This is a genomic window from Alteromonas sp. BL110 (assembly GCF_003443615.1).
Taxonomy (GTDB): Bacteria; Pseudomonadota; Gammaproteobacteria; order Enterobacterales; family Alteromonadaceae; genus Alteromonas.
Genome location: NZ_CP031967.1, coordinates 4325089 through 4382759, shown reverse-complemented (window position 1 = coordinate 4382759; position 57671 = coordinate 4325089). Strand labels below are relative to the sequence as shown.

Genomic DNA, 57671 nt, shown 5'->3' with positions numbered 1-57671 from the left:
GGTTGTCGTTTCTGTTTCAGCTTCTACCGCAGGCATTAGCTCTACGTCGTAGCTTGATTCAGACACAACGTCGTCCGGACGTCGGCGCAACACCTGGTAATGAGGTGTATCTAAGTTTGCATTAGGAATAAGCAGTAAATCTACGCCATGACGCTTTTCAAGAAGCTGAATTGATTTACGTTTTTCGTTAAGTAAATAAGTTGCAACTGGAACAGGTAGCTGTGCTTCAATCTGCCCTGTATTTTCTTTTATGCTTTCTTCTTCCAAAATACGAAGAATAGACAGTGCTAAAGATTCAGTACCGCGAATGGTGCCGTGACCAGAGCATCGCGGGCACACGTGGTGCGCTGATTCACCTAGAGAAGGGCGCAAACGCTGGCGAGACATCTCCAATAGACCAAAGCGAGAAATACGACCAAGCTGTACACGGGCTCTGTCACTTCTTACCGCGTCTTTCATGCGGTTTTCGACTTCACGTTGGTGACGTACTGGCGTCATGTCGATGAAGTCAATAACAACCAAGCCGCCCAAGTCGCGAAGACGCAATTGGCGAGCAATCTCGTCTGCCGCTTCTAAGTTAGTATTAAGAGCAGTCTCTTCAATATCACCACCCTTAGTTGCGCGGGCAGAGTTGATATCAATTGATGTTAGTGCTTCGGTTGGGTCGATAACAATTGAGCCGCCGGACGGTAAGCGTACTTCACGCTGGAACGCAGACTCAATTTGGCTTTCTATTTGATAGTGGCTAAATAACGGAACTTCACCGCGATAAAGCTTTACGCGGTTTGCAAAGTCAGGGCGAACCAACTGAATGTGCTGTAAGGCTTGCTCGTAAATGCTGGTTTTATCGATAAGGATCTCGCCGATATCGCGACGCAGGTAGTCACGAATAGCGCGTACAATAACGTTACTTTCCTGGTGAATTAGGAAAGGCGCTTCGCGCTCTTCAGCTACCTCTGAAATAGCTTCCCAATGCTTAAGTAAGACTTTTAAATCCCACTCTAACTCTTCGTACGACTTGCCTACGCCGGCAGTACGAACAATTAGGCCCATACCTTCAGGAAGGTCTAACTTGCTTAGTGATTCCTTAAGCTCAGTACGCTCGTCGCCTTCAATGCGGCGTGAAATACCGCCAGCGCGTGGGTTGTTTGGCATAAGCACCAAATAGCTACCCGCAAGCGATAGGAATGTAGTTAAGGCTGCGCCTTTCTGACCGCGTTCTTCTTTATCAATTTGAACAATAACTTCTTGGCCTTCTTTGATCACATCTTTGATGTTAGGGCGGCCTTCGAATTTGTAACCTTTAGGAAAGTAAGTGCGGGCAATTTCTTTGAGTGGAAGGAAACCGTGGCGCTCTGCGCCGTAGTCGACAAAAGCAGCTTCTAAGCTTGGTTCAACGCGAGTAATTTTACCCTTGTAGATGTTCGCTTTTTTCTGCTCGTGCCCTGGGCTTTCAATATCTAAATCGTACAACCGTTGCCCATCAACAAGGGCAACGCGCAACTCTTCTTGCTGAGTTGCATTAATTAACATTCTTTTCATTGTATCTAACTCTGTTTTAGTACAGCCGTTAAGACACAAAATTAAAGTGACATGTGCAAACCCTCACCGCGCAACCTCACGGCTGGACGGGGACTTTGTTGTTTCGTCGCATTATCCTTGGTGGTTGGCCATGTCAGCACCGTTTTTAGTGCTCAATTTCAACTGTTTCCGCTTGTGTCTTATTTTCAGACAAATTCGCAAGCGAATGGTAATGGCCACACTGCTTTAAGGATGTCGGGAGCGACTAGCCCTTATTACTGTATTCTTTTTTACGAGCAATTTTATATGCTCGCTAGTCATTTAATTCTGTTAGTTAACGGCAAACTTATTTTATGTTCGCAAGCAATGGCGGTTGCTTTATTACGGCAGTGTAGTCGTTGCCTCTCTAGCTTGGTTGGTCTGAAAAATATTTTTTCATTGCGGATGCTACCAACGCGAACGCCATACTTTTTCGTTTTACAAGTGTGAGTAGCATCGTCGTTCTTTATAGATTGCTATCTCGTTCTCGATTGTTGTTTTTATAACGCTGAGTTTCACGTTTCTGGAAGGGCGTTTGTTTACCACTTACTATCAAAAACTAAAATGTGAATATTACCGTTCAAAAAACGACGTTAATTATCGCACCAAAACTGCAAATTTAGCAAGGAAAGCAAGTGAATAAATTGTGTATATCTCAATAAGTAGGCTGTTCACTGAGCGCAGATGAATGGCGAAAAACCGCCTTTGGTTAAAATTGCGGCGATAAATGCTTTTTTAAATTATTTCTCACTTTCAATTAGCCCAGAGAAATAGCAATGAGGTATACTCTGGGCATGAAAGAAGAAGCTCCCAAAAAAGTACGTTTTGTAACGGTTGAAGCCGACTTGGCTGGTCAACGTATCGATAACTTTTTGCGTACGCAGTTAAAAGGCGTGCCTAAAAGTATGATCTATCGCATTTTACGCAAAGGTGAAGTGCGAGTGAACAAAGGTCGTGTAAAGCCTGAATACAAGCTACAAGCCGACGATTTAGTCAGAATTCCACCTGTTCGTGTGTCGGAAGGCGCACCTGCGCCTTCGCCTAAACTAGATAAAATTGCAGCGCTTGAGTCTCATATTCTTTTTGAAGACGACCGAATACTTGTTATAAACAAGCCGTCTGGAATGGCGGTGCACGGCGGCAGTGGTTTAAGCTTTGGTTTAATTGAGGGCTTAAGAGCCTTGCGCCCCGAAGCTAAGTTTATGGAATTGGTACATAGACTTGACCGCGATACCTCTGGCTGTATTTTAATTGCTAAGAAGCGTTCTGCCCTTCGTCATATGCACGAGCAACTTCGCACGGGCAAAATGGACAAGCGCTATAATGCACTGGTTGCAGGTGAATGGCCTAAAACTCGATTTAAAGTTAAGGCGCCGCTTCGCAAGAACGTACTTCAATCGGGCGAGCGCATGGTAAGTGTAAGTGACGATGGTAAACCGTCTGAAACGCGCTACCGCATATTAGAAGAATACGCAGGGGCTACCTTAGTTGAGGCGTCGCCGATTACGGGTAGAACGCACCAAATTCGCGTTCATTGCCTACACGCAGGTCATCCTATTGCTTGCGACTCAAAATATGGAGATGCGAATTTCGATGCGTCAATGCGCCAAAGAGGGCTAAACAGACTGTTCCTTCACGCTCGCAGTATTTCGCTGGTACATCCAGCAACTGAAGAGCGGGTTACGTTCACGGCACCACTAGACAACACACTCTCAAATACACTCAAAGCGCTGTAATTTATGTATTCAAAGAATCAGGCTGTGGCAGCACAGTCTATTGACTCGTTAAACGAAAATAACCCCAAATATAAATTAGTCATCTTTGATTGGGATGGCACCTTAATGGACTCGGCGGCGAAAATCGTCAGCTGCATGCAGCTAGCAGCAGAGCAGTGTGGTATGCCAATTCCTACCTATGATGAGGTAGGGCATATTATCGGCATAAGTTTAAGGCCGGCCATAAAGCAGCTTTTTAAAATTGAAGATGATGAATTAGCTGAGCGTTTAGTTGCAGCTTATAAAGAAGCGTTTGTTACCCGTGATACTACACCGTGCCCACTGTTTAATGACGTTGAGCAGCTTCTCGGTAATTTAAAAGAAGCGGGGTGCACGTTAGCCGTTGCTACGGGGAAAGCGCGCCGTGGCCTTGATAGAGCATGGGCACAAACAGGAACCGGTCTTTTTTTCAGTGCGTCGCGCACAGCTGACGACGCAGAATCAAAACCCTCGCCAGATATGTTGTTGCAGCTTCTTGATGAGCTTGGGTTTGAAGTAGAAGATGCTGTGATGATAGGTGATACAACCTATGACATGCAGATGGCCAAAACCATTGGAATGGACAGAATAGGGGTGTCATACGGCGTACATGCGCAGGTATATTTAGAAGCACTGTCACCAGTGGCGCTTGTTCATTCCATTAAGGAGCTAGAAGCAGCGCTATTTTAATAGCCCTGCTTCTTGTCGGCGTATTCCTTCATTTGTATTAACTACTACTGAGTTGCCATAGCTAATAAATTGATATTGAAGTGCGCGTCCAATAGCTCGTTTAATAGCATAATAGGAAGGCCGATTAAGCTATTCGGGTCTCGGCTTTCTATTTTATCAAACAGTAATACACCTAATCCTTCGCTTTTAAAACTACCGGCGCAATCTAGCGGCTGCTCTTTTTCTACATAGGCGCGAATGACAGCTTCGCTGTTATGACGAAAGAGAACTCGGGTTTCATCTACCTGCGTTATTGTCTTATTGGTACTAGGCTGATAAAGACTAAGTGCAGTATAAAATGACACTTGCTTACCTTGGCACGCCATAAGTTGATTAACTGCATTTTTAGATGTCCCTGGTTTGCCGAGTAACTGAGGCCCTGTGTCGGTTTGTACCAAAGCCACTTGGTCGCTACCAATAATAATGGTGTCGCTTTCTACATTATCTAGTCTACCTATATCTGCGGCTACTTTATGCGCTTTCTGCTGCGCAAGACGAAAGCTTAACGCAGTAGGACTCTCATTAGCGAAGGGAGTTTCGTCTATATCAGGTGTGTGGGTGTCTACATAAATACCAATGTTGGCAAGCAGCATTTTGCGGTATTGCGATGACGAAGCGAGGATAAGAGAGGCCACAAATACTCCTTTTATAAAATCATTATGTTGCATAACATTAAGGCTTATTAAACTTTGATGTACATTTTTTGCAGCGGTCCGTGTGCCATTTAGACCCAAATACGTATTTCAAAGGTTAACCGACCCTCATGCACAATGTTACATTATCACTGCGGACGACATACAGCCTTTTATTGTAGGTTAAAACGCAATTTTGCTTTGACAGGAAGGGGTTGACCCTATATCATGCGCGCCCTATGCAGAAAGTGAAACTCCCTCATTCGGTTGAACCGACTAAAAGTGCCATGAAACGTTCCGATTATCGGGGCGTGATTGCGTCTAAAGATATGGAACGATTGAGTGAAGCAGTTGTCCGATGCAGTGACTATGTGGACGCAGAAGTACAGTTCGAAAAAGACGCGCAGGGTCTTACTGTCTTTCACGGTCATTTAGCCACGCAGGTAACACTTATCTGTCAAAGGTGTAATGGTGAACTCGATTATCCCGTGGAAGCGGAATTCTGTTTTACTCCAGTGCAGGGAGAAGAACAAGAAAGCGACGACATCATTCCCGAGGCTTACGAACCGGTAGAGGTCAACGACCACGGAGAAGTTAATCTGCTTCGAATTTTTGAAGACGAGCTACTGTTATCTTTGCCAATTGTACCCCTTCATGCAGAGTCGGAGTGTACGGTGAAGCAAGACGATATGTCGTTTGGAAAGATTGAACCGGAACAAGAGCGACAAAACCCTTTCGCGGTTTTGAAAGAACTTAAGCGAGACCAGGAGTAAGTTATGGCAGTACAACAAAATCGTAAAACGCGTTCTAAGCGCGGTATGCGTCGCTCACACGATGCATTGACAGGCGCGACTTTGTCTGTCGATTCAACGTCAGGCGAAACTCACCGTCGTCACCACGTGACTGCTGACGGTTATTATAAAGGCAAGAAAGTAATCGGCGCGTAATACGGCGACTACATTTTGTCTACACTAACCATAGCGTTAGATATCATGGGGGGCGATCATGGTCCCCCTGTTATCCTTTCTGCGGCCGTAAAGGCTATCCAACTCCATCCCGATGTGCATTTCACATTGTGCGGTGACGAAGAAATTATCAATTCTAGCCTACAGTCGCTTACCGATGCTGAACGCAACCGCGTTACGATAAAGCATTGCTCGCAAGTGGTTGAAATGGGCGAAGCACCTACATCAGCATTACGTTACAAGAAAGATTCTTCTATGCGTCGTGTTATCGAACTTGTCGAAAACGGCGAAGCTGATGCGTGCGTAAGCGCAGGTAATACTGGTGCATTACTCACCTTGTCCTTCTACCTACTCAAAACCTTATCAGGCATTGATAGGCCCGCGCTTATTAACATGATGCCCACAACAGGGAACCATAACGTTTTTCTTCTAGATTTAGGCGCTAACGTAAACTGTACGCCTGAAATACTTTTCCAATATGGTGTGATGGGTTCAGTGCTTGCCCAAGAGGTGGCCGGCATAGCATCGCCACGGGTTGCCCTATTGAACGTAGGTGAAGAAGACATAAAAGGTAACGCGCAGGTAAAATCTGCCGACCAGCTTTTTAAAGATGCACCAGGTATTAATTACATTGGTTATGTAGAAGGCGACGACATTTTCACCGATCATGCTGATGTAGTGGTTACAGACGGCTTTACCGGAAATGTAGCACTTAAATCGAGCGAAGGACTGGCTAAGCTGGTAATAAATGAAGTAAAACGCCAGTCACAGAAGAACTTTTATACCCGTTTATTGGCAAAAATTGCCTTCCCATTACTGAAATCTATCTATAACAGCGTGAACCCCGACCAGTATAACGGTGCGAGTCTGATAGGATTGCGCGGCATTGTTATCAAGAGTCACGGAAATGCACAAAAAGACGCCTTTTATTACGCCATCGTGCAAGCAATGAAAGAAGCAAAAATGCATTTACCTGAAAAGATAAAGACTAAGATAGAAACGGTATTGTTGGAGCAGCTTTGAGCAAATATTCACGCTTTATAGGAACAGGTAGCTATTATCCCAGCGACGTGCGTACAAACGCAGATTTAGAGCAAATGGTGGACACCAGTGACGAATGGATCACTGACCGTACCGGGATAAAAGAGCGACGTATTATTGGAGCAGATGAAACCGCTGCTACCATGGGGGCAGAAGCCAGTAAAAAAGCCATCGAAATGGCGGGCATCGACCCAAAATCTATTGACATGATTGTGTGCGCTACCACAAGTGGTCGCTATGCGCTTCCAAGCACAGCATGTGAAATTCAGCGCATCCTTGATTTAGACGGCATCCCTGCATTTGATGTAGCAGCTGCGTGTGCAGGTTATTGCTACGCGTTGAGTGTTGCTGACCAATACATTAAATCAGGAATGGCTAAACGCATTCTTGTAATCGGAACCGACTGCTTAAGCCGTCTAATAGACCCAGAAGACAGAACTATGGTAATTCTGTTTGGTGACGCAGCAGGCGCGACCATTATAGAAGCCAGTGATGAGCCAGGCATCTTGTCTACACATATTCATGCCGCCGGTTCATATGGAGACCTATTGTACGTGGGCAATCCAACACGAGGTGATGAACAATCCGTTCATGAGAACTGGGGTGTGATGCGCGGCAATGAAGTTTTTAAAGTTGCGGTAACAAAGCTTTCAGAAGTGGTTGAACAAACCCTTGCCGCTAATGGTATGCAAAAATCAGATCTTGACTGGTTAGTACCTCACCAAGCAAACTTTAGAATTATTAAAGCAACAGCTAAAAAGCTGAATATGTCTCTTGATCAAGTAGTGCTTACGTTAGAGCAGTATGGTAATACCTCTGCTGCTACCGTACCTACAGCACTTGATACAGCTATCAGAGACGGCCGCATTCAACGCGGACAGCATTTATTACTAGAAGCATTCGGAGGCGGATTTGCTTGGGCATCAGCGCTTGTTCGCTATTAGCCTTGCTGCTGTTTGCCTTGTTAAAGGGCATTCCAACTTCGACGTTTTCTCGTTTCTAGTAAATTAAAAATAATAAGGAATCGACATGACAAAGACAGCCTGTGTATTTCCAGGACAAGGTTCGCAAAGCGTAGGTATGCTTAAGGAGCTCGCCGAGACCTCTCCTATTATCGAAGCGACGTTTAAAGAAGCGTCTGACGCACTTGGGTATGATCTGTGGGATTTAGTGCAAAACGATGCAGACGGTAAACTCAATGAAACGCATATCACGCAGCCAGCGTTACTTGCCGCGAGTGTTGCAATATGGCGTGTTATACGCGAGCAGGGTATAGACGTAGATTACTTAGCGGGTCACAGCCTTGGTGAGTATTCAGCGCTAGTGTGCGGCGGCGCCATGGATTTTGCTGATGCTATAAAGCTTGTAGAAGCCCGCGGTAAATATATGCAAGAAGCTGTACCGGCCGGTGCGGGTGCCATGTACGCCATTATCGGATTAGATGATGCTGCCATTGCTGATATTTGCCAGCAAACCGCCATTGCTACAGGTGATGTGGTTGCGCCAGTTAACTTTAACTCTCCGGGCCAAGTAGTTATTGCTGGCGAAAAGAACGCCGCCGAGCAGGCCGCGAATGCGTGTAAAGAGGCGGGTGCTAAGCGCGCACTTCCTCTTGCGGTAAGTGTGCCTTCACACTGTGAGCTAATGCGCCCAGCGGCAGACAAGTTAGAAGACGCGTTATCGTCATTGAACGTTAATGAGCCTGCAATCAATATTGTCAACAATGTAGATGTGACTATTGAAACTCAAGGCGATGCAATCAAAAACGCATTAGTGAGACAACTTTATTGCCCTGTTCAGTGGACTCGTACTGTTGAATATTTAGCGGCAGCGGGCGTTGAGCGCGTTATTGAAGTAGGTCCTGGTAAAGTACTTACCGGATTGAACAAACGTATCGATAAGAGCCTCACGTCTCTAGCAGTTAATACACCTGACGGTGTTGAAGCATTAAAACTATAAGGAAACGCAATGAGTCAATTAGACGGTAAAATTGCGCTTGTTACCGGCGCAAGCCGAGGTATAGGCAAAGCGATTGCCACGCAGCTTGCCCAGCAAGGTGCTACGGTTATTGGAACTGCAACCAGTGAAAACGGTGCACAAACAATCAGCGACTATCTTTCTGAGTTTGGCGGCAAAGGCTTTGCGCTAAATGTCACCAACAAAGAAAGCGTTGATGCAACATTAAAAGCAATTAACGAAGCGTTTGGTAGCATCGATATTTTGGTCAATAATGCAGGTATCACCCGTGATAATCTGCTAATGCGCATGAAAGATGACGAGTGGCAAGATATTATTGACACTAACTTAACCTCTATTTTTACAATGTCAAAAGCGGTACTTCGCGGTATGATGAAGAAGCGCTGTGGTCGCATTGTAAATATCGGTTCAGTGGTGGGCAGTGCGGGGAACGCTGGTCAGGCAAACTATGCCGCGGCCAAAGCAGGGGTTATTGGTTTCTCCAAATCGATGGCTCGTGAAGTAGCTTCTCGTGGAATTACCATCAACGTTGTGGCGCCTGGTTTTATCGATACCGATATGACAAAAGCGCTGACCGATGACCAAAAAGAAGCCATTTTCAAAGATATTCCGGCGAACCGCTTAGGTGCGCCTGATGAAATTGCAGCCACTGTTGCCTTTTTAGTGAGCGATGGTGCAGCCTATATTACAGGCGAAACCATCCATGTAAATGGTGGTATGTATATGGGGTAAATTCGCAAAAATTGCGAATTTTCCTTAGTTTGGGGTGGTATTTACCCGAACTTGGATGTAAAAATAGTATTTTACGAATTTCGAATGTCGCTGGTTTGACCAGAAAATTTGTTTAAACTGGTGCTTGCAAGGATGTACCTTGCAAAATAAACTAGCGGCACTTTTATTATCTAGTGACGTTTAAGGGAAACCTAGAATTATGAGTAACATTGAAGAACGCGTTAAGAAAATCATTGTTGAACAACTTGGCGTGAAAGAAGAAGAAGTAAAAGCAGAAGCTTCATTCGTTGACGATTTAGGCGCTGATTCACTTGACACTGTTGAGCTAGTGATGGCTTTGGAAGAAGAATTCGACACTGAAATTCCTGACGAAGAAGCAGAAAAAATTACTACTGTTCAGTCTGCAATTGACTACATCAACGCTAATAAAGACGCTTAAGTCTTAAGTAGCGACAAAGCGGCTCTTCTTACAGAGCCGTTTTTGTATCTCCTACCTTAGTTCCAAAGCGAGGGCTTTTTGTGACAAAACGTCGCGTAGTGGTTACTGGTCTTGGAATGCTTTCACCATTAGGTCTTAATAGCGAAGACACATGGCGCAAACTGCTCGCAGGCGAGAGCGGCATTGGTGAAATCACCCATTTCGATTGTAGTAACTATTCAACCCGTTTCGCAGGTCAAATTAACGATTTTGATCCGCAGGAATACATTGAAAAGAAAGAAACCAAGAAGATGGACCGCTTTATCCAGCTGGGTATAGCAGCAGGCAAGCAAGCCTTGGTCGATTCTGGTTTAACTGTTTCACAGGATAATGCGCATCGCATAGGTGTAGCTATTGGTTCAGGTATCGGTGGTTTAGAGCAAATCGAACAAAACCATTTGAAACTGACGAATAGTGGCCCTAAACGCGTATCGCCATTTTTTGTACCTTCAACCATTACCAACATGATCTCTGGCTTTTTGTCTATCATGGAAGGGTTGAAAGGACCGAATTTAAACGTTGTGACTGCGTGTACAACAGGCGTTCATAACATAGGTATTGCCGCAAGAACGATTGCTTATGGCGATGCTGACGCCATGCTGGCCGGTGGCGCAGAAGCGTCGATTACGCCGTTAGGTATGGCGGGCTTTGCCGCAGCACGTGCGTTGTCATCTCGTAATGACGATCCACAGGCAGCAAGCCGCCCATGGGATAAAGACCGCGATGGTTTTGTCATGGGTGAGGGCGCTGGCGTGGTAATGCTAGAAGAATACGAAGCAGCTAAGGCACGTGGTGCTACCATCTATGCTGAGCTGGTTGGATTCGGCATGAGCGGTGACGCATACCACATGACCTCTCCACCTGAAGATGGTGAAGGTGCGGCTGCGTCTATGCAAAATGCAATAAATGATGCAAAGATGGACGCAAGCGATATTGGCTACGTTAATGCACATGGTACGTCTACGCCTGCTGGCGACATTGCTGAGGTGGCTGCGGTAAAACGCGTGTTCAATGATCATGCTTATAAGCTACTTGTTAGCTCTACTAAATCAATGACAGGTCATTTACTAGGTGCCGCGGGTTCGGTTGAGGCAATTTTCACTATTTTGGCACTGCGTGACAAAATGGCGCCGCCAACCATTAACTTAGATGAGCCAGGTGAAGGTTGCGACTTAGATTTTGTTGCACACAAAGCGAAAGCATTCAATGAAGACTATGCACTATGTAATTCATTCGGATTTGGTGGTACAAACGGTTCATTGATTTTCAAGCGTATCTAACGCACCGTATCTAATACAATATGAGTGTTTTTCACTTATATGTAAAAGGCAGCTTCGGCTGCCTTTTGTTGTTTTTATAAAGAAATATAACGTCGAAAATTGTACGTTTCAGGCTTTCTTTATTGGCGAGTCAAACAATTGGTCACAGCTATAAGTTGTTTGACCAATGCAAGTTGGTATACTTCCCTCAAAGATAATAACGGCGAACAAGAGTAGGCAGTGATAATTATTCCCAGCGCTACGCCTATTTCACCAAGTGATAGGGCGTTTAATTACGGAGACGGTGTGTTTACCACATTGATGGTGAACGAACACAAAGTAGAATTATTACCTTATCATCTTTCCCGTTTAGAGCACGATACTGCTGCCATCAAACTCGATATCGATATCCATACCCTAGAAACAGCTATCGCTGAACAAGTTAGTGCGATAAAAAATGCCTCAGATGAGAACGCGTCTAAGTATGTGCTAAAAGTCCACATTTCTGGTGGTCAGGCGGGTAGAGGTTACGCGCGAAGTAAAGACAGCGAAACACGAGTAAGATTTAGTCAGCACCCACACCCAAGTCATTACGATAGTCTTGCTGATGAGGGGGTGACGGTTATTTGTGCGCAAACCAGGCTAGCCATTCAGCCACTGCTTGCTGGCGTGAAGCATATGAATAGGCTAGAGCAAGTACTTGTAAAACATGAAGTAGAAGAAGCTGGAGCCCATGACGCTATCGTTTGCGATACCCAAGATAGTATTATTGAAGCTAGTGCGGGTAATCTTTTCTTTTATCTTAATGACGAATGGTATACCCCCTCGTTAAAGGGAAGCGGGGTAAATGGTGTTGTAAGGCAGTGTCTCGTTGATTCGCTGTTAAACGATAACTGTGCACTCCACGTTGGGAGTTACGATCTTTCTTTTTTACGAAAAGCCAGCGCGGTGGTAATTACTAACGCGTTGATGGGTGTTATGCCGGTGAAACAGGTACGATTGACTGATTTTTCTGTGGTTGATTTTGATGTTAAAAGCGATGCAGTTGCTGCCCTGAAGGCACGTTTTAATATTGCAGTGGGAAGTGGGCAGTAAAAAGTAGGCAGTGAAAAGCGAACAGTAAAAAGAGAGTGAAGGCAGCTTACAAAAAAGCTAGTACAAAAATTGATATCATAAACGCAAACAAAAAAGCCCATGCACTCTTGTATGAATTGAAGAATTAGGCGTAGAACGAAGCAGAATGGAATATAAAACAATATACAAAAGGGAAGCCCAAGTATGAAGCGGGCTGTTATTATTTTGCTGTCCCTTGTTATGGTTGCAGTAATTGGTGTTGCATCTGGCATAATGTACGTGTCTGGAAAAGTCACTGCAGACTTAACACTGGAAAGTGAAACCTTATTTACGATAGAAAGCGGAAGTAATGCTTATCGCACGGTAAAGCATTTGCGAGAAGCAGAAATAACTGATGTGCCGCCGTTTGTGGCCAAAGTGTGGCTCAAATTTTTTGCAGGCAGCACATCGGTTAAATCAGGAACATACATGTTACGCCCTGACCAATCGTTAGTGGATGTATTCACGCTATTTACTCAAGGTGACGAGCATTTCTTTACGGTAAGCTTGGTCGAAGGGCTAACCCTCTCTCAATGGATTGAAACGCTTAAGCAAAATACCCATCTTGTTTTCGATTTAAACGACGATAAATTAGGTGAGCTAACGCAAGGTAACGGTGTTGACTGGTGCTGCGAAGACGTGTCTCAGACTGAAGGGGTGTATTTGGCGGACACTTACTTTTTTACTAAAGGTACTACAGCCAGTGAAGTTTTGAAAAGGGCACACCGTGCGCTCATCGCGTTTGTTTCTCATGAGTGGGAACAACGGGACATGGACCTTCCGTTAGCGACACCCTATGAAGCACTTATCTTGGCGAGTATTATCGAAAAAGAAACGGCAGTACCTGAAGAGCGTGACATGATATCCGGGGTATTTGTTAATAGACTCAACAAAAACATGCGTCTTCAAACCGACCCGACGGTGATTTACGGTATTGGGCCAACATTCGATGGAAATATTACGCGTAAACACCTTCGCACAGCAACGCCTTACAATACGTATGTTATTAAGGGTTTACCGCCAACGCCAATAGCCATGGCTGGCAAGGCGGCAATTCATGCAGCACTGCACCCGCTATCCACTGATGCTTTATATTTTGTAGCGAAAGGTGACGGAAGCCATCAATTCTCTACCACGCTAGCTGAACACAATGCAGCTGTGCGAAAATACCAGTTAAAACGATAATCGTACTGATGCAGCTACATTGAAAACAGCAGTTATCGGGCCAGTACGTTATAGCTAAATAAAAACAGAGTTTAAAAAGTAATGCGCGGAAAGTTTATTGTAGTTGAGGGCCTTGAAGGGGCAGGAAAAAGCTCTGTAATAGGGCTAATTGTTCAAGCATTAAAAGATGCTGGAAAGCGCGTTGAGCAGACTCGTGAACCAGGTGGTACACCTATGGCGGAAGCCATACGAGAATGTGTAAAGCACGACTGGGATGAAGCCGTTAGTGAAGAAACTGAGCTGCTTCTTATGTACGCCGCTCGCGTTCAACTGCTTACTAATAAAATATTTCCTTCACTCGACGCAGGTGTGTGGGTAGTAGGAGATAGACACGATTTATCCTCACAAGCCTATCAAGGGGGCGGTCGGGGCGTCAGTGAAAAAACCATGTCTGCCATCAGCGATATCGCCCTTAAAGGGTTTAAGCCAGATTTAACCCTATATTTGGATGTTGAGCCTGCGATTGGGCTAGAGCGCGCTCGAGGCCGCGGCGAGCTTGATCGCATTGAGCAAGCTGGGCTCGCCTTTTTCGAGCGTACCCGCGCTAAATACTTGTCGTTAGCTGAACAAGATGAATCTATTGTAGTAATTAGCGCCATGCAGCCTATGGACAAGGTTCATCAAGACGTGATTGCTATCATCAATGACTATGTTACGACCTCAAGCAGCGAAAGCGCTAACATAGCGAGAAATGAAAGCCAGCAGGGGAAAGGCTAATGCAAGTTATGCCTTGGTTTGCTGCAACGTTCTCAACGTTACTATCGCGATATATAGCAAAGAAACTGCACCATGGCTTGCTGCTGACAGGTCCAAAAGGTATTGGGAAATACCAACTCGCGTTAGGATTAAGCAGTGCGTTATTGTGTAAGCAACCTAGTACTGATGGACCATGCGAGCAGTGTCAAAGTTGCCACCTGAGGCAAGCGGGGAATCACCCAGACTTTCATGTTTTAGAAAGTGAAAAGCAGCTTGGCGTGGACAAAATTCGCGAAGGTATTGCTAAGCTTTCAGGTACTGCGCAAATGGGTGGCAACAAAGTCTTGCTGATCCCCCGAGCCGATACCATGACAGAAGCGGCGGCTAATGCACTATTGAAAACCTTAGAAGAGCCCACAAATAATACTTTCCTACTACTGATAACAGACAGTATTAACAAGATCATGCCAACTATACTGAGCCGGTGTGAACGGCAGATACTTGCGCTTCCGTCTGTATCAGACGGTTTGAACTACCTAAAGGCTAAAGGCGTAGAAGATGCAAGCGAGGCATTGTTAGCTGCCTATGGCTATGCCCCTCTTCGTGTAGAAGAGGCGCTCTCTGGTGACGAAGATATTAGCTATCGAAATTTTAGCGATGGTATGCAGGCGCTTTTAGCAGGTGATGCCAACACGCAGGTGCAAGCACTTGCAAATAAGTGGCAGAGCAATGCGCAACAAATCGCATTGTGGTGCCAACAAATGGCCCATGACGAATACATAAAACGTCAACAGGCCGTCGACTTTGAACGCTATATAGCGTGTGTAGAGGCAGTAAAAACCCTCGAACACGCTGGGGTGAATAAATCGATGGTACTTTTTGGGCTGTTAAAACAGTTTCAACGTTAGCAGACAAATATAGGTTTTTAATTCCTTTTTTTGAAAGCAATATTATTAATACAGGTGTAGTTTGTTCGTAGATTCTCATTGTCACTTAGACCGACTGAAGCAAGGGCCAGAAGAGCTGGCTGAAACGTTAAATTTTGCTAGAACACGAGGTGTAGAGCACTTTCTTTGCGTGTGCGTATCGGTTAGCGATTACGACAGCATGTTAGATGCTGTAAGCCAGTTTGATGACGTGTCAGTATCTTGTGGTGTGCACCCGCTGCATCAAGATGAAGCATGCAGTTATGAAGAACTGCTAGAGAAGGCGCAGCGTGAAGAAGTTGTCGCGATAGGGGAGACAGGGCTAGACTATTTTTACAGTCCAGAAAGCAAAGATATTCAGCTTACTTCTTTTGTAGACCACATAAAGGTCGCTAATGAAACCAGAAAGCCGCTTATTATTCACACGCGAGACGCTAGAGAAGACACTATCAATCTACTCCGTGAACATAAAGCTGCGCACACCAAAGGCGTTTTACATTGTTTTACTGAATCGTTAGAGATGGCACAAGCGGCTATAGAGATGGACTTTTACATCTCCATTTCCGGGATTGTGACCTTTAATTCTGCAGATGAACTACGTGAAGTGGTGAAAGCTATACCTTTAGAACGGTTATTAATTGAGACTGATTCTCCTTGGCTTGCACCTGTGCCTCATCGCGGTAAACAAAACCAACCCGGTTATGTAGTGGAAGTGGCTGAATTTATTGCAGAGCTTAAAGGTGTATCGGTAAAAGAGCTTGCCGACATCACTACGCGCAACTTTTATACATTGTTTTCTTTAGCTGATAAGAAAAAAGCAGCGTAACGAAGATAGCAGTTGGTTTACATCAGGAGGTGGGTATGCCCCAATGGCGACAGGGCCTGACGAAAAGTCTTCACCAAACCCGCAGTATGCCAGAAAGTCGATACTTTCAGTTAGCCACGGTCGATGGCAGCGGCACACCGTTTTGCCGCACCGTGGTATTTAGAGGGTTAACGGAGGAAAATCAGCTAGTTGTAATCTCTGATACCCGCACAGAAAAGTTCAGTCAACTTGAGCAAAACGCACATGCACAAGTCTGTTGGTATTTTTCCAAAAGCAGAGAGCAATACCGTTTCTCTTGCCTTGCTACACTAATAACGGCAAACCAAGATATTAACTTAGTTAAACAGCACTGGAATAAATTGTCGGACGCTGGGAAAAAGCAGTTTCTATGGGGCGAGCCGGGTACGCCGCGAAATGACGGCACGGCGCTACAGATAGAAGGCGATTTTGATAAAGTGCCGCCTCATTTTTGTGTGATATTACTGGCTATTGAAACCGTAGATTACCTAAATTTGAGAGGCAACCCGCAAAGCCGAGAATGGCATCAAAAAGACGCTAACGGTAACTGGGTGAGTCAATCTCTAATTCCCTAAGATACCTTTTGCATAATAGTATCCCTCCCGCTGTAGTAGCGTTAGTAAACAGGGGAGGGAGCTTTAGGCTCTATAAAACTTGCGAGATTGGCGTGTCGCCTTTGAACAGGTAAGTAATAGTGTTTTCACTACTCTCTTTTGAAACACTCTCAACAATAGCTGTAGCCACATCTTCCCTAGGAATTACAGTATCATCTTTATTGCTTGGCATATCGGTGCGAACTAAATGGGTGCCTGGTTCATTTTGTAGCGTACCTGGGCGTAAAATAATATGATGCAAACCACTGTTAATTAGGTGCTCATCTGCCATGTGCTTAGCAACTAAGTAGGGCTTAATTGCTGAATCTACGCTATCAGGGTCGCCTGCACCAATAGAGCTCACCATGATGAATTTGGATGTACCTGCCGCTTTGGCGTAATTTACCGCGTTGCGTGCAGCCCATAGGTCAATCAAAAGCGTCTTGTCAGCGCCTGTATTGCCACCTGAGCCCGCAGTGAATACTGCCACATCAATTCCTTCAAAATGCGAAGAAAAGTCTTTTTCGAGGTCTTGCTCAACAACACTAAGATTATCATTTTGTATGTCAGATAGTTTGTCAGGACTTCTCACTGGTGCTAAAACCTTGTGTCCCGCATCTAAAAGTTTGACGGTAGCTTGTTTGCCAATCTGTCCTGAAGCGCCAATTACCAATACATTAGCCATAATGCTATCCTCCTTGCAATTGAAAAATGTCTATCGTTTATCGATACATGGTTGCATAGGAAGCTAGTGCTATTAGCGATCACAAACTGCGATGGAATGCCATGCTCAAGAGATTGACTGCATAAATCGATAAGTGGCAAGTGATTAGCGTTGCCAGCCAGATGTTTAGCGCTGAAAAGAGATAAAGGGACAGTTATTTTACAACGGCGTTTCGACCAGACTCTTTACCTGCATAGAGCTTTTTATCTACTGCATGAATACAGGCATCTACACTGTCATAGTCTTTTATATCTGCGACGCCACACGTGATGGTTACGTTGACTAAATGAGGCGGTGCCTCAACAACTTGTTCCGCTACACTTTTACGTAACTTTTCAGCGACCCAATACGCCTCTCGTACATTTAGTGAAGGCAACAATATCAAAAATTCCTCTCCACCCCAGCGTGCAATAACATCACTTTCCCGTAGGTTATTTTCCAAGGTGTTAGCTATTTTAACCAAAACGGCATCGCCTACGTGATGGCCATACTCGTCGTTAATTTTCTTAAAAAAGTCGATATCTACAATGAGTAAAGAAAATGCTCGGTTGTGTCGTTTAAATTCGTGCCATTGTGCTTTGGCACGTTGGGTGAAATAACGTCTGTTTTTAAGCCCCGTTAATGAGTCTTGAGAAGATAAAAGCGTCAATTTCTCAACCATGGCTTCAAGGTCTCGCGTTTTTTCTTCTACCTTTAGTGAGAGCTCTGCTGAACGCGCTTTTAGTGCCGAAATTCTCAGCCAAACTACCGAAGTAATGAATAATAAAATAGAGAGTAACAGTACACCACGCCAAACTGGCTTATCCCACCATGGCGGTATGACAATAATTTCGAGTTGGGCCTCATCGCTGCTCCAGACGTTTTCTTGGTTTATCGCTTTTACTGTAAAACGGTAGTGTCCGGGCTCTAAATTCGTATAGGTCGCCACACGCGCTTTGTAATCGGTAAATCGCCAACTATTTTCGAAATCTACCAACTTGTAAGCGTAGCGCAGTTCATTGGCATTCATGTAATCAGTTGCTGCAAACTTAATGGAAAGCGCAATATTATTATGGGTAAGTTCTATCTTTTCACCTAAGTTGAGACGCTGTTGAACGCTAGTGCCATTGTTCTGATCTCGATTTACTGTTTCTACTTTAGTGAGGTGAACGTCAGGAGACCATTTTACGTTGGTAACGTCAGAGGGATTAAACTGAGTGAGCCCTTCAGCTCCGCCAAAAAGAATAGTGTTATTTTCCGTAGTGGCTACAGAGCCAATGTAGTAACCAGTAGAAAGGGCACCATTCTCTGCGCCATAGTAATAAATTGTATCGAGATCAGGCGCTAAATAAGAAATGCCTACTATAGTTGAAATCCACAAGCCATATTCATCATCTTCGACAATGGCACCAATTGAAATCTTACTCAGTCTACTCTCTGGCTTTATTTGGGTAACGTTGATAGAAGATAGATCATCGTTATTTTTGGTGACAAAAAATAAGCCATCTGCTTGAGTTCCTACCCAGTAGCCACCGCGTTTTGAGCGCGAAATCCACGTCACCACTGTACTGTCTGTTATTTTGTCCGTGTAGTCACTAATGCTCGTTAACTCACCAGTAAGTTTATTAGCAAAGTGTAAGCCTGTTACCGTGCTTAGCCATGCACTTTCGTTATTTTCAAAAAGAATGCGAGTAGTGAGGGAAAGGGGCCACTGCTTGATAACACGCCCCTCGGACGGGCGATAAACGAATACACCATCGCTATAGCCACCGAACCAGATATCACCCTGAGCATCCATGTTTACGCTGTAGCCAGATTTACCCTGTAATGCGACAATATCAAGCTGTTTTGTTTCATTATTTAATTTTGCCAGCCCACTGCGTGTCGAAACCCAGAGCGTGTCGCTATGTTTATCATAATAAACACTGGTTAGCTTATCGCTTGCACTACCGTCGGTTGTTCGAGCGCTATCTGACGTAAATGGCCCTTGGTAAGCTTTATTGACGGCATCGTAAATCCATAGCCCTTTTTCGTTGGTTAGCCATACTTTATTTCCCTTGTATTCGGTCATCGAGCCTACAATACGGCCATTTCCCACTTCGGTAGTATAAAAGTTGCTTAGCTCAGGGTTGCTTATTGCAAAACCATCATCTTTGGTTCCGACGACCACAAGACCTGACTTTGTTTGGTATAGACTTGAAACGCGCTCGTCTCCTGAATCTTTGTCACTGATAGGAAAGCGCAACACCGTGAACGGGCTATGGGCTGTTAAAAGATTTAAACCTCTTTCGGTTGCTACCCAAACGTTACCATTGCGCTGAAGTAAAATATCCGTAACCGAGTTATCCGATAGCCCCTGTACTTCACTGGTACACTGTTTGGTAATGTCCTCAGGTTCTGAATTGGGGTTGAACAAGCAAATACCATAAGTAGAAGTCCCTAACCAAAACCTGGAACGCTCGGCAGCGACGAGACGGGTGAAGTTCACGCCCTTATAAGCAATCAACTCTAGTGAACTTTTAAAAGGATCAAGCTTGTAAAGACCTGAAGTGGAGGTTACATAAATTGTATTGCCAATGAGTTCTACATCGGTAAGTGTGCTCGTAGTGTCAGGAAGATAGCTAACTAACTCTATACTGTCCGTTTTATCGTGGTACCGATACAAATTTCGTTCAGATATTATCCACAGCATGCCGTCATGCGTGGTTTTCAGCCTATTGATAATCTGTTTGTCGAATGACGATGAAACGGGAAGGGCGTAATGTATAAACATTTCAGTGTCGACATTTAAACGACTCAGACCACTAAACGTACCCACCCAAATAAACTGGCCATCTAAGCTTGCTTCCAATTGAAGAACACTAAGTGTTTGAAGGCCTGTAGACTTATCCTTGCCCCACATTCCAAAATTTCTAAAGGTATAACCATCGAATTTATCAATTCCTGACTGTGACGCTAACCATAGAAAGCCGTATTTATCTTCTGCGACGTCAGAAACAGTAACGTGGGTGATGCCGCTTTCCATATCGAATGTATTAAAAGCGGGAGCACCAATTTGAGCGTGTGCGCAAAGGTTCCAGCTAACCAATAAAGCAAGGATAAAAAAGAGGTAAGCTGAAGGGCGGCGCATAACGTTGCAACATTAAGGTTTATTCTTAGGTGTAACTTACGCTATTGCTGAAGACTTTCAATAGAACAAAAGTTTAAATCGTACAAAAAAGCCCCGTTTTAGCGGGGCTTAATTATTTAGAAATGTTAGCAATAATGCTGCGATTTAGTCTTACAACACGAATTACCAACCGCACTGGCGCGTTGCGTTTTGCTCATCCAGCCAAGTTTTAAGAGGGGCAAAGTAGTCAGTAATGGTGCTGGCATCCATTTGGGGCGAGCCTGTTAGTGTCTTAAGGGCATTTTGCCAAGGCTGACTCATTCCCATTTCCAACATTTCGTTGAGTGCTTTACCTGCCTCTTCACTGCCGTAAATAGAACAGCGGTTCAACGGGCCTTCATCACCTGCGATATCACACAGCGCCTTATGGAACTGGAACTGAAGAATATGAGCAAGGAAGTAGCGCGTATAAGGTACGTTAGCTGGGACGTGATATTTAGCACCAGGGTCAAAGGCACCAGCACTACGCTCAACTGGCGCCATTACGCCCTGATACTTTTCTCTTAATTCCCACCAAAGCTGGTTATATTGTTCAGGCGTAACCTCTCCAGACATGACCTTCCAACGCCATTGATCAACCATCAAACCAAAAGGTATAAAGGCAATTTTATCAAGCGCTACTTGCATCAGCATACCGATATCGTTTGATGCGTCAGGGATCTCATCTATTAAATCAATTTGCTTAAGGTACTTAGGCGTAATTGATAGAGCTATTGTGTCGCCAATGGCTTCGTGGAAGCCATCGTTTGCTGAGCCACGATAAAGTAGAGGCTGGTCTTTATAGGCGCGTTGATAATAGTTATGGCCTAATTCATGATGAATGACGTTAAACTCTTCGCCTGTCTTTTGAATGCACATTTTTATGCGAAGATCGTCTTTATCATCCAAATCCCATGCGGAAGCGTGACACTGCACGTCCCGGCCTTCAGGCTTTTGAAACATTGAACGTTCCCAAAAAGTCTCCGGCAGTTCTTCAAAGCCAAGGGATGAGAAAAATGACTCAGCCTGCTTAACCATGGCTATTTCGTCATACCCTTGTGCGGCAAGTGCACTCGTTACGTCAGGAACCTTCATTTCTTGTTGAGGCTTGACGATGTCGTAGATGTTTCCCCATGACTGTGCCCACATGTTGCCCAATAGATGGGCCGGAATTGGCTTGTCTTGCGGTACTATATCTTCACCATAATGCTCACCAAGTTTAGCTCGAACATGACAGTGAAGAGACTCGTAGAAAGGCTCAACCTGCGCCCACAGACGATCCAATTCTTTTGGGAAGTCGTCTGCAGGCATGTCATATTTACCACGCCATAGCGCACTTACGTTTTCAAACCCAAGTTCTGCTGCACCTTCGTTGGCAAGGGAAACTTGTTCAGCATAAAGTGGTGCCATGGGTTTAGAGACTTCGCGCCAGCCTGTCCAGTATTCTAATAGTTTGTCGGCGTCGCGTAGTGTGGCCATTTCTGCACTCATTTCAACTAAGCTTTTACAGTTACCTTCATCGCTGCAGTATTCACCCGACCCATACATGGCGCTAAGTTCTGACCCTATTTTAGCCAAGCGCTCTGCCTTTTGGGCATCTGCCGGAGGAGGCATGGTTAAGCTGTTTTTGAGCAAATCAAGCTGCCTGCGAGTATCTGTATCAACCTCTACATCATTAAATTTAGCCGCTTCTTTTGCTAACTTAGCCACTTTTGTTGATAGCACTTCACTGAAGTAGGCGCTGACCGCAGCAGTATCAAAATTGATATTGGTCGCATAGCTCCACTGTGCGTGGGCAGCCGGCACTTGCATTTTCGCGATATCATCTTGCGCTTGCTGTAAGAATTGTTTTGCGTCTTGCGCGGTAAGTTCAGGTTTGTGTTCTGTCTGTGCTGTGCTCTCACCACACCCCATAAGCGATACGCTTACTAATGCCGCTATCAGAGTACGTTTATGATTTAGCATACTTTGTCCTTTAATTATTTTGATTTTAAAGTGAATCGACGTTCACATAGACATGCGGTAGCATTGTGTAACGCAGCGTAGGTTTTGTAAAATAAAATTGATATTGCCCGTGTTAAGTTATATGTCGGTTACATTGAAAGCGCCTATATTTATCAAATAATACCAACTAAACAGTAAGGAAAATTATGTCAACGGAAGAACCGCTCTACTGGGGTTTAAATGCCCGCAGCTATTGCACACTTATACATGTTTCTCAATTATCCAGCTTTGTTATTCCTGGCTTAGGCATTGTTCTGCCTATTGTGCTTTGGATAGCGCATAAAGATCAGAATGAAGATATCAACCAGCACGGTAGAGTAACGGCAAATTGGCTGCTGAGCTTGCTCGTTTATTCGGTGATTTGTTTTATTCTAACTTTTATCATTATTGGCGCATTAGGGTTTATCGTACTTGGTTTGATGAACATTATCTTTGCGATAGTGGCCGCGGTAAAAGCTAATAAAGGCGAGCTGTGGGTATACCCGCTAAGCTTTCAGTTTATTAAACGCTAGTAATAACGGTAAGGTGCCTGCATTTTAAACACTTAACCGGCTAAAGATGTAACTGTCAATCAAGGAAGAGAAGCACAATGCAAAATCAAACAGATAATAACATTCCTGGCGCTAGTGCTGTTTATTGGTCTGCGGTACTGAGCTGTACCTTATTTATCTTTGGTGGATTTGCTATTGTGTTCTCTTTGCTGTCACTGTTTATGGCTCGCAACGCTAAGAAAAGCCTACTCCTTCCTTACGAGCAATATACAAACTCATCGACGCTTACCAAAGGAAAAATTATTGCTTACATAGGTTTAGTATTAAACGTTGCTATTTTAGGTGTCACAATTTGGACACTGACTACCATTGGCTGGGATGCATGGTCTGACGAATTCGTTCGCAGGTGGAATGAAGGGCTTGAAAATAATAGACGTTAACGGCTATTTATCGAAGCTGATTATTTGCTGGTGAAGCTATCGCTAGGTAAAGCGTCGTGGACTAAATATTGACCTTTCATTTTAGTGGGGCTTTGAGACGGCAGAAGATCACCACGTTTCAGCTTGCTTAGCGCTAGTGATTTGTTTTGACGGATTTTCTTAAAACTCTGAGAAGCGGTAGTTACCTTAAGGCCTGATATTGAAGGCGTCGTTTCTTGTGCGATGCTGAAAGTAGAGGTTCCTATTACGGCGAGAAGCCCCGCAGTGGAAAAAATGTTTTTACTCAGGTTTTTCATCACATTTTTCTCTTTCACACTAAGAAAAGATCGCGGAGGCGGTTGCACTCGCCTCCTTAATCGACGTTGTTTGTTCTTGTTCATTACACCTAAAGTAGAGAAAAACCTAAAGACACTGTGTTATACAAAGGTATAGCTTCTTATACTTACGTTTAAGGTGTTACTTGGCTTTTTTACGCATCACCATGCAGTTACACCGCCGTCTACGGCTATTGTTTGCCCATTCATATAGCTATTGCCTGGCGACAACATTAGCATCATGGTATTTACGATTTCTTGGGGCTCGCCCAAACGTTTCATTGGGCTGCCCATGCCGAGCTGTTCCCGCGCTTCAGGGGTGTTGTAACCATCCACGTTTAAAATATTAGTGGGTGAATAAAAGGGGCATATAGCATTAACGCGAACATTTTTACGGCCGTATTCTACAGCTGCAGTGCGGGTTATGCCCGACACTGCGTGTTTTGCTGCGGCGTAGGCTCCGCCTTTAGGTGCACCGCCTAACCCTGCTAGCGAGCTTACATTAAGTACGTGGCCCTGCTTTTGTGCGAGCATTACCGGAATTTGATATTTCATTCCAAACATTACCCCTTTAACGTTTACCGCAAACTGTGAATCAATAATCTCCTCTGTCATCTGATGCACAGGCGCGGGATTATGGGCAATGCCAGCATTATTTACGGCTATATCTAGTCTACCGAAGGTTTCCATAGCTTTATCAACTAATGCTTTATTGAGTGATTCGCTTGCTATATTGCCTGCTAGCACCACCACATCTGTTACCGCATTTATTTCGTTCTGCGTTTCTTCAAGGGCGGTTTGATTTATATCAGAAAGCACTAGTTTTGCGCCTCTGTTAGCGAGGCCTAACGACAATAAGCGGCCAAAACCGCTGCCTGCACCTGTAATCAATACAACTTGTCCGGTAAAGTCGAGTAGCGCGTCCATGGTAAACTCCTAGTGTTTAATATTTGTTAATGTTATGACTATCGATGGTTTGTTATTAAGCTATTTACGCTGTGTTTGTTTAATAAACTGAATGAGTAGATTAGCTAGCTCTTCGCCTTTATCTTCCTGAATAAAGTGCCCGCCGTTTTTCACTACGGTGTGAGGCATACCTTTGCAGCCCGGTACCAGCTTTTGAAATATCTTATCGCCGCCTTTAGTGATGGGGTCACTATCACCGAAAGCCGTTACAAATGGTTTTTTGTAGTGCTTGAGTTTTTCCCAAGCATCTCTGTTCGCTTGCGCCTCTGCATTGTCTGAGATTGTAGGAACAAGTAGGGGGAACATACGCGCACCAGCCTTGTAACTCTCGTCAGGGAAGGGGGCATCGTAGGCAGCAAGTGTTGCTTGATTTAACTCGGTTGTCGCTGCATTTTGGATAATACTTGACGTTGGAAAAACCGGTACGTCTTGCGAGAACCGGCGCCATTTAATAAAAGTATCACTTGGCGTGTGATCTCCTGTCGGTAATCCAGTATTAGACACCATTACGCCGGAAAAGCGTTCGGGCATATCTGCAACGAGTCGCAGACCTATCAGCCCTCCCCAATCTTGGCAAAACAAGGTCACAGGGCCTTTAACGACCTGCGTAAACCAGTCTTTTGTCCATATCACGTGACGCGCGTAGGTATAGTCTTCCTTTCTTACAGGCTTGTCAGAACGGCCGAATCCAATTAGATCTGGTGCTATGACATTAAACCCTGCGTCAGCTAGCAGCGGCATCATTTTTCGATAAAGGTAGGCCCATGTGGGTTCGCCATGCATTAACAAAATGGTATGTCCATCTTGAGGGCCGCACTGATAGTACGCCATCGCAATCTCACTACTGATAGTATCAGTGACTTCTGCAAACTTAGGGGGGTAAGGAAAATCATTAATATTGTCAAAAGCACTCTCTGGCGTTTTACGGACCTGCATAATTAAACACCCCTTGTAAATCAAATGTAATATTCTCACTATTGCTGTTAACAAAAACATTGGTAAGCGAAACTGTCAATTAAAGCTTAAGCAAGCTATGTCAGGGGCTACACGGGAAGATGAGCTTATAAAAGGGGTAGCGGTCATTATTAAAAATTATGATAAATGTCTATAACACCAATAAACTTGGATGATTAACAACACTGCAATAACATCCAGTTAACGTGATAAACAGGACATGGTTATGACCGAGATGGAAAATAAAGCCGTAGAATATGCAGTACAAGAAGGCGTTGCCACACTGACAATGCAAAGTGCGCCCGTGAATGCGCTATCCCGCGCTATTAGAGTAGGGCTAATAGAAGGTATAGATAGCGCACTTAACGACGAAAGTGTCAGTGCAATTGTTATTACTTCTTCACTCCCTATTTTTTCGGGTGGCGCTGACATTAGTGAATTCTCTGGCGGCGACCTATCTCCCATGCTGCCTGAAGTGTTAGACAAGATAGAGAATGCGTCGAAACCCGTAATCGCTGTGCTTCCAGGGCCTGCGTTCGGTGGTGGTTTGGAAGTGGCGCTAGCGTGTCATCATCGCATTACTTTTGCCGACAATAAAGTCGGTTTGCCGGAAGTTAACCTTGGTATTCTCCCTGGCGCCGGCGGCACCCAGCGACTCCCACGCCTAGCAGACGCGCAAACCTCACTGCAAATGATTGTCACGGGTAAACCAACTTCTGTTGTTAAATTACCAGGTGTGTTCGACAAAATTTCCGATAAGCCTGAACATTTGCTTGAAGATACAAAAGCGTATTTACAATCATTAACGCCAGATAAAGCGGTTAAGCGAACGAGTGATATAACGCTAACCATGTCAGATGAAACGCAGGCGGTATTTGATGCAGTAACTGCACAAACGAAAAAAGCGACTCGTGGTTTCTTTGCGCCATTAAAATGTATTGAAGCTGTGCGCGGTGCGTACACACTAGCATTTGAGGGCGGCCTTAAAAATGAAGGCAAACTCTTCATGGAATGTATGAACACGCCACAGGCGCGTGCCCAGCAGCATTTCTTTTTTGCCGAGCGTGCTGCGGGTCACGTAAGTGATTTCGATAAAAATACGCCCGAGCGCAGTATAGAAAAAGTCGCGATTATCGGTGCAGGCACTATGGGTGGCGGCATCGCTATGAACTTTGCGAACGCGGGTATTCCAGTCACCATGCTAGAGCTCAAAGAAGAAGCGTTAGAAAAAGGGCTCGCTCTAATTCGTAAGAATTACGAAAATTCGGCGAAGAAAGGTAAGTTGACCCAAGAGCAGGTAGAGAGTCGAATGGCGCTTCTTTCTGGCACTACCTCTTATGACGACCTGGCCGATGTCGACCTGGTAATTGAAGCTGTTTTTGAAAAGATGGAAGTAAAGAAAACAGTATTCTCGACCCTTGATAGAGTGTGCAAGCCAGGCGCTATACTCGCCTCTAACACATCTACCCTAGATATTGACGAAATCGCGACAGCCACATCGCGCCCTGAAGATGTCATTGGGCTTCACTTCTTCTCGCCAGCCAATGTAATGAAGCTACTTGAAGTCGTTAAGGCTGAAAAGACGTCTGCTGAAGTTATTAAAACTTGTATGAAGATGGCTAAGAAAATCAGGAAGGTCGCTGTTTTAGTAGGCGTATGCTTCGGGTTTGTGGGCAACCGTATGATCGAGCCTTACGGCCGCGAAGCCAACCGGTTATTGCTAGAAGGAGCAACGCCTGAACAGGTCGACCGCGTGCTTACCGAATTTGGCATGCCAATGGGACCTTTCACCATGGGAGATATGGCAGGGTTAGATATCGGCTATTACGTTCGCCAGTCTCGACAAGAGCACATTTCTCACGACCCGGCGTATGGCGCAGTAGCAGATCGCCTTGTTGAAATGGGCCGCAACGGTCTAAAAACCGGTCGTGGTGCCTATAACTATGAGCCGGGCAGTCGAGTCCCTATTCCAGACCCTGATGTATTAGAAATTGCTAAGCAAGAAGCAGAGCGCTTAGGTGTTGTTCAGCGCTCAGACATTAGCGATGAAGAAATTCTTGTCCGCGTTATGTACTCATTGATTAACGAAGGTGCTGCCATATTAGAAGAGGGCATTGCAGCTAAATCTAGCGATATTGACGTGATCTATGTTTACGGCTACGGCTTCCCTGTGTATCGCGGCGGCCCGATGCAATACGCCGATGAAGTAGGGCTTGGCACTATTTTAGATAAGCTAACGACCTATCGCGATCAGCTAGGTGAGTACGGAAAAATGTGGCTCGAGCCGAGTGACTTACTTGTGAAGTTAGCGCAGGAAGGCGGCACATTTAAAAGTTACCAACCTAAGTAGGCATAAGTGAAACGTTGACGGCGTAAGCATCGAATGCTTTACGCCGTTTTAAAAAATTTTAAATAACGCTATGCGCCCGATGTAAGAAACTGGTCAGGAAGCTGATTCTAAAAAAAGAGCGCTAGCAAAATTTAGGCTGAACGTTCAGCCCAACTGAAAGGAACATTACAATGCGCGATGCAGTTATTGTAAGTACAGCACGTACGCCAATTGGCCGCGCCTATAAAGGTGCGCTAAACAACTTGCCGGCCCCTTCTTTAGGTGGTCATGCCATTCAAAATGCTGTTGCTCGTGCGGGTATCGACCCTGCCAGCGTAGACGATGTAGTCATGGGCGCGGCACTTACTCAAGGTAGCGGCGGCATGAATATAGGTCGCTTAGCTGGTCTTGCTGGTGGATTACCTGTGACTGTAGCTGGCATGACGCTAGACCGTCAATGTAGCTCTGGTATGTACGCAATTGCTACAGCTGCAAACTCAATTCGCACTGGCGACACCAATGTTATGGTTGCAGGTGGCTTAGATTCAATTTCATTAGTACAGAACAAGAACATGAATATGTTCCGCGCCGTTGACCCTGCACTCGTTGCTAAGCACAAAGACATTTACATGCCTATGCTTCAAACCGCAGAAGTGGTGGGTAAGCGCTATAACATTAGCCGCGATGTACAAGATGAGTACGGTTATCAAAGCCAAATGCGCACGGCAGCGGCCCAAGAAGCGGGTAAATTTGACGATGAAATTGTTCCTATTACCGCAGTTCAAACGGTATTTAACAAAGAAACTGGTGAAACCTCTGAGCGAGAAGTGACTTTGTCAAAAGACGAAGGCAATCGCCCAGAAACAACATTGGAAGGGCTTAAGTCACTTAATCCAGTTATCGAAGGTGGTTGTATTACCGCAGGTAACGCAAGCCAGCTTTCTGATGGCGCGAGTGCAACAGTAATTATGGATGAACAGTCGGCGGCAATAGGTAGTGCCCAGCCCCTTGGTATTTATCGCGGTATTGCAGTGGCAGGCTGTGAGCCAGATGAAATGGGAATTGGCCCAGTGTTCGCCATTCCTAAGCTATTAAAGCAGCATGGATTAACCATGGACGATATCGGTCTATGGGAGCTTAATGAAGCGTTTGCAGTACAGGTCCTGTATTGTCGCGATAAGTTAGGCATTCCAGACGAATTATTAAACGTTAACGGTGGTGCCATTTCTATCGGTCACCCTTACGGCATGAGCGGTGCTCGCATGGTGGGTCACGCACTCATCGAAGGTAAACGACGCGGTGCAAAATATGTAGTTTGCACCATGTGTATCGGTGGCGGCATGGGCGCCGCTGGTCTATTTGAAGTTATATAGGTATTGGGTATGGAAGGTTATAAAGCTCCACAACGTGACGCCATGTTTGTAACACATGAGCTATTAGATTATCAAAGTCACTATCAAAAACTGGGTTTCGATGAAGCGTCTGAAGACTTAGTGTCTGCTATTTTTGCTGAAGCGGCTAAATTTTCGGAAAACACGCTTGCACCAATTAATGCATCAGGCGATGAAGAAGGGTGTCAGTGGGTTGACGGTGAAGTAACAACGCCAAAAGGTTTTAAAGAAGCTTACCAGACCTACGTTGAAGGTGGTTGGCCAAGTATGTCTCATCCAGAAGAGTTCGGTGGCCAGGCGCTACCTTACTCTTTATCTTCTATTATCGCGGAATGGTTTTCTGGCGCTAACCATTCTTGGGCTATGTACCCAGGCCTAAGTCAGGGCTGTATGGAAACGCTAAAAGCGCACGGTACTGAGCTGCAGCAAAAAATGTTTCTTGAAAAACTGGTTAGCGGTGAGTGGACAGGCACAATGTGCCTAACTGAAGCACACTGTGGCTCAGATTTAGGTATGCTTAAATGCCGTGCCGAACCTCAAGAAGATGGCAGCTACAGCTTAACAGGCACAAAAATCTTTATCTCTGCCGGTGAGCACGATATGTCTGAGAATATCGTACACATTGTGTTGGCGCGCTTACCTGATGCGCCAGAGGGTACAAAAGGTATTTCGCTGTTTGTTGTACCAAAGTTCAACGTATCTGAAGATGGTGAAAAACAAGATCGAAACGCAGTGGCCTGTGGCAGTATTGAACATAAGATGGGTATTAAAGCCAGTGCTACCTGTGTCATCAACTTTGATGGTGCTAAAGGCTTCTTAATTGGTCCACCTAACCGTGGCTTAAACTGCATGTTCACTTTTATGAATACCGCGCGTATTGGTACTGGACTAGAAGGTCTTGCTGCATCTGAAGCATCTTTCCAGGGCGCATTGCGCTACGCAAAAGACCGCATCCAGTTTCGCTCACTAACTGGACGTAAAAACCCTGATGGCCCTGCCGATCCAATTATTGTGCACCCTGATGTGCGCCGTATGCTACTAACACAAAAAGCGTTTGCTGAAGGCAACCGAGCGTTAGCGGCGTACTGCATGCAAATGGTTGATGTCACGCTCTACGGCGATGATGCAGCAGCAAAGCAGGTCGCAGAAGCTAAACTTGCTTTCTTAACGCCTATTGTTAAAGCGTTTTTGACCGAAACGGCTCAAGAAGCAACTAGCTATGGCATGCAGGTTTACGGCGGTCATGGCTTTATTAAAGAATGGGGCATGGAGCAGCTGGCGCGGGATACACGCATTTGTACCATGTACGAAGGGACCACTGGTATTCAAGCAGTAGACCTGCTGGGACGTAAAGTGATGGGGTCTAACGGTGAGCTGCTTAATGTATTTGTACAAGAAGTACGCGACTACTGTAACTCACTTCGCGATAACGCGCAGTTTAGCGCTTGGACGAATGCCCTGAACTCTCATCTTGATGAGTGGCAACAAATTACCATGGATATTGGTAAAGCTGCGGCGTCAAACCCTGATGAGATTGGTGCAGCATCTGTTGACTACCTAATGTACTCGGGCTACGTAACCGTGGCTTACTTCTGGCTTAAAATGGCGGTGAAAGCGCAAGAGCAACTTGATGCGGGTAGTACAGAAACTGAGTTCTACAAAAGCAAGATCCTAACAACAGGGTTCTATTTTGACCGCTTGTTGACACGCACTCGCTCACTGGTTTCTGCAATGCAGTCAGGCGCTGACAACCTAATGTCTATGCCAGAGAGTATGTTTGCCATAGAGTAACCACATAAAGTTGAAAAAAGTGCGCTAATATAAAACGTACTAAAGGCCGAGAAAATAACGTAGCCGAGAAAATGATTGAACCATTAATCATTGGCTATGTTCTTTCACTCGGCCTTTTTTGTTTTTTAAAGTAACTTAGAGAAAGAGAGTACATTGGTTTTCTCTCAATACTCAAAGGTTGATCATTGCCCAACGCTATTATTATGGGGAGAGCAGGATGATGCGTTTGATATAAGTGTGTGAGATAGAATTGAACACCATGTACCGCTCATTACAACGTGGTTTAGTTCCAGCGCGTCGCATTGGTTACACGGGGAAAAGCCTGAATGGTTATAAAAAGAAGTGATAGATTTTATAGAGGCTTAGAAAGGGGTGAGGCCCCTAAAAGGGGCCTCCAGTGCGGCGTCCTGCCGCTACCATGTTGAACTGCTGTATCACATGGTGTGATTAATTTGTTGTATTAAATTCTGCCGTCAAGTTCAGCTGAAATAGGTGAGCTTTGTAGACCTTGCTCTGCAATCCAAGCTTGTAGCGTTTTGCCGTCTGACTCTGGCTGAGCTAAGTCTTTACTCGGCATTTTCTTTACAAGCAGAGTACCTACTTCAACTGCATTGTTTGTGATCGCTGTGCGAATAAGGCTTTGACCATTGCATGAAATACCCGAGTAGTAGTCGCGAAGTTTAAGTTTGTAGTCTGACTGAACGCTACGCATTTTCTTACGAAGTTCACCCTTGTCATCTGCCTGAACAATAGTACAGATGTTCGCAAGTGCTTCGTTGATGTCATTAGCCTGAGCTGCGTTAGAAAAAGCTAAAGTAGATGCCGCAATTACTAGAGAAGTTTTAACGATTTTCAACATGGTTAAATTCCTTCGTTTGTTGTTATTAAGATTATGTTTGTTCGTTGAGATGTATTAAACCTGAATCTAAGTTACTGAAAAACATGTTGTAAAATAACAGGGTATACCAAAGTATACCTTTCAAATATACGTTTGCTCCTTCGCTAATTATCTCAGTCGACGTTTTTGCTACCAAAGCATTCGTATTAAACTACAAAGGGTAAGCTGTAGAGAAAAGGCAATAAAAAAGGCCCCGTAGCAGAGGGGCCTTGAGCGCAGCGTGTACTGCTACCATGTTGAATTGGTTCACATGGCGTTGTGAAAACGGTATCTAAATCCTGTCGTTAAGCTCCGCTGAGATTGGCGAGCTTTGTAAGCCTTGTTCTGCAATCCATGCTTGCAAGGTTTTACCGTCCGACTCTGGTTGCGTTAGGTCTTTACTAGGCATTTTTTTCACAAGCAATGTGCCTACTTCCACAGCGTTACTAGTAAGTGCTGTTCGAATAAGACTTTGTCCACCGCAAGAAACACCTGCGTAATAATCGCGTAGTTTCAATTTGAAGTCAGACTGAACGCGACGCATTTTTTTTCGCAGTTCGCTCTTATCGTCAGCTTGTACAATAGTACAGATATTTGCCAAAGCCTCGTTTACGTCGTCAGCATGAACTGTGTTAGAAAAAGCTAGAGTAGAGGCTGCAATTACTAGAGAGGTTTTAACGATTTTCAACATGGTTAAATTCCTTCGTTTGTTTTATTAATCGGTTTGTTTGTTCGGGATTAATTAAAAAACAACCAAAGCGCTTAAAAAATACTCACTGAAATAACTAAGTATATCGGCTAATACCTTATACTAAAGGTGTAAGTGGGTAGGGGAGCGCTATAGCCTTTAGTATTAAAGGCGTTGGCGAGATAGAGGGCTTTTGAGTATCAATTGTTAAAGCATCAAATAAAGTGCAAAAAAACAGCGTTTGATGCCGTTTTTTTGCATTTTAACTATGTCGAAAAGCGAATTAGCGCCCAGTTAGTCTTAGTAGGTTGGCACTAATAGTTCATCAAATTTGTTTGTTTACTCGGTGAGAGATAGTGTTAAATTTCGAGTAATGCTGATGCTGTACGTTCTGTTGTGATAAGGCCATTCAAAAACTTAGAGCGAAGTGCGCCCCTTATTGCTTTAAATTTACTATCGCCCGCTGCCACGCCAATAACAGGCTTTTCTGGCGTAGCTTTCAATTTAAAGCTTGTCACTCTTTCATTAATATCGCATTTTATGAGTGCGCCTTCTTCATTAAAGATCCAACTTATTATTTCGCCACACGCGCCAGAGTCAGACAATACGCCTAATTCGTCATCACCGATAAAGCCGTCTTTGTAAAGCGGCGATACGCTCCCTAAATTGCCGATACCAACAAAACTAATATCTGCCTGCTCGGCAAGCGAGTGAATGCGTGATATATGCTGTTGTTGCTGCCACACTTCGCGTTCTGATTTACTTGAGGCTATAACCGGTGTCGGCATGGGGTAATGCTGCGCTTTTACTCTATCAGCAACGTGAACGGCAACATCATATCGTGTTGCTTCGCCGTTATCTGCAATATTGCCTACAAGCGACACTATTTTATGCTGGGGACAATGAAGAATAGATAGTTCATCTGCACACGCTCGAAGAACGCGCCCTGTGCCAAAAGCAATAGTTTGTGGCGTATCAAATTTAAGGGCACGCTCTATGGCCGCAGCTCCTGCTTGGCCGAGACCCTGAGTAGAGTTTGGGTCTTCATCGACGTTGGGTACCACTTCGCAAAACGTGAGCCCAAACTTTTCTTTAATGCCTTGCGCCAGCTCCATGCATCTGGCTATGGGATGCTCTAAACGCACCTTAACCAAGCCTTCTGACATAGATAATGCCACAAGACGCTGAGCGCTCTGGCGTGATGTGTTGAGTGTCTTCGCAATTTCGTCTTGTGTTTTGCCCCCAACGTAATACATCCATCCTGCTCTTGCGGCTTCGTCTAGTTTGTTGAGTTCGTTTTGTGCTTTCTTACTCATTTATTTTTCTCGCGTCGAAAATGTCAGGGAGAAGAGAATAAAATTCGTCCCATGAATTGAGAGATTTGCTGTCATTTGTAGTACCAGCTTTTATATCGCTATGTAAATGTGCACCACCGGTAAAATGAAAGGAGTTCATCTTGGCGGCTACTGCTGCGGCTAAACCGGGCTGAGAGTCTTCAATAACTAAGCAGTTTTCAGGTTTTATCCCCATTGTTGCCGCAGCATGTAAAAACAGGTCTGGTGCTGGTTTACCGTTCTTTACCATAGAGCGCGTGAAAATACGTCCCTCAAAATAAGAGAAAAGGCCGGTGCTTTTTAACGCTTTAGTCGTCCTTTCGGGAGAGCTGCTCGTGGCGACACAATAGGGAATGTTATGGGCATCAAGATTTGACAGTACGTTAATGACGCCTGGCGTCCTTCGCAATGAGTGCTCAAACTTTTCATAGAGCAGAGCATGAAAGCCCTCTATAACTGCGTCAGTCAACTCAAAGCAAAAGTGGGTTGTTAGTATCTTCTCTACGTGTTCTACGCTTTTACCAAGAAAGTGATCGATAAAGTACTGCTTCGATAAAGAAATGTTATAGTCCGTTAGAACTTCCTGCCAAGCTTCCATAGACAACACTTCGCTATCAATGAGTACACCGTCACAATCAAAGATCACTAACTTTACGGTAGTTGTTTGCAAAGGTTACTTTTCCTCATATCAAAAACACCAGTTATACGAAGACTTCACTACCAAAAGGAAAAGAACATACCATCAGGTTGGTAATGACATAATAAAACAGCGTGTACATTTGCCTAAGTGTAAAGGAATTGGTGCTTTGCTTTCTACCTTTTAAAACACTTTGGTAAAGAGCATAGTGAAAGCGTATCTTTATTATTCAACTTTTTAACAATTACTGTCTCGCCATTTTCTCGTAAGTTCAAAGGATTAGCTTCGTATAAGCGCTATTTTGGCGAAAAAATAGCAAATAATACTGTGTTAAAAATGTACTAACATCGCACTTTGTTTTGTTAATAGGTATTTACAATTGTACTTCCATGTGCAAATATCTACCGAAATGAGATATGTCCCATATAGTGAGCGAATGCTCAAAAGTGATTTTTAAATAAGGGACGGCCACCTACAACAAGAGATTTGAAGATGAAGTCAACGTCGAGCGATATTGATATTTCACAAGTAAGCGATGAGCAACTCCCTGTCGCTAAACATAAATTAAAGGGATGGAAGCATTTCATGGGCTTGTATGCCGGTGAACATGTTGCTGCAACAGAATTTGTTTTTGGTGCAACGTTTGTCGCCTTAGGCGCCACCATGACCGATATCTTGTTAGGCTTACTTATTGGTAACCTACTGGCTGTTTTAAGCTGGACACTTATCACAACACCTATAGCTGTTGAAACCCGTTTGAGCCTGTACTCTTATCTTCAGAAGATAGCAGGTGACTCAATGACCAAGCTCTATAATTGGGCGAATGTGGTCATATTTACCGTGATATCCGCTGCGATGATTACCGTGTCGGCAACGGCGGTGCGCTTTGCCTTAAATATCCCTGCGCAGTTGAACTGGTACCCGACTAATTTAGCCTTTGTTGCTGTAGTGTTAGCAGTAGGCGTTATCGTTGTGTTTGTTGCCATGTACGGATTTAACGCCGTATCGGACTTCTCTCGCATTTGTGCACCTTGGTTATTCACAATGTTTATCTGTGGACCACTTATCCTTATGCCTGCTTTGGCCGAATCAGTAATAGGGCAAACCTTTTTAACATCATGGGATGACTTTATGCATATCGGAAGTACGTCGGTATGGACGGGATTAACGCAAAGTGGTGAACCAGGTATCGGCTTATTAGAAGTTATTGGCTTCTCGTGGGCAGCAAATACCATCACCCATTTCGGTCTTATCGACATGGCGCTACTTCGATTTGCAAAGCGCAAACGCTACGGCCTTTGCACATCAGCTGGTATGTTATTTGGCCACTATGTTGCATGGATTTCAGCAGGAATTATGGGGGCTGGAACTGCGGTTATCGTTCAAAAATCTATTGTTGAACTCGACCCAGGCGATGTTGCTTTCCACGCGCTAGGTTTATCAGGTCTTGTTATCGTTATCGTTGCAGGTTGGACAACCGCAAACGCTAACCTTTATCGTGCTGGACTTGCTGCACAAGCTATTTTTAAAGATAAATCACGCACCAAAACCACGGCGATTGTAGGTATGGTCACGGTAGCTATTGCTTGTTTCCCATTCGTATTTACCAAGTTGTTACCACTATTAACTTATGCTGGGCTACTGGTTGTTCCAGTGGGTGCAATAGTATTTGCAGAGCATATGATTTTCCCACGCATTGGATATACACGCTACTGGGCTCACTATCAAAGTCTTACCCATAGTACGCCAGCTGTTGCTAGTTGGGGCTTGGGACTTGTGTTCGGCTTTGGTTTAAATGCGCTAGATGTTATTTCATTCTACTACCTGTTTATACCAACCTGGTTCTTTACTATTGCGGTATATACGGTGCTTGCAGCCAAGTATGGTGCAAAACAGTCTTACCCAGAACAAGAAGCGCAGGTAGAGGCTTTCGATGCGCGCGTTGAAGCACACCAACAGCAAGAAGCGGCGTTAGAAAACGATCACGTTGAAGATATCAGCGCGGTAACTAAATTATTGCGCCTTACATCTGTGGCTAGCTTGCTTGTGTCCATTGCGCTTGCAATTAAAACTTTTTCTCTTAGTGACACGCTTGCCGTGTACGAGTCGAACCGAGATCTATTTTTCAATATAGGGTTCGCGTGCACCGTTATCTATTTCGTTACAGCGTATTGGGCGATGCGTCGTCAGAAAGCGCTTCAAAGCTAATAAGGTTTTTATGCAATCTCAAACGTCTATTTTATTAAATAAAGCTAATTTACCGTCGTTACCGGCTGGTATTCAGGGCCCAGCCTATGATGTGGAGAATGTTCAAACAGGTATCATTCACATTGGGGTAGGCGGATTTCATCGTGCACATGAAGCCATGTACGTAGACAGGCTGATGGCAAAAACCGGCGATTTGTCTTGGGGCATTTGCGGCGTCGGTCTTCGTGAAAACGACCGAGCAATGAAAAAAGTGTTCGATGAGCAGGATAACCTTTATACCCTAGTTGAAAAACACAATGACGGCTCACGCGTTGCATCAGTTATAGGTGCAATGACTGGATTTATGATGGCGCCAGACGACCCTCAAGCAGTTATAGATAAAATGTCTGAGGCTGAGGTACGTATTGTTTCTTTGACTATTACGGAAGGTGGTTATAACTTTGATGCGTCTACGGGGGAGTTTATTACCACTAACCCAGACGTTATTCATGACATTGAAAACCCCAAAAATCCAAGACTAGTGTTTGGTTATTTAGTTGCTGCTATTAAAAAGCGTAAGGAAAATAACGTTAAGCCTTTTACCGTTATGTCTTGTGACAACATCCAGCACAATGGCCATGTATTGAAGAAGATGCTGCTAGCCTACATTGAGCTATTTGATCAAGCATTAGCGCAATGGGTTAACGAAAATGTCAGTTTTCCTAACTCTATGGTAGACAGAATTACACCTGCTACCACAAGCGAAGATATTGTTACATTAAAAGCGCAGGGTATTGAAGATAGCTGGCCTGTAGTGTGTGAGCCTTTCGATCAGTGGGTTATTGAAAATGACTTTTGTAACACTAAGCCACAATTCGACGAAGTGGGTGCACAGTTTGTTAGCGACGTAGCGCCTTATGAAAAGTTAAAGCTACGCATGCTCAATGCCGGGCATTCAGTTCTAGGGTTAGTTGGTTCAGTTGCCGGCCTAGATACTATCCACGAGAGTGTAGAAGCAGCGCAGTTAAAGCAACTATTGTCTATTTTTATGGAAAAAGAGGTAATGCCTACGCTTGATCAAGTTGAAGGCATTGATGTATTTGATTATCGCGATACGTTAATTTCTCGTTTTTCAAACCCTTTCATCAAAGATACATTGGCGCGTATTTGTTTAGAAAGTTCAGCCAAACTACCGGTATTTTTGCTGCCTACGGTGCGAGATAACTTAGCAGCAGGGCGCGATGTAAGTATTAGTGCCTTAGTCGTCGCGTGTTGGTCGTATTATTCAGATAAACACGCGTCTCAAGATGGAAAGCCGCTAGAAATTAACGACGTATTGTCTGATATGCTTCATCGCGCTGCTCAGAAAAATGAGACAGACAGCTTAAGCTTCTTGAAGATAGAGGAAGTGTTTGGCGAGCTTGCTCAAAACGAAGAATTTGCAAAAGGGTATAAAGCTTTCTTAGCGCGTATTTACCAAAATGAGCCAGTGCTTTCAATAAGTGAAACGGTTTCTGAAGATAAGCTAGCGGTGGCTAAAGCTAGTTAGGTATTAGTTACTCATAGATAAACAAAAGGAGAGTTAATATTAACTCTCCTTTTTTATTTCCTTTCTGCAAAGAAAAAGCGACCCGAAGGTCGCTTCTTAAAGTGCAGATTTCTCTGCAACCATGTTGAACTGGTTCACATGGTGTGAAATTGTCTTACAGCCGCTCGTTGAGTACTGCTGCAATAGGACTGTCTTGCAAGCCGTTTTCGGCCACCCATGCTTGCAAGGTTTTACCGTCAGCTTCAGGGGCTTGCAGGTCGCTTTTTGGCATCTTTTTAACCAGCAATTCTCCGGCCTCTACTGCATTATTTAACATCGCTGTACGGATAAGGCTATTACCGCTGCAGCTTACGCCCGAATAGTAGTCTTTTAGTTTCATTCGATAATCAGACTGAACTGCACGCATCTTCTTTCTAAGCTCGCCTTTATCGTCGGCCTGCACAATGGTACATATATTTGCCAATGCCTCGCCAACATCAGCGTGTGCTACTGATGACACACCGAAAGTCCCAGCAATAACAAGAGAAGCTTTAACTATTTTCAACATGGCTAATTCCTCAAGTAAATTTAATAGTTGTTTTTGTTGGGATAATTAAACGATAAAGCTGAATTAAGAAAAATACGTTAGCTAATACTTTGGTATGTATCTTTATATCAAAAGTGGGTAAAAGCGTTATTAGTTAACCCTAGGCGAGCCCGAACTGCCACGACAAAAGCGCTTAGGTAGTAGTTAATCAAAATGCGGACATGTTTCATACAACTCATTTTATAATGCTGTTGTTATGTTATACTGTAACAGTAGATGTTTGGTTGTTTGCCTTCAACCGAGGGGCCTTAGGTCATTACGTTCGCCGCTTTCAGATTGAGGATAGAATGGATCAACGATTTCAAAACTTACTTGCTATAGCTCAGGATAAATGTGAGGAAGACGGATTGCGTTTAACTCAGAAGCGCAAGCAGGTACTCAATATATTAATTGAAGCGTCTTCTCCACTTTCGGCCTATGAAATAAAAGATTTGTGCGCAAAGCAGCATAACGAAAATATCAAACCAATGACTATTTATCGAGCACTTGAATTCCTGTCAGAGGCAAATTTAGTTCACAAACTTAACCTCAATAATAAGTATATTGGATGTGCTCGTGCTAAATGCTGTGAACACCATGGGTATTCTCAGTTTCTAATTTGTGTTCGCTGTGGCGCAGTAGAAGAGTCTATTGTAGAGCCTGTTGTTTATGAACATCTTGTCCAACAAGCGCAAGCGTTTAAATGCGAGATTATAACGCCTCACCTAGAAGTCGCATGTATTTGCGCGCGCTGCCAATAATCCCAAATTTTAATTGCTTTATACGAAGGGACCTATGAAGATCATAATTAATAACGCTTTAACTACATCTCATTTGTTGGGAGGAAATGGCCACGACCTTGTCAGCATTTCACTTGCTATTGAAAAGGGCAAAATTGTCCAGATTTCAGAATGTCCATTACCCGCGCCACAAGGAACTTCTACCGAAAAACCTTCTGAAAAAGTAATTGATGCGACGGGTTTATTCCTCTCTCCCGGTTTGCTTGACCCCCAAGTACACTTTAGAGAGCCAGGCATGGAGTACAAAGAAGATATTGCCTCCGGTAGCCGCGCAGCAGTAAAAGGCGGATTTACTTCGGTAGTATCAATGCCAAATACAACGCCCACAGCTGATAATGAAGATACAATTGCCTTTATGGTAGAAAAAGCCAGCACGACGGGGCTGTGTAAAGTTTATCCGACAGGGGCGCTCTCAAAGGGGTTAGAAGGGAAAGAGATAACAGATTTTGAAACTCTCCAAGCAGCAGGCGCCGTTGCCATTACTGACGATGGTAAAGGCGTTCAAAATAACAGCTTGTTTAAGCAGGCACTTATCAACGCCAAAGCGCTTGGGATACCAGTGCTCGATCATAGCGAAGATGAAAGGTTATCAAACGGCGGCGCTATCCACGAAGGAGATGTATCTAGAAAACATAATGTTAAGGGGATTAAGGCATCCTCAGAGTCGGTACATGTAAAGCGGGGGTGTGATTACAGTGCAGAAACAGGTGGGCATTATCACGTTTTACACGTTTCTACCGCTGACTCGATAGAGGCTATTAGACAGGCAAAAGCAAAAGGGGCTAATGTAACTGTAGAGGTTTCACCTCATCATTTATTGCTTTGCGATGAAGATATACTCGTTAAGGCTGATGGTACGCTTGACGCAAATTGGAAAATGAACCCGCCCCTTCGTTCTAAACACGATATGCTTGCGTGTCGAGAGGCGTTAACAGAAGGGATAATTGATGCTATTGCAACTGACCACGCTCCTCATGAAAAAGCCTTGCCTATTGAGAAAGCGCCCTTTGGTATTATAGGGTTAGAGACCGCATTTGCGCTTATCTACACGCATTTTGTTAAAACAGGAAAGCTTAATTTAAATACTGCTATTGATCTTATGAGTAAGCAAGCTGGTGCGATATTTAATATTAAATGCGGACGAATTAAAGAAGGCGCAAACGCAGACTTGGCGCTATTTGATTTAAATACGCCGTTTACAGTAACGCCTTCATTTTTTGCTTCCAAGTCACAAAACTCGCCCTTTATCAACAAAACCCTGTATGGCGAAACATACTATACATTGGTGAACGGAGAGATAAAATATGCAAGGCCTTAAGTCACGTCTGTGGAGTGCGTGATTATCCGATATGAACACAGGCGGCTAATTCATCATCCCAATCGGTATTAACGTTAGCAGCAATAATTTCAATTTTACTTTCAGCACATTCACTTAGCTCACTTTCAACTAAGTCGCCGTCTGCAAGGTTGTAGCTAAATATGCCTGTGCTTGTGATCATTACCGCTTTTAAGCGTTCTACTTCTAGCTTATTTATCCAGGTTAATAGCGCATTTCTATCGAATTCTATGGAGGGGGAGTAGCGCCATCCCACAGTTTTAAAACCTTCCCCTTCATTTTCGATTTTTAAAAAGCCTGAATCGGGAAAAGGTCGTTCGTTAATTGAAAGTGTAGGCTCGCTATTGTGGTGATGGTGGGCATGTGCATTCATCTCTAAAAGCGCATCCGATTTTCCCTGTAATACAGCAAACGGTATTTCACCATGTTCGCAAAGTACTATAGGTGTGTTCTGCTTGCCTCTATTTACGGCATAGTGCGTTAAGTTTTCTTCTTCATTTTGCCCGTAAAGATCGCATTTATTTCCTACAATTACATCGGCAATATCAATTTGCTGATTAAACGTAGCATGCCTGGTATAGCGAGGGTCGGTTAGCTTTCTTGCATCAACTAACGTGATAGTACGCTGAATATCCAGCACGTCTTGATAGTGTTCAGCGCTTAAGGTTTGCATAACTTCTACAGGGTGTCCTAACCCAGTGGGTTCAATCAGTAAACGGTCGGGTTTAGACTGGGCGAGCAATTGATTTAATGCTATTTGCATAGGTAAGCCTGCGGCGCAGCACATACAGCCGCCTGGCACCTCTTTTATAAATACTTTCTGCGCATTTTCAAAAGCGGAAGTAGACTTTCCAGTTTGCATACCTTGTACAAGCGCACCATCAATACCTATCTCGCCGAACTCGTTTATTAGAATGGCCCAACGCTCGTTTGAAGGTTTTTGCTTTAAAAAGTGTAGTAGAGCGGATGTTTTTCCCACACCTAGAAAGCCCGTAATGATGTTAGTAGGTACTGCTTTAATCATATTTATAGTTGCTCTCACTATGCGACGAGTTGTTGATATGTAGAACTATAGGCTATCACACCAATAGGCTTAGCCCCATAATACAAACCAGATATGTTATAATATAACATTTGAGGGCCAAGCATGCCCAGTTTTACTAGTTATCTCAACATTTATTCATCCGTCTTAACAAGGAAATTAAGGTAGTGACTCTCCCCGCCATAAAATCTGATTCAAATTTAGCCATTCAGTACCGCGCATTCATTGAAAAACTGCGGGCGAGCGAGTTTACCGGTGATATTGAAACTAGCTACGGTGCCCGCGTAGCGCAAGCTACTGACAATTCCGTTTATTATAAGCTCCCTCAAGCCGTAATTTACCCTAGAAGTAACCAAGACTGTCAGCTTATTGGACGACTAGGGGCTAAGTACCCTGACGTGTCGTTTGCTCCTCGGGGTGGAGGTACAGGTACCAACGGACAAAGCCTCACCGATGGTATCGTGGTAGATATTCGTCGTTATCTCAATAAAGTGATTGAGCTAAATGTGGAAGAAGGTTGGGTGAGAGTACAAACAGGGATTATTAAGGATTCCCTTAACGATGTTTTACGTCCCCATGGCTTGTTTTTTTCACCAGACCTGTCTACTAGCAACCGAGCTACATTAGGCGGAATGATAAGTACTGATGCATCGGGGCAGGGGTCGCTTGTTTATGGTAAGACAAGCGATCACGTTATTGCACTTAAGGCAGTGTTAGTTAACGGTGATGTCATTAAAACCGCAAAAATACCCACGGAAATGGCAAAGCGTAAAGCCAATGAAAATACTGCTGAAGGTGCTATCTACAAACAAGCTATAGATACCTGCGTAAATTATAAGGACGAGGTGGATAGTACTTTTCCAAAGCTAAATCGGTTTTTAACAGGGTATGACTTAGCGCACGTATACGATAGTCACCACATCGATATTGGGAGGTTGATTACAGGCGCTGAAGGGTCTTTGGCGTTTGTCACTGAAGCCGTATTAACACTAGATAAAATATTGCCGGTTAAGGCACTGATAAATATTTCCTATCGTTCATTCGATGCCGCCCTAAGGCATGCTCCGCAATTGGTTGAGGCCAACGCGACGAGTGTGGAAACGATTGATAGTACAGTACTTAACTTTGCCAAAACGGACATAGTTTGGCACGACATACAACACTTAATCACCGACGTTCCCGACGAAGCGCTACAAGGTCTAAATCTAGTTGAATATAACGCCAGTTCGATAGAGGAAATGAAAGGCCACATTGCCTGCCTTGAAGCCGCTATTGAAGATGCGATAAAACATGGTGAAGGGAATATTTCAGGCTACAGAATTACTTATGACAAAGCTGATATTCAACGTATTTACGCTATGCGAAAAAAGGCAGTGGGTTTATTAGGTAAGGTAATGGGGGATAAAAAACCTATCGCTTTTGCTGAAGATACCGCTGTTCCCCCCGAGCGTTTAGCTGATTTTATTACTGAGTTTCGCGAATTGCTCGACAGTCACAATCTTAACTATGGCATGTTTGGACACGTAGATGCTGGGGTTCTGCATGTTAGACCTGCCCTTGATTTAGCCGACCCCGAGCAAGAGCGGCTTATGCATAATCTTTCGGATAAGGTGGTAAAGCTTGTAGCTAAATATGGCGGTTTAATGTGGGGGGAGCACGGCAAAGGCTTTCGTAGCGAGTATGGTCCCGAATTTTTCGGTGAAACTCTGTTTACCGAAATGCGCAAAATAAAAGCGGCGTTCGATCCTTATAACCAAATGAACCCTGGGAAAATTTGTACGCCGTTGGGCAGTAACGATAAGTTAGTCTCAGTTAAAGCGCTCAAAAGGGCGAGTGTCGAGAGGATTATTCCTGTAGCTGTTAAACGCGACCTTGCGCCAGCTTTCGAGTGCAACGGAAATGGTCTTTGCTTTAATTACGAACCGGCGTCCCCCATGTGTCCTTCGAGCAAAGTAACGTCAGACCGCCGTCATACGCCAAAGGGCAGGGCGAGTATGTTAAGGGAATGGGTTCGACTGCTATCGTTAAGCAGGCTAATAGACGAAAAGGATGGTGATGGATTATCCTACAAGCAGTTTAAAACTAACTTTTTCTTTCGTTTTAAAAATACGGTATTGAATAGAGAAGCTGATTTTTCTCATGAAGTAAAAGCCGTGATGGACGGTTGTTTATCGTGTAAGTCTTGCACTCATCAGTGCCCTGTAAACATTGATGTTCCTCACTTCAAATCCATCTTTTTATCTATTTACTACCAGCGTTATTTGCGGCCGCTAAAAGATTTGCTGGTGGCAAATGTAGAAACGCTAGCGCCTTTGAGTGCTAAAGTGCCTAGACTCCATAACAGGCTACTTCAACAAAAGTGGGTGACTTGGTTTTTAAAGAAGAAAGTGGGGTATGTAGATACACCGCTGTTGTCCTTCCCCACGCTCGTTGACAGAGTAAAGTCGATTGTAGATACAGGAGATATCGAACAACTAGAACGCCTAGATAAAAGTGAGCGGAAAAAATACGTTGCTGTAGTACAAGATCCTTTTACCAGTTTTTATGACGCAAAAAGTGTAGAGAGCCTAATAAAGGTCGTTCGTAAAATGGGCCTTAAGCCATTACTTGTGCCCTTTACCCCAAACGGTAAGCCCGCCCACGTGAAGGGCTTTCTAGGCAAGTTTGAAAAACAAGCATTAGGTACGGCGAAACGGCTAAATAAAATACATGAGCTAGGTATTACTATGATTGGAGCCGACGCATCATTAGTGTTGTGCTATCGCGACGAATACCAAAAATTTTTAAAAGATAAGCGCGGAAATTTTTTCGTTCATACCATTGATGAATGGTTAGATGAAGCGTTGCCAAAAAGTTTAAACGCAGATAATACTGGTAGTCAGAATTGTGATAAGAATTTCTCTTTGCTTGCGCACTGTAGCGAAAAGACCGCCATGCCGGATACGACAGCGCGTTGGCAACGCATATTTAAGCATCTAAGTGTGAACCTTATTCACAAGCCTGTTGGCTGCTGTGGTATGGCAGGAACTTATGGTCATGAAGTATCACATTTAGAAAGCTCTAAAGCACTTTATACGCTAAGTTGGGCTCCTGTTTTCGCTCGCGCGCAAAATGAAACACATAATGAAGTGCTTGTGACTGGATTTTCCTGCCGCAGCCAAGTAGCGCGTTTTGAAGGAAGAAAGCCACGACATCCTATAGAAGTGGTAAACGAATTAATCTAACAACAAAACGCCTCGCGGACACCTCAGTCAGCAGGGCGTTTTTTGCATGTCACAAATGTTTACATTTATTGAGGCTTAAAGTTGCTTGCGACTTCCATAATTTGTTCGCGCATCCACATGTGTGCATAGTCGTGATCTGCACTGACATGCCAATACAAGTAGTATTCTACCGGTGGCAGGTCAAAAGGAAGTTCGTAAATAGCTAAATCATAGTGCTTCGCCAAATGAAACGGTAAGCAGGCGATTAAATCAGTTTTTACTATGGTACTAGGCACGGTTAAAAAGTGTTGACCTCGCATGACTTCTTTTCTTCTTTTCCCCATTTTGTCTAGCGCCACATCAATTGGACCAGCTCCTGATTTACGCTGGGATACGTTGATATGTCCTAATCGCAAAAAAGTGTCTAAATCTAAGCCGTTTTTAAGAGCTGGATGGTTTTTGCGAGCGAGTACCACAAATCGGTCTTGCGCTATTTTCTCTTTACAAAGATGTGGGTCAGTAAACGTAGATGCATCGGCGAAGAAATCTAGCGTGCCTGCCGCCATTGCTGATACTACTTGGCTGCGAGGGATCTCATAATTCGTTAAGGCAATATTAGGCGCTAAATTCTGTAAACGAGACACTAGGCGAGGCATGATACTAGCTTCTAATAAATCTCGGCTGGCAAAGTTAAAAGACTTCTCGGCAGTGAGTGGGTCAAACGTGTGACTTTCTTGGACGCTTTTACGCAACAAAGCGAGCGCCTGTCGAGCTGGCACGATAATGTTTTGTGCAACGGGCGTCGGCGTCATACTGTGGCCTGTCCGCACAAAGAGTGGGTCGTTTAACATTTCTCTTAATCTTGCTAGTGAATTACTAACCGCTGGTTGAGTGATACACAAGACGTCAGCAGCCTTGGTTAAACTACCTGCCGTATAAATAGCGTCGAATACGGCAAACAGGTTCAAATCAATTCTATTGAGATTCATAACTAGTCCTTTGAGGGCGAGTGCCCTAAAACAGCCAAAAGATGAAGAGCCGCTGTTGTCTTTACAGCGAAAATAAAGCAACTATAGAGACTGTTGCTACATAGCATCTACGAATAATTTACGTTAGTGTAACAAGAATATTTATAAATACCTATTATTAAAAGTTAATTGAAACATTCAACTGAATAATAGTAGTTTCGTCGTAAATTAATGAAGATTGGACTTAGATATGAAGACGCTTTTAGATTTATCGCTTGGAGAAGTACTTGAACAAGCAGATTTTTTAACTGTAACTCAAGATATGATTAATCAATTCGCCGATGCCACAGGGGATCACCAGTGGATTCATCTAGACACGGCCCGCTGTGAAAAAGAGAGTCCGTTTAAAACAACAATTGCGCACGGTTTCTTAAGCGCTAGCCTTATGCCCAAAGCCTTTGGCGAGGTACTTGCTTCCAGTGAAAAAATAGCCTCCATGATAAACTATGGCATCGATAAACTTCGATTCCTTGAACCCGTCAAATGCAATGACGCGCTAAAATATCAATTTAAACTTGTCGATGTAACCGACAAGCCCCAAGGTAAGCTCTATAAAGTAGAAGCTAGCTGTATTTTGAAGTCGAGCGGGAACCCAGCGCTCATTGGCAGTTTTTTGATGTTAGCCGTTATGAAGCCGCAGAAGTAACTAAGCTATGGCGTTTAATTTGTCGAAACCTGATGCCCTGAAGCGTTAGTTTAAAGAAGTTGGCTTTTAATTAGGGGACGTTCAGTTAGATAACCGTAGTTAATCACGAAAAAGGTCAGATAAGGAATGCCCCATCTGACCTAGTTAAATTGCGTGAAAGTCGTTTAATTAGACGCTTCTTGTGCACCTTCTTCGACAGCTTCGCCCGCGCTTTGAATATCTTCACCTGCGCCTTCGATAGTAGCGCAACCGCCTAAGCTTCCGATACTCGCTGCAAAAATCAGTGCTAAAAACGTATGTTTACGTGTAGTTGAATTTAACATTTCCATTTGTTTCTCCTTTGGGTTTACTCATCGTCGGCATGACCTGAATTATCAGCCGCTTTTTCGTCACCTTTAGTTTGTGACGAAGAATCATTGCTAGACGAACCTCGCTCATCGCGCTGCTTCAGCATGGCGTTGAGCTTGTCACCACCTTTCGCATTAAAATCTAATGTTCTGATAGGGAATGGGATCAGAATGTCGTTATCTTCAAGCACGGTTTTTACTGTATTGATAGCGTCATGTCGCACTACCATGAATCCTGGGTCACCGGGGTAGCGGATCCAAAACCACAGCAATAAATTAATACTTGAATCACCGAAAGACTCTGCATAAACAGCGGTCTCGTCTTTTTTAATAACGTAGTCTTTATCATTCATCGCTTCGGTAATAACCTGAGCAGCTTTTTCTATATCGTCAGCGTAAGAAATGCCAACCGGAACCTCTATTCTTCGGTAGCCTAGATAAGAGTAGTTGGTCAAAATATTGCGAAAAAGGATCTTGTTTGGAATAACTTCAAGTTGGCCATAGAAAGTTTCCACGAGGGTATTGCGTAGGTTTATTTCTTTAACGTTACCAAAAACGCCCTCAGCTTCAATCACATCGCCAATATCGAAAGGTTTTCTGATCCCCATTGCAACACCGGCAATAAAATTTTCGGTCATGTCTTGGAATGCAAAACCAATGGCTAGACCAACGATACCCGCACCAGCAAGAAGCGATGTAACCGTGCCTTTAAGACCGACAAAATCAAGGGCAATAAATATACCAGCGACGAGAACTAGGGCTTTGATAATAGAAGTAAGGAGGCCGGCTATTTGACGCGACTCGAAGGTTCGTCGCATTAGTTTGCCTGCGACGTTTCCAATCATTTTGGCGATAAGACCAAAAACAATTGCGATGACAAACGCCACGACGATGTTAGGTAATAAGGTGATTGCACCTTCCACCCAGCTTTCAAGTTTTTCACTTAGAAGCTTATATACTTCATCTATTTCAGGAAACTCCATAGACTCCATTACCGTATTAGAATGATTCCACACTGGGTTTCAAGAACTGTTCCGATTGTTTTACTTCAGTAACATACTGATTAATAGAAATTAAATGGGGCTGTGTTGTTATCTTTCAAAATTCGTCAGTGAATAAATTACGCACTTAGAGCAACTTCTTCTCATTGTATTTAGCGTTAGCTATCACATGATTTCTCCTCATTAGCCTTAAGTATACCTGGTCTGACCATGTGTAAAATTAATGTAAACATATTATTCACAATAAATTTACAAAAATAAAATTCGGGCATAGTATCAGTGATGTAGGTCAATATTCTGTTGATCTCTAACAATAACAAACACAAAATCGAACAGCCTGTTGCTAGCGGAGAGTGTGGGTAGTAGTGCCGGTAGTGATAAGCCCAGATTTGGAATCACACTATGAAATTTAAAACGCGTAAGACTGCAGTAGCTGCAATAGTTGGTACTGCTTTATTTTGCTCACCCTATATTGCATCAGCCCAAGAATCTGACGTTGAATCCGAGCAAGAAGCTAAGAAAGACGTAGAGCTAATCCTTGTTACCGGAAGTTTTGTTCGCAGAAGCGAAAACTTCGAATCTCCATCACCGCTGGCTGTTGTCGACAGTGTTGCAATAGATGCGATTGGTGCCAAAAACATCGCCGATATTACTCAGACATTGACTATTAATACTGGTGCCGAAAATAACCCTGACGCCTTCACTCAGAATGCTACCGCGGGTACCTCTAACATCAATCTTCGCGGTTTAGGTGTAGCATCAACTCTTGTGCTCCTTAACAATAAACGTCAAGTTGTTACTGCTCAGCCTACTAATGAGGGGTTAAACTTTGTAGACACAAGCTCTCTTGTACCTATGATTGCTATTGACAGAATGGAAGTAGTTAAAGATGGTGCATCTGCTTTGTATGGTTCAGATGCCGTTGCAGGTGTGGTTAACTTTATTACTAAGCGTAACTATGACGGCGCTATGGTTACTGTTGACTATCAGGACGGTGCACACGGCGACAACAAAGAATACATTTTGCAAGGTTTGTGGGGCGCGACAGGGGATAATGGTAGCGTGTTAGCGGCTATTAGTTACACAAATCGTTCACCACTATTTTTAAGCGATCGACGCTTGAGCCGCCCACAAGATGACACGAGTGCATTAGGTAATCCTGGCTCTTTCTTTTTAAATATTCCCGGAGCAGGGCCTCTACCAATTATCGATCCTTACGGGTGTGAAGAATTTGGCGGCGCGCCAAACCTGCTTGCCCCTAGCGGCACCATCCCCGGCTTAGAGGTGGGTTTTTGTGGCTTTGATTTCGGTAAGTTTTATTCTTACGTAGCCGATGAAAGCAGAACCAATGCCTACGTACGCGCTGATTATGAATTTGATAATGACATTACGTGGTCGGCTGAATTTAGTACCGCCAGAAATCGTGCTGAGCGCGGTGGTGCGCCAAGCTTCCCTATACTTACTTCGCCTATCGTTCCAGATTATCACCCGCAAAACCCGTTTGGTCAGCCGGTGGCGTTTTTCGGACGCGCTGAAGGTAATGGATTCCCCGGTGATTCAGCTAATACTGAATCAGATACTTTGCGCTTCAGCACTAGCTTGCAGGGCGTGACGGATACTGGTTTCTGGGAGGTTAGTTACACCCGTGCAGTGAACGATTTTGTATTTAGAGTACCCGATGTGCTTAATACTGAGTTTCAGCTAGCGCTATATGGGCTTGGCGGTTCGAATTGTGACCCAATTGCTGGTTCGCCGGGAGTGGGCGACTGCGAATTCTTTAATCCGTTTGCGAGTTCATATACAACCGCACCGAATTCTGATTATGTAGTAAGTTCGTTTACCGGCACAGAGGTCATAGACTCAAAGGCAGACCTTGAAGTTTTCGAAGCGTTTACCTCATTTGATGTCTTTGAAATGGGAGGTGGCTTTGCTGCGTTAGCCTTAGGCGTACAATATCGTGAAAATCAGCTTAGCCAAGATTACGATGACCTAGCTAACCAAGACAGTTTTACTTTTGTAATTGGTAACCCCGATATAGACGGTAGTCAAGATGTATGGGCAGCCTTCGGTGAGCTTGCATTGCCAATTAATGATGAATTAGACGTTCAATTAGCAGTGCGTTATGAAGATTACGGCGGCTCTATTGGCAGTACGGTTGACCCTAAGCTGGCGATATCATGGCGCGCCACTGATGAGTTTTCATTACGCGGTTCAATTTCAACGTCGTTTAGAGCACCAACAGTATTCCTAGCGCAAGGTGGCGCTACATCTTTACAGCAGCTCATCGACCCTGTTCAAGGCGCAACTGCATTCGTTGCTGTTAGGACGTCAGGTAATGAAGATTTAAAACCAGAAGAGTCGACAGCATACAATATCGGTTTCTCGTATGAACCGTTCAGAGACTTCTCTGTAGAAGTAGATTATTGGAATTTCGAATTTGAAGATTTGATTATTCAAGAAAATGCGCAAGCTGTGCTAAATGAAGACCCGACAAATACTGAACGAGTAATTCGCGCGGGCGACCCACTCACAGGGCCAGTCCTTCAAGTAAATAATACTTATGTTAATGCGAGTTCACTAGAAACGTCAGGTCTCGATTTTGTTACCAGTTACAAAATAGAAACGGATTTTGGTAACTTTACGCCAACATTAAATGCGACTTATATTACTAAATATGATTTGATGGATCCTCAGGCCGGTAACGTCGATGGCGCTGGTCGTCGCAATTTCAATAACATTGGCGTGTCTTCGCCTGAGCTGCGTGCTAATTTAGGTTTAGCATGGCAGAGCGATATTCATGCCGCCAATATCTTTCTACGTTATATTTCGTCTTATGACGATGATCAAAACTGTGCAGACGGTACAGCAAACGTAGGTGGTTGCTCAAATGGCTTTTATGAAATTGATAGCCACCTAACCGTTGATGCCCAATACAATATTGATTTGGGCGGTCTGTATGATACCGAGCAAAGCTATGTATTAACTTTAGGTGCCATTAACTTATTCGATGAAGAGCCGCCTCAATTATTTACCAACAGCGGTTTTGACTCAAAAGTTCATGACCCAAGAGGGCGTCAAATTTATGCTCGCTTAGCGGTTGAGTTTTAATAAGTCATTTAACTAAGCGAAAACCTGCCTTTATTGTTAATAGCTAAAGGCAGGTTTTTTTGTAAACCAAAGTCTCCACTACGCCCTTCCTTTTTCGTCTACGATATTTTCCATTTATAAATCGATTGATTACATTATGACGTATCTACGTCATGTGGGTACCTATGAACTACGTGAAGCGAAGGAGAGAAGAATGGCGACTAAGCTGTCGGAGAAAGAAATCACTGAAAAGTTGGACGCGTTGAACGAGCTCGTATCGGATGACACGCGTTGGGAACGAAGTGGAGATACTATTAAAAAGACGTTTACGTTTAAAAGTTTTATCCGTGCATTTGGGTGGATGTCGCAAATCGCAATTTGGGCGGAAAAACTGAAACATCACCCTGAATGGTTTAACGTGTATAACAAGGTAGAGGTGTCATTGACTACGCATGATGCTGATGGACTTACGGAACTCGATTTTACACTCGCTGAAAAAATGGAAAAATTTAGATAGTTTGGGTAGTTAGCTTTTTAAATAAGCTCGTATCAGTGATAATTTGTATTAACTTTGCGCATGTTGGTCAATTAAACCGCTAACAGTCAGAAAAATGAAATATTTCTCGACTTGGCACTTGTGTTGAATAAGTCTCTATGTATAATACGCCCCACGTTGAAGCGAGGCACAAAGCGCAGTCGCTACAACGTTAATTTTCTGGCGCGGGATGGAGCAGTCTGGTAGCTCGTCGGGCTCATAACCCGAAGGTCGTAGGTTCAAATCCTGCTCCCGCAACCAAAGAAAATGAACAAGATTTCAAAGCACTGCAAATGCAGTCTTTACCGTACAGTCGCGGGATGGAGCAGTCTGGTAGCTCGTCGGGCTCATAACCCGAAGGTCGTAGGTTCAAATCCTGCTCCCGCAACCAATTTGTAAAACCAGAACTAAATAATATTGCGAAAGCAATATGTAACGTACAGTCGCGGGATGGAGCAGTCTGGTAGCTCGTCGGGCTCATAACCCGAAGGTCGTAGGTTCAAATCCTGCTCCCGCAACCACTTTAAGAACCCAGCTTTTGCTGGGTTTTTTCTTTTCTGATGGTGCAGTCTGCAAACATTCTCTCGATTCAACTGATGATTAGTACAGTAATTTCTAAGAAATAATTGCCCCACTGTATAAACTAGTGTGCTAAGTTTAAGTCACGCCACCATGGAAAAATTAAATTAACAGGTAGTTTGGCCGCGTCATGATTTCTCGCTTTTTTACGTTCGAAGAACACGCCACATTAATTGAAGGCGCTTATCATTTTCCCCTTGTTATTTTGTCTCTATTAGTTGCTGTCTTTGCTTCATTTATGGCGTTTAACGTTGCAGGGCAAGCAGCTGTCACTCTAGATAAATTAAGAAGAAATACTTTATTAATTACAGGTAGCATAGCGCTAGGGGGCGGTATTTGGTCAATGCATTTTCTAGGCATGACCGCCTTTGATTTGTGTTTACCTGTCAATTACGACCCTTTTATTACTGGCCTTTCTGCAATTCCAGGCGTGGCCGCTGCTTGGGTAGCTCTGAATCTTTTGATCAAAAACCGTATAAGCGTTACCGAAGTAGTCTTAGGTGGCGTGTTGATGGGAGCTGGGATAGGCACCATGCACTACAGTGGTATGGCCGCAATGGAGATGGCGCCGCTTCTTCGCTATGACCTTAGTGTATTCGCTCTCTCTATCGTAGTTGCTGTTTGTCTGGCAATGCTATCGCTATGGATAAAGTTTGGTATTACTGCCGCGACTAAAAGCAGAAAAATGCTAGGCAAGCATGCATTACTTGCGAGTATTGTTATGGGGCTGGCCATTGCGGGTATGCACTATATTGGCATGGCTGCGGCAAGATTTGTTTTACCTCCGGGAATAGAGACGTCCGGCCAGTCGTCAAATATCGCCGTCTATCTAGCTATTTCTATTGCTATCGTGACACTGGTGCTTATTACCATGGTGTTGGGGATTAGCCTTTTATTTAAATATCGCGATGTCATGTTACGAGCAATAGAGAGTGAACGAATTCAAAGTGCGATTACAGACACTGCTGTCGATGCGATTCTCACTGTGGATGATAAGGGTATCATCAAAACCGCTAACCCAGCTGTAGAGCAAATCTACGGCTACACGCAACAAGAAATTATTGGCATGAAGGCGGTCGAAATGATCCCTCATGACAGGCGATATTTGTATGGCGACGACTTTTTTAGCCAGCGCGTAGTGCCTACAGAACAAATAATTGGTACCGGGAGAGAAGTAGAAGTTCTTAGAAAAGGTGGTGAGCGGATACCAGTGCGCCTAGGCGTAGGCTATACCAAAATAGACGGTAAGCCAGTATTTGTTTCCTTTGCTTCGGACCTTAGAAAACGCAAAGAAATCGAAGATGCGTTGCGTGAGAGTGAGGCTAAATTTAGAAGTTTAATTTCAAATATCCCGGGTATGGCCTATCGATGTTTAAATATGCCGGGCTGGCCTATGGTTTTCGTAAGTGACGCTGTGTTTGACATTACTGGTTATTCACCCAGCGACTTCGTATTACCAAACCCAACACGTTCGTTTACCGACCTCTATCATCCCGATGACATTGAGCGAATCTCTAATGCTAATTCTGAACAAGATGCCTTTTCTTATGAATATCGCATTATAGCTAAATCAGGTGAAGTGAAGTGGGTAACAGAGCATGGCACTCATGTGAAAGATAGTGATGGCAGTACCCTTTATGTCGATGGTTTTATATCAGACATAACCCAAAGGCGGGTAATGGAGGATGAGTTAAAATCTGCGAAAGACAAAGCTGAACAAGCCGCTGCAGCGCGCACAGCGTTTCTCGCCAATATGAGTCACGAAATTCGTACTCCTATGAACGCGATTATTGGGTTTAGCGACTTGATGCTAGGGGAGTCTTTACGTGAAGAGCAGAAATCTCATTTAACAACGATAAATCGTTCTGCTCGTTCATTGCTACATCTTCTTAACGACATACTCGATAGCGCAAAGCTGGATAAAGGTAAGCTTGACTTAGATTATCGCGACTTTCTTATTAGAGAAGAGTTAGATTTGGTTGTTTCCACTTTTTGGCTAGAAGCTAAGCGTAAGAAGGTTGGATTAATCCTAAATGTCGATTCTTCAGTGGCTAATGGTTACAGAGGCGTGCCAGAACGAATGCGGCAAGTCCTCAATAACCTAATCGGTAACGCTGTTAAATTTACTCATGAAGGTGAGGTGTCGATTAACGTAAGAGGTGACGATAAGTTTGTCTATTTTAGTGTGTCAGATACCGGCATTGGTATGACGCAAGAGCAAGTAGAACGTGTTTTCGACCCGTTTTCACAAGCGGACGCATCGATGAGTAGGAAATATGGAGGCACTGGCCTTGGTACCACCATTTCTAAACAGCTTGTCGAGTTGATGGGCGGAAATATCTGCGTCACCAGTGAACAAAGCAAAGGCACCACCTTCACCTTTAGGTTGCCATTAGAAGCGGTTGAAGTCAGCGAATATACGCCTGACACTGTAGAGTCGACTACATCCCAAATTCAATCAACATTAAACGTATTAGTGGTCGATGATGTACAACAAAATGTTGAACTCTTGTCATTGCTCCTCACTCGAGCAGGACACCAGGTTGATACTGCTACCGATGGTTTTCAGGCGTTAGAAAAAATGGAGTCAGCTTCGTTTGACGTCGTTTTAATGGATTTGCAAATGCCTAAGTTAGACGGTTTAGAGGCAGCAAAACAACGACGTAAGTTCGAGAGAGAACACCAGTTGCCCCCGACGCCTATCATTGCGCTTACCGCGAGTGTTTTAGTACAGGATAAGCACGCTGCGCAACAAGCTGGTATGGAAGGGTTTGCCAACAAACCAGTAGAATTTAGCTTACTTATGGAAGAAGTCGCGCGGGTGCTTAAACTCGATACTTTTATTGACACTGATACGGGAAAAGAAAAAGAGCTAGATTCAGCCTTTAAAGCCGATAAGTCTGTTTTAGATATAAAAAAAGCAATTGACTTGTGGGGCAGCGAAGAGGTCGTGTTACAGGAAGTGGATAAATTCTCTACAACAAGTCGACACAAGATAAATGAATTGATGAGCGCGGCTATTAGAGAAGACTATAAAGCGGTGGCATCGTTTTCTCATGGCTTAAAAGGTACCTCGGGTAACCTTTGCTTAACCACCTTTTTCCATATCACCAAAGAGATAGAAGCGAGTGCGCTGAAATCAATCATTGATATTGAACAAATCAATCAACTGCGCCACGCGCTAGATAAGATCGAAACGATGTTGAGTGAATCGCCGTTATACGCGGAAAACGCAATAAATGAAAGTATAGACAATGCTTTGCTCCTCAGTCATCTAGAAGCTATGCTCAGTAGTGTCGAGCAAAATATGGTGGATGAAGCGGAGCTGTCTTTTTTAAAAGAAATAGGGTGTTCAAATCACAGTGAGCAAATTGGTCAAATTCTCTTAGATATAGATGACTTTGAGTTTGAATTGGCGCACGAACACATTTCTTCATTAATACAAGAACTAAAGTAGCCCAGAGATACGGCATGTTAGAGATTGAAGTTAAAAAACCTACTTTACTAGTTGTTGATGATGAGCCTGTAAATTTAAGGGTTTTAAAGCAACTTTTAGCATCAGAGTACCAGCTTGTATTTGCTAGAAACGGTGAAGAAGCGTTAAAGCTTACTGAGGCTAGACAGCCAAATTTAATATTACTTGATGTAATGATGCCGGGACTGACTGGGTTTGAGGTATGTCGTCAACTTAAAAAGCAGTCGAGTACCAAGCATATTCCTGTTATTTTTGTCACGGCTTTGAACGATGAGCATGAAGAAACGGAAGGGTTCGATGCTGGTGCTGTGGATTACATTACTAAGCCCATTTCACCAGCAATTGTGAAAGCGCGGGTCAAAACTCACCTAAGTTTAGTACAAGCTGATGAGCTTCTAGATAGCCGATTACAGGTTGTTCAGCGTTTAGGTAAGGCTGCAGAATATAAGGATAATGAAACGGGCATGCACGTCATGCGGATGAGTCATTATGCTAAAGAGTTGGCGTTAGCTTATGGGTTAACAGAAAAGCAGGCTGAAACATTGCTTCATGCTGCACCTATGCACGATATTGGCAAAATCGGTATTGCTGATAGCATTATGCTTAAACCCGGTAAGCTCACCGATGAAGAGTTTGCTACTATGAAGCACCACCCAGAAATTGGCGCAGAGATTATCGGTGATTGCGGCAATTCTTTACTACTAAAAGTGGCAAAGTCAGTGTCACTCACTCACCATGAAAAATGGGATGGGACAGGGTACCCCAACGGACTTGCCGGAGAGAATATTCCCATTGAGGGACGCATTTGTGCCATTGCCGATGTGTTCGATGCGCTTACCAGTAAACGGCCTTACAAAGACGCGTGGAGTATAGAAAAAACCGTCGAATTTATGGAGAGCCAGAAGGGTAAGCATTTCGAACCAAGACTGGTCGAACTAATGATAGAGATTATGCCTAAAATTCTCGACATAAAAGCCAAGTTTAAAGATGAGAACTAACCGCTAAGTCTTTTCGCTGTTGCTTAATGTGCCGCCTATACGTATAATGTGCGCATTAAGTGATGAGAGCGGGCTCCCTCATTAAAGGAAAGTAACGCACTTATTATTAGCAAGCTATCACCTATCGGTGGTCTTACCCATAAGTTTGCAACTGCCTATGTTGGCAGGTATGGGTTCAGAATTTTAATAAAAGCCCCGCTAGTCCGGGGCTTTTTGTTGTATTAAAACCTGGAGTCAGCCTCGCTGAGCCGGGTGATGACAGGTGGGCTTTAGGCCCTTTTTTCGTTTTTGGAGGTTTGCATTGGCAAAACTTGAAGAGAAACTAACCGAAATGCTAGAGCCAGGTGTAGAAGCACTGGGCTTTGAACTGGTTGGTATCGAGTTTGTACGAGCGGGGAAGCATTCAATTCTTCGCGTTTTTATTGATCATGAGAACGGTATTACCGTAGATGATTGTGCAGATGTAAGTCATCAGGTTAGCGCAATATTGGACGTTGAAGATCCAATTAGCACTGAATATAACCTTGAAGTGTCATCACCAGGTATGGACAGACCGCTTTTTAAAGAAAAGCATTACATTGAGGCTGTGGGTGAAGTGGTTCAAGTTCGATTGTCTATGCCAATGGATGACCGACGTAATTTTAAAGGCAAAGTACTTGCGTGTGAAAACGGCATTGTAAGTATTGAAGTGGATGGCCAGCAG

At 44.0% G+C, this 57671-nt stretch carries 49 protein-coding genes and 3 tRNA genes (2 of these 52 only partly in view); 35 read left to right on the top strand and 17 right to left on the bottom strand.

Features of this window, described 5'->3' with window-relative positions; genetic code table 11:
• Window positions 1–1542, bottom strand: the 5' portion of a protein-coding gene (gene rne / locus D1814_RS19080; RefSeq protein WP_118495215.1) for a ribonuclease E. The gene continues 1869 nt to the left of window position 1, outside the view; 1542 of the gene's 3411 nt are visible here — the first part of the coding sequence; it begins with the start codon at window positions 1540–1542; the stop codon falls past the left edge of the window.
• 812 nt (window positions 1543–2354) lie between these two features.
• Here rne and rluC point away from each other — a divergent pair.
• Window positions 2355–3296, top strand: coding sequence for a 23S rRNA pseudouridine(955/2504/2580) synthase RluC (gene rluC, locus D1814_RS19075; protein ID WP_118495214.1), 942 nt, complete (start codon window positions 2355–2357; stop codon window positions 3294–3296).
• A gap of 3 nt (window positions 3297–3299) precedes the next feature.
• Window positions 3300–4004 carry an HAD family hydrolase gene (locus D1814_RS19070; protein WP_118495213.1) on the top strand — a complete coding sequence of 235 codons (705 nt, stop codon included), beginning with the start codon at window positions 3300–3302 and terminating at the stop codon, window positions 4002–4004.
• Between the two features lie 44 nt (window positions 4005–4048).
• On the opposite strand, the gene D1814_RS19065 is transcribed toward D1814_RS19070, so the two are convergent.
• Window positions 4049–4678 (bottom strand): Maf family protein, encoded by a 630-nt coding sequence (locus tag D1814_RS19065; RefSeq protein ID WP_118495212.1) that lies wholly within the window; start codon window positions 4676–4678, stop codon window positions 4049–4051.
• A gap of 236 nt (window positions 4679–4914) precedes the next feature.
• On the opposite strand from D1814_RS19065, the gene yceD reads away from it, so the two are divergent.
• The 14 genes from yceD (at window position 4915) to D1814_RS18995 (ending at window position 16505) form a co-directional block, all read left to right on the top strand.
• Entirely contained in the window at window positions 4915–5448 is a 534-nt protein-coding gene (yceD, locus tag D1814_RS19060) for a 23S rRNA accumulation protein YceD (protein WP_118495211.1), read from the top strand.
• Window positions 5449–5451: 3 nt separating this feature from the next.
• Window positions 5452–5622, top strand: a complete 171-nt coding sequence (gene rpmF / locus D1814_RS19055; RefSeq protein WP_012518206.1) for a 50S ribosomal protein L32 — start codon at window positions 5452–5454, stop codon at window positions 5620–5622.
• A gap of 45 nt (window positions 5623–5667) precedes the next feature.
• Window positions 5668–6663: a phosphate acyltransferase PlsX gene (gene plsX / locus D1814_RS19050; RefSeq protein ID WP_442857727.1), complete on the top strand. Its 996-nt coding sequence runs from the start codon at window positions 5668–5670 to the stop codon at window positions 6661–6663.
• Window positions 6660–7625 (top strand): beta-ketoacyl-ACP synthase III, encoded by a 966-nt coding sequence (locus D1814_RS19045; RefSeq protein ID WP_071814538.1) that lies wholly within the window; start codon window positions 6660–6662, stop codon window positions 7623–7625. Before plsX ends, D1814_RS19045 begins: the two co-directional genes overlap by 4 nt.
• Window positions 7626–7710: 85 nt before the next feature.
• On the top strand, window positions 7711–8640 hold the full coding sequence (gene fabD / locus D1814_RS19040) for an ACP S-malonyltransferase (RefSeq protein WP_118495209.1): 930 nt from the start codon (window positions 7711–7713) through the stop codon (window positions 8638–8640).
• 9 nt (window positions 8641–8649) lie between these two features.
• Entirely contained in the window at window positions 8650–9390 is a 741-nt protein-coding gene (gene fabG / locus D1814_RS19035) for a 3-oxoacyl-ACP reductase FabG (RefSeq protein WP_118495208.1), read from the top strand.
• A 199-nt stretch (window positions 9391–9589) separates the two neighbouring features.
• Window positions 9590–9829 carry an acyl carrier protein gene (acpP, locus tag D1814_RS19030; RefSeq protein WP_012518211.1) on the top strand — a complete coding sequence of 80 codons (240 nt, stop codon included), beginning with the start codon at window positions 9590–9592 and terminating at the stop codon, window positions 9827–9829.
• A gap of 80 nt (window positions 9830–9909) precedes the next feature.
• On the top strand, window positions 9910–11148 hold the full coding sequence (gene fabF / locus D1814_RS19025; RefSeq protein WP_118495207.1) for a beta-ketoacyl-ACP synthase II: 1239 nt from the start codon (window positions 9910–9912) through the stop codon (window positions 11146–11148).
• Between the two features lie 219 nt (window positions 11149–11367).
• A complete protein-coding gene (gene pabC / locus D1814_RS19020) occupies window positions 11368–12222 on the top strand; it encodes an aminodeoxychorismate lyase (protein ID WP_118495206.1) in 855 nt (284 codons plus the stop codon).
• A gap of 183 nt (window positions 12223–12405) precedes the next feature.
• Window positions 12406–13425: an endolytic transglycosylase MltG gene (gene mltG / locus D1814_RS19015; protein WP_118495205.1), complete on the top strand. Its 1020-nt coding sequence runs from the start codon at window positions 12406–12408 to the stop codon at window positions 13423–13425.
• Window positions 13426–13506: 81 nt separating this feature from the next.
• Window positions 13507–14181: a dTMP kinase gene (gene tmk / locus D1814_RS19010; protein WP_118495204.1), complete on the top strand. Its 675-nt coding sequence runs from the start codon at window positions 13507–13509 to the stop codon at window positions 14179–14181.
• Complete coding sequence (gene holB, locus D1814_RS19005; protein WP_118495203.1) at window positions 14181–15068, top strand: DNA polymerase III subunit delta'; 888 nt, start codon at window positions 14181–14183, stop codon at window positions 15066–15068. The genes tmk and holB overlap by 1 nt, the downstream gene beginning before the upstream one ends.
• A 61-nt stretch (window positions 15069–15129) precedes the next feature.
• Window positions 15130–15912 carry a TatD family hydrolase gene (locus D1814_RS19000; protein WP_118495202.1) on the top strand — a complete coding sequence of 261 codons (783 nt, stop codon included), beginning with the start codon at window positions 15130–15132 and terminating at the stop codon, window positions 15910–15912.
• A 35-nt stretch (window positions 15913–15947) separates the two neighbouring features.
• The gene (locus D1814_RS18995; protein ID WP_118495201.1) at window positions 15948–16505 is read left to right on the top strand and encodes a pyridoxamine 5'-phosphate oxidase family protein; all 558 of its coding nucleotides are present in this window, start codon (window positions 15948–15950) and stop codon (window positions 16503–16505) included.
• Between the two features lie 70 nt (window positions 16506–16575).
• Here the strand turns inward: D1814_RS18995 and D1814_RS18990 are convergent, their stop codons facing one another.
• The 3 genes from D1814_RS18990 to D1814_RS18980 form a co-directional block, all read right to left on the bottom strand.
• Window positions 16576–17208, bottom strand: coding sequence for an SDR family oxidoreductase (locus tag D1814_RS18990; RefSeq protein ID WP_118495200.1), 633 nt, complete (start codon window positions 17206–17208; stop codon window positions 16576–16578).
• Between the two features lie 193 nt (window positions 17209–17401).
• Window positions 17402–20356: a ligand-binding sensor domain-containing diguanylate cyclase gene (locus D1814_RS18985; RefSeq protein WP_118495199.1), complete on the bottom strand. Its 2955-nt coding sequence runs from the start codon at window positions 20354–20356 to the stop codon at window positions 17402–17404.
• Window positions 20357–20518: 162 nt separating this feature from the next.
• Window positions 20519–22339 (bottom strand): M2 family metallopeptidase, encoded by a 1821-nt coding sequence (locus tag D1814_RS18980; RefSeq protein WP_118495198.1) that lies wholly within the window; start codon window positions 22337–22339, stop codon window positions 20519–20521.
• Between the two features lie 185 nt (window positions 22340–22524).
• Between D1814_RS18980 and D1814_RS18975 the strand changes: the two genes are divergently transcribed.
• Both D1814_RS18975 and D1814_RS18970 read left to right on the top strand, forming a co-directional pair.
• Entirely contained in the window at window positions 22525–22890 is a 366-nt protein-coding gene (locus D1814_RS18975; protein WP_118495197.1) for a DUF4870 domain-containing protein, read from the top strand.
• 77 nt (window positions 22891–22967) lie between these two features.
• Window positions 22968–23309, top strand: a complete 342-nt coding sequence (locus D1814_RS18970; RefSeq protein ID WP_118495196.1) for a CCC motif membrane protein — start codon at window positions 22968–22970, stop codon at window positions 23307–23309.
• 20 nt (window positions 23310–23329) lie between these two features.
• Here the strand turns inward: D1814_RS18970 and D1814_RS18965 are convergent, their stop codons facing one another.
• The 3 genes from D1814_RS18965 to D1814_RS18955 form a co-directional block, all read right to left on the bottom strand.
• The gene (locus D1814_RS18965) at window positions 23330–23608 is read right to left on the bottom strand and encodes a hypothetical protein (RefSeq protein ID WP_147402520.1); all 279 of its coding nucleotides are present in this window, start codon (window positions 23606–23608) and stop codon (window positions 23330–23332) included.
• A gap of 177 nt (window positions 23609–23785) precedes the next feature.
• On the bottom strand, window positions 23786–24550 hold the full coding sequence (locus tag D1814_RS18960) for an SDR family NAD(P)-dependent oxidoreductase (RefSeq protein ID WP_118495194.1): 765 nt from the start codon (window positions 24548–24550) through the stop codon (window positions 23786–23788).
• A 60-nt stretch (window positions 24551–24610) separates the two neighbouring features.
• Window positions 24611–25525 carry a haloalkane dehalogenase gene (locus D1814_RS18955; RefSeq protein WP_118495193.1) on the bottom strand — a complete coding sequence of 305 codons (915 nt, stop codon included), beginning with the start codon at window positions 25523–25525 and terminating at the stop codon, window positions 24611–24613.
• Between the two features lie 244 nt (window positions 25526–25769).
• Here D1814_RS18955 and D1814_RS18950 point away from each other — a divergent pair, with 244 nt between their 5' ends.
• From D1814_RS18950 to D1814_RS18940, 3 genes are all read left to right on the top strand, one after another.
• Window positions 25770–27893, top strand: a complete 2124-nt coding sequence (locus D1814_RS18950; protein ID WP_118495192.1) for a 3-hydroxyacyl-CoA dehydrogenase NAD-binding domain-containing protein — start codon at window positions 25770–25772, stop codon at window positions 27891–27893.
• Window positions 27894–28063: 170 nt separating this feature from the next.
• Window positions 28064–29245, top strand: coding sequence for an acetyl-CoA C-acyltransferase (locus tag D1814_RS18945; RefSeq protein ID WP_118495191.1), 1182 nt, complete (start codon window positions 28064–28066; stop codon window positions 29243–29245).
• 9 nt (window positions 29246–29254) lie between these two features.
• A complete protein-coding gene (locus D1814_RS18940) occupies window positions 29255–31054 on the top strand; it encodes an acyl-CoA dehydrogenase C-terminal domain-containing protein (RefSeq protein ID WP_118495190.1) in 1800 nt (599 codons plus the stop codon).
• 460 nt (window positions 31055–31514) lie between these two features.
• Here D1814_RS18940 and D1814_RS18930 read toward each other — a convergent pair whose 3' ends face one another.
• The 4 genes from D1814_RS18930 to D1814_RS18915 all read right to left on the bottom strand — a co-directional run bounded on the left by D1814_RS18930 (window position 31515) and on the right by D1814_RS18915 (window position 34623).
• Window positions 31515–31913 carry a DUF3718 domain-containing protein gene (locus D1814_RS18930; protein ID WP_118495189.1) on the bottom strand — a complete coding sequence of 133 codons (399 nt, stop codon included), beginning with the start codon at window positions 31911–31913 and terminating at the stop codon, window positions 31515–31517.
• Between the two features lie 310 nt (window positions 31914–32223).
• The gene (locus tag D1814_RS18925) at window positions 32224–32622 is read right to left on the bottom strand and encodes a DUF3718 domain-containing protein (protein WP_118495188.1); all 399 of its coding nucleotides are present in this window, start codon (window positions 32620–32622) and stop codon (window positions 32224–32226) included.
• 356 nt (window positions 32623–32978) lie between these two features.
• Window positions 32979–33935 (bottom strand): sugar-binding transcriptional regulator, encoded by a 957-nt coding sequence (locus D1814_RS18920; protein ID WP_118495187.1) that lies wholly within the window; start codon window positions 33933–33935, stop codon window positions 32979–32981.
• Window positions 33928–34623, bottom strand: a complete 696-nt coding sequence (locus D1814_RS18915; protein ID WP_118495186.1) for an HAD family hydrolase — start codon at window positions 34621–34623, stop codon at window positions 33928–33930. Before D1814_RS18915 ends, D1814_RS18920 begins: the two co-directional genes overlap by 8 nt.
• A 459-nt stretch (window positions 34624–35082) precedes the next feature.
• Here D1814_RS18915 and D1814_RS18910 point away from each other — a divergent pair, with 459 nt between their 5' ends.
• Window positions 35083–36798: a purine-cytosine permease family protein gene (locus D1814_RS18910; protein ID WP_118495185.1), complete on the top strand. Its 1716-nt coding sequence runs from the start codon at window positions 35083–35085 to the stop codon at window positions 36796–36798.
• Between the two features lie 10 nt (window positions 36799–36808).
• A complete protein-coding gene (locus D1814_RS18905; protein WP_118495184.1) occupies window positions 36809–38326 on the top strand; it encodes a mannitol dehydrogenase family protein in 1518 nt (505 codons plus the stop codon).
• 154 nt (window positions 38327–38480) lie between these two features.
• Here D1814_RS18905 and D1814_RS18900 read toward each other — a convergent pair whose 3' ends face one another.
• Window positions 38481–38873, bottom strand: a complete 393-nt coding sequence (locus tag D1814_RS18900) for a DUF3718 domain-containing protein (RefSeq protein WP_118495183.1) — start codon at window positions 38871–38873, stop codon at window positions 38481–38483.
• Between the two features lie 326 nt (window positions 38874–39199).
• Here D1814_RS18900 and D1814_RS18895 point away from each other — a divergent pair, with 326 nt between their 5' ends.
• Complete coding sequence (locus D1814_RS18895) at window positions 39200–39652, top strand: Fur family transcriptional regulator (protein WP_118495440.1); 453 nt, start codon at window positions 39200–39202, stop codon at window positions 39650–39652.
• Between the two features lie 34 nt (window positions 39653–39686).
• The gene (locus tag D1814_RS18890; protein WP_118495182.1) at window positions 39687–41009 is read left to right on the top strand and encodes a dihydroorotase; all 1323 of its coding nucleotides are present in this window, start codon (window positions 39687–39689) and stop codon (window positions 41007–41009) included.
• A 22-nt stretch (window positions 41010–41031) separates the two neighbouring features.
• Here the strand turns inward: D1814_RS18890 and D1814_RS18885 are convergent, their stop codons facing one another.
• Window positions 41032–42051, bottom strand: coding sequence for a CobW family GTP-binding protein (locus D1814_RS18885; RefSeq protein WP_118495181.1), 1020 nt, complete (start codon window positions 42049–42051; stop codon window positions 41032–41034).
• Window positions 42052–42236: 185 nt separating this feature from the next.
• Between D1814_RS18885 and ydiJ the strand changes: the two genes are divergently transcribed.
• The gene (ydiJ, locus tag D1814_RS18880; protein ID WP_118495180.1) at window positions 42237–45293 is read left to right on the top strand and encodes a D-2-hydroxyglutarate dehydrogenase YdiJ; all 3057 of its coding nucleotides are present in this window, start codon (window positions 42237–42239) and stop codon (window positions 45291–45293) included.
• Window positions 45294–45358: 65 nt separating this feature from the next.
• Here the strand turns inward: ydiJ and D1814_RS18875 are convergent, their stop codons facing one another.
• Window positions 45359–46261, bottom strand: a complete 903-nt coding sequence (locus D1814_RS18875) for a LysR family transcriptional regulator (RefSeq protein WP_118495179.1) — start codon at window positions 46259–46261, stop codon at window positions 45359–45361.
• Between the two features lie 229 nt (window positions 46262–46490).
• Between D1814_RS18875 and D1814_RS18870 the strand changes: the two genes are divergently transcribed.
• A complete protein-coding gene (locus tag D1814_RS18870) occupies window positions 46491–46946 on the top strand; it encodes a MaoC/PaaZ C-terminal domain-containing protein (protein ID WP_118495178.1) in 456 nt (151 codons plus the stop codon).
• A 164-nt stretch (window positions 46947–47110) separates the two neighbouring features.
• Here the strand turns inward: D1814_RS18870 and D1814_RS18865 are convergent, their stop codons facing one another.
• Together D1814_RS18865 and D1814_RS18860 are read right to left on the bottom strand one after the other, a co-directional pair.
• Window positions 47111–47275 carry an entericidin A/B family lipoprotein gene (locus D1814_RS18865; protein WP_081765829.1) on the bottom strand — a complete coding sequence of 55 codons (165 nt, stop codon included), beginning with the start codon at window positions 47273–47275 and terminating at the stop codon, window positions 47111–47113.
• 17 nt (window positions 47276–47292) lie between these two features.
• On the bottom strand, window positions 47293–48276 hold the full coding sequence (locus D1814_RS18860) for a mechanosensitive ion channel family protein (RefSeq protein ID WP_118495177.1): 984 nt from the start codon (window positions 48274–48276) through the stop codon (window positions 47293–47295).
• Between the two features lie 420 nt (window positions 48277–48696).
• On the opposite strand from D1814_RS18860, the gene D1814_RS18855 reads away from it, so the two are divergent.
• From D1814_RS18855 to rimP, 8 genes are all read left to right on the top strand, one after another.
• Window positions 48697–51402 (top strand): TonB-dependent receptor, encoded by a 2706-nt coding sequence (locus D1814_RS18855; protein ID WP_118495176.1) that lies wholly within the window; start codon window positions 48697–48699, stop codon window positions 51400–51402.
• A 193-nt stretch (window positions 51403–51595) separates the two neighbouring features.
• On the top strand, window positions 51596–51898 hold the full coding sequence (locus D1814_RS18850; protein WP_118495175.1) for a 4a-hydroxytetrahydrobiopterin dehydratase: 303 nt from the start codon (window positions 51596–51598) through the stop codon (window positions 51896–51898).
• A 202-nt stretch (window positions 51899–52100) separates the two neighbouring features.
• A tRNA-Met gene (locus D1814_RS18845) sits at window positions 52101–52177 on the top strand.
• A 53-nt stretch (window positions 52178–52230) separates the two neighbouring features.
• Window positions 52231–52307, top strand: a tRNA-Met gene (locus tag D1814_RS18840).
• Window positions 52308–52360: 53 nt separating this feature from the next.
• A tRNA-Met gene (locus D1814_RS18835) sits at window positions 52361–52437 on the top strand.
• Between the two features lie 188 nt (window positions 52438–52625).
• Window positions 52626–55952: an MHYT domain-containing protein gene (locus D1814_RS18830; protein ID WP_118495174.1), complete on the top strand. Its 3327-nt coding sequence runs from the start codon at window positions 52626–52628 to the stop codon at window positions 55950–55952.
• Between the two features lie 14 nt (window positions 55953–55966).
• A complete protein-coding gene (locus D1814_RS18825; protein ID WP_118495173.1) occupies window positions 55967–56968 on the top strand; it encodes a response regulator in 1002 nt (333 codons plus the stop codon).
• A 301-nt stretch (window positions 56969–57269) separates the two neighbouring features.
• Window positions 57270–57671: the 5' portion of a ribosome maturation factor RimP gene (gene rimP / locus D1814_RS18820; protein ID WP_118495172.1), read on the top strand. 57 nt of this gene lie beyond the right edge of the window; 402 of the gene's 459 nt are visible here — the first part of the coding sequence; it begins with the start codon at window positions 57270–57272; its stop codon lies off the right edge, out of view.

Coding starts and splice junctions, on each gene's coding strand:
- rluC (WP_118495214.1), top strand. CDS start 2,355: ATGAAAGAAGAAGCTCCCAAAAAAGTACGTTTTGTAACGGTTGAAGCC.
- D1814_RS19070 (WP_118495213.1), top strand. CDS start 3,300: ATGTATTCAAAGAATCAGGCTGTGGCAGCACAGTCTATTGACTCGTTA.
- yceD (WP_118495211.1), top strand. CDS start 4,915: ATGCAGAAAGTGAAACTCCCTCATTCGGTTGAACCGACTAAAAGTGCC.
- rpmF (WP_012518206.1), top strand. CDS start 5,452: ATGGCAGTACAACAAAATCGTAAAACGCGTTCTAAGCGCGGTATGCGT.
- plsX (WP_442857727.1), top strand. CDS start 5,668: ATGGGGGGCGATCATGGTCCCCCTGTTATCCTTTCTGCGGCCGTAAAG.
- fabD (WP_118495209.1), top strand. CDS start 7,711: ATGACAAAGACAGCCTGTGTATTTCCAGGACAAGGTTCGCAAAGCGTA.
- fabG (WP_118495208.1), top strand. CDS start 8,650: ATGAGTCAATTAGACGGTAAAATTGCGCTTGTTACCGGCGCAAGCCGA.
- acpP (WP_012518211.1), top strand. CDS start 9,590: ATGAGTAACATTGAAGAACGCGTTAAGAAAATCATTGTTGAACAACTT.
- mltG (WP_118495205.1), top strand. CDS start 12,406: ATGAAGCGGGCTGTTATTATTTTGCTGTCCCTTGTTATGGTTGCAGTA.
- tmk (WP_118495204.1), top strand. CDS start 13,507: ATGCGCGGAAAGTTTATTGTAGTTGAGGGCCTTGAAGGGGCAGGAAAA.
- holB (WP_118495203.1), top strand. CDS start 14,181: ATGCAAGTTATGCCTTGGTTTGCTGCAACGTTCTCAACGTTACTATCG.
- D1814_RS18995 (WP_118495201.1), top strand. CDS start 15,948: ATGCCCCAATGGCGACAGGGCCTGACGAAAAGTCTTCACCAAACCCGC.
- D1814_RS18990 (WP_118495200.1), bottom strand. CDS start 17,208: ATGGCTAATGTATTGGTAATTGGCGCTTCAGGACAGATTGGCAAACAA.
- D1814_RS18985 (WP_118495199.1), bottom strand. CDS start 20,356: ATGCGCCGCCCTTCAGCTTACCTCTTTTTTATCCTTGCTTTATTGGTT.
- D1814_RS18980 (WP_118495198.1), bottom strand. CDS start 22,339: ATGCTAAATCATAAACGTACTCTGATAGCGGCATTAGTAAGCGTATCG.
- D1814_RS18975 (WP_118495197.1), top strand. CDS start 22,525: ATGTCAACGGAAGAACCGCTCTACTGGGGTTTAAATGCCCGCAGCTAT.
- D1814_RS18970 (WP_118495196.1), top strand. CDS start 22,968: ATGCAAAATCAAACAGATAATAACATTCCTGGCGCTAGTGCTGTTTAT.
- D1814_RS18960 (WP_118495194.1), bottom strand. CDS start 24,550: ATGGACGCGCTACTCGACTTTACCGGACAAGTTGTATTGATTACAGGT.
- D1814_RS18955 (WP_118495193.1), bottom strand. CDS start 25,525: ATGCAGGTCCGTAAAACGCCAGAGAGTGCTTTTGACAATATTAATGAT.
- D1814_RS18950 (WP_118495192.1), top strand. CDS start 25,770: ATGACCGAGATGGAAAATAAAGCCGTAGAATATGCAGTACAAGAAGGC.
- D1814_RS18945 (WP_118495191.1), top strand. CDS start 28,064: ATGCGCGATGCAGTTATTGTAAGTACAGCACGTACGCCAATTGGCCGC.
- D1814_RS18940 (WP_118495190.1), top strand. CDS start 29,255: ATGGAAGGTTATAAAGCTCCACAACGTGACGCCATGTTTGTAACACAT.
- D1814_RS18930 (WP_118495189.1), bottom strand. CDS start 31,913: ATGTTGAAAATCGTTAAAACTTCTCTAGTAATTGCGGCATCTACTTTA.
- D1814_RS18925 (WP_118495188.1), bottom strand. CDS start 32,622: ATGTTGAAAATCGTTAAAACCTCTCTAGTAATTGCAGCCTCTACTCTA.
- D1814_RS18920 (WP_118495187.1), bottom strand. CDS start 33,935: ATGAGTAAGAAAGCACAAAACGAACTCAACAAACTAGACGAAGCCGCA.
- D1814_RS18910 (WP_118495185.1), top strand. CDS start 35,083: ATGAAGTCAACGTCGAGCGATATTGATATTTCACAAGTAAGCGATGAG.
- D1814_RS18905 (WP_118495184.1), top strand. CDS start 36,809: ATGCAATCTCAAACGTCTATTTTATTAAATAAAGCTAATTTACCGTCG.
- D1814_RS18900 (WP_118495183.1), bottom strand. CDS start 38,873: ATGTTGAAAATAGTTAAAGCTTCTCTTGTTATTGCTGGGACTTTCGGT.
- D1814_RS18895 (WP_118495440.1), top strand. CDS start 39,200: ATGGATCAACGATTTCAAAACTTACTTGCTATAGCTCAGGATAAATGT.
- D1814_RS18890 (WP_118495182.1), top strand. CDS start 39,687: ATGAAGATCATAATTAATAACGCTTTAACTACATCTCATTTGTTGGGA.
- D1814_RS18885 (WP_118495181.1), bottom strand. CDS start 42,051: ATGATTAAAGCAGTACCTACTAACATCATTACGGGCTTTCTAGGTGTG.
- D1814_RS18875 (WP_118495179.1), bottom strand. CDS start 46,261: ATGAATCTCAATAGAATTGATTTGAACCTGTTTGCCGTATTCGACGCT.
- D1814_RS18870 (WP_118495178.1), top strand. CDS start 46,491: ATGAAGACGCTTTTAGATTTATCGCTTGGAGAAGTACTTGAACAAGCA.
- D1814_RS18865 (WP_081765829.1), bottom strand. CDS start 47,275: ATGGAAATGTTAAATTCAACTACACGTAAACATACGTTTTTAGCACTG.
- D1814_RS18860 (WP_118495177.1), bottom strand. CDS start 48,276: ATGGAGTTTCCTGAAATAGATGAAGTATATAAGCTTCTAAGTGAAAAA.
- D1814_RS18855 (WP_118495176.1), top strand. CDS start 48,697: ATGAAATTTAAAACGCGTAAGACTGCAGTAGCTGCAATAGTTGGTACT.
- D1814_RS18850 (WP_118495175.1), top strand. CDS start 51,596: ATGGCGACTAAGCTGTCGGAGAAAGAAATCACTGAAAAGTTGGACGCG.
- D1814_RS18830 (WP_118495174.1), top strand. CDS start 52,626: ATGATTTCTCGCTTTTTTACGTTCGAAGAACACGCCACATTAATTGAA.
- D1814_RS18825 (WP_118495173.1), top strand. CDS start 55,967: ATGTTAGAGATTGAAGTTAAAAAACCTACTTTACTAGTTGTTGATGAT.